The organism is Streptomyces sp. NPDC103540, from assembly GCF_055584445.1.
This window is the reverse complement of sequence record NZ_JBVJMA010000020.1, coordinates 55,627-111,581: the sequence shown is the minus strand read 5'-3', so window position 1 is coordinate 111,581 and position 55,955 is coordinate 55,627. Positions and strand designations below refer to the sequence as shown.

General features: G+C 73.4%; 50 protein-coding genes and 2 pseudogenes (2 of these 52 only partly in view). 24 read left to right on the top strand and 28 right to left on the bottom strand.

Annotation, left to right across the window (positions count from 1 at the left end; genetic code table 11):
* Together ACZ6ZI_RS35215 and ACZ6ZI_RS35210 are read left to right on the top strand one after the other, a co-directional pair.
* On the top strand, positions 1–550 hold the 3' portion of the coding sequence (locus ACZ6ZI_RS35215) for an HAD-IA family hydrolase (RefSeq protein ID WP_469528014.1). Its footprint begins 83 nt before the window's first position; 550 of the gene's 633 nt are visible here — the last part of the coding sequence; its start codon lies off the left edge, out of view; the stop codon is at positions 548–550.
* Positions 551–687: 137 nt separating this feature from the next.
* On the top strand, positions 688–1,440 hold the full coding sequence (locus ACZ6ZI_RS35210; protein WP_469528013.1) for a hypothetical protein: 753 nt from the start codon (positions 688–690) through the stop codon (positions 1,438–1,440).
* A 105-nt stretch (positions 1,441–1,545) separates the two neighbouring features.
* On the opposite strand, the gene ACZ6ZI_RS35205 is transcribed toward ACZ6ZI_RS35210, so the two are convergent.
* Positions 1,546–3,015 carry a hypothetical protein gene (locus ACZ6ZI_RS35205; RefSeq protein WP_469528011.1) on the bottom strand — a complete coding sequence of 490 codons (1,470 nt, stop codon included), beginning with the start codon at positions 3,013–3,015 and terminating at the stop codon, positions 1,546–1,548.
* 705 nt (positions 3,016–3,720) lie between these two features.
* Here ACZ6ZI_RS35205 and ACZ6ZI_RS35200 point away from each other — a divergent pair.
* Both ACZ6ZI_RS35200 and ACZ6ZI_RS35195 read left to right on the top strand, forming a co-directional pair.
* Positions 3,721–5,151: a hypothetical protein gene (locus ACZ6ZI_RS35200; RefSeq protein ID WP_469528009.1), complete on the top strand. Its 1,431-nt coding sequence runs from the start codon at positions 3,721–3,723 to the stop codon at positions 5,149–5,151.
* A gap of 284 nt (positions 5,152–5,435) precedes the next feature.
* Entirely contained in the window at positions 5,436–5,966 is a 531-nt protein-coding gene (locus ACZ6ZI_RS35195; protein ID WP_469528008.1) for a hypothetical protein, read from the top strand.
* Between the two features lie 166 nt (positions 5,967–6,132).
* Here ACZ6ZI_RS35195 and ACZ6ZI_RS35190 read toward each other — a convergent pair whose 3' ends face one another.
* Positions 6,133–7,377: an MAB_1171c family putative transporter gene (locus ACZ6ZI_RS35190; RefSeq protein ID WP_469528005.1), complete on the bottom strand. Its 1,245-nt coding sequence runs from the start codon at positions 7,375–7,377 to the stop codon at positions 6,133–6,135.
* 753 nt (positions 7,378–8,130) lie between these two features.
* Between ACZ6ZI_RS35190 and ACZ6ZI_RS35185 the strand changes: the two genes are divergently transcribed.
* Entirely contained in the window at positions 8,131–9,576 is a 1,446-nt protein-coding gene (locus ACZ6ZI_RS35185; protein WP_469528003.1) for an FAD-dependent oxidoreductase, read from the top strand.
* On the opposite strand, the gene ACZ6ZI_RS35180 is transcribed toward ACZ6ZI_RS35185, so the two are convergent.
* Both ACZ6ZI_RS35180 and ACZ6ZI_RS35175 read right to left on the bottom strand, forming a co-directional pair.
* The gene (locus ACZ6ZI_RS35180) at positions 9,571–9,810 is read right to left on the bottom strand and encodes a hypothetical protein (protein WP_363058769.1); all 240 of its coding nucleotides are present in this window, start codon (positions 9,808–9,810) and stop codon (positions 9,571–9,573) included. The two genes, ACZ6ZI_RS35185 and ACZ6ZI_RS35180, sit on opposite strands and share 6 nt — an antisense overlap.
* Positions 9,811–9,940: 130 nt before the next feature.
* Entirely contained in the window at positions 9,941–11,218 is a 1,278-nt protein-coding gene (locus tag ACZ6ZI_RS35175; protein ID WP_469528001.1) for a UDP-glucose dehydrogenase family protein, read from the bottom strand.
* A 346-nt stretch (positions 11,219–11,564) separates the two neighbouring features.
* Here ACZ6ZI_RS35175 and ACZ6ZI_RS35170 point away from each other — a divergent pair, with 346 nt between their 5' ends.
* Entirely contained in the window at positions 11,565–11,906 is a 342-nt protein-coding gene (locus tag ACZ6ZI_RS35170; RefSeq protein ID WP_363058774.1) for a hypothetical protein, read from the top strand.
* 39 nt (positions 11,907–11,945) lie between these two features.
* Positions 11,946–12,851: a hypothetical protein gene (locus ACZ6ZI_RS35165; protein WP_469528000.1), complete on the top strand. Its 906-nt coding sequence runs from the start codon at positions 11,946–11,948 to the stop codon at positions 12,849–12,851.
* 12 nt (positions 12,852–12,863) lie between these two features.
* Here the strand turns inward: ACZ6ZI_RS35165 and ACZ6ZI_RS35160 are convergent, their stop codons facing one another.
* On the bottom strand, positions 12,864–13,838 hold the full coding sequence (locus ACZ6ZI_RS35160; RefSeq protein ID WP_469527999.1) for an L-threonylcarbamoyladenylate synthase: 975 nt from the start codon (positions 13,836–13,838) through the stop codon (positions 12,864–12,866).
* A gap of 145 nt (positions 13,839–13,983) precedes the next feature.
* Here ACZ6ZI_RS35160 and ACZ6ZI_RS35155 point away from each other — a divergent pair, with 145 nt between their 5' ends.
* A complete protein-coding gene (locus ACZ6ZI_RS35155; RefSeq protein ID WP_469527997.1) occupies positions 13,984–15,063 on the top strand; it encodes a MerR family transcriptional regulator in 1,080 nt (359 codons plus the stop codon).
* 7 nt (positions 15,064–15,070) lie between these two features.
* Here ACZ6ZI_RS35155 and ACZ6ZI_RS35150 read toward each other — a convergent pair whose 3' ends face one another.
* On the bottom strand, positions 15,071–16,204 hold the full coding sequence (locus tag ACZ6ZI_RS35150) for an IS630 family transposase (protein ID WP_469527994.1): 1,134 nt from the start codon (positions 16,202–16,204) through the stop codon (positions 15,071–15,073).
* Here ACZ6ZI_RS35150 and ACZ6ZI_RS35145 point away from each other — a divergent pair, their 5' ends adjacent.
* Together ACZ6ZI_RS35145 and ACZ6ZI_RS35140 are read left to right on the top strand one after the other, a co-directional pair.
* Positions 16,205–16,774, top strand: coding sequence for an SMI1/KNR4 family protein (locus ACZ6ZI_RS35145; protein ID WP_469527992.1), 570 nt, complete (start codon positions 16,205–16,207; stop codon positions 16,772–16,774).
* Between the two features lie 324 nt (positions 16,775–17,098).
* Positions 17,099–18,160 (top strand): YVTN family beta-propeller repeat protein, encoded by a 1,062-nt coding sequence (locus tag ACZ6ZI_RS35140; RefSeq protein WP_469527991.1) that lies wholly within the window; start codon positions 17,099–17,101, stop codon positions 18,158–18,160.
* 39 nt (positions 18,161–18,199) lie between these two features.
* Here ACZ6ZI_RS35140 and ACZ6ZI_RS35135 read toward each other — a convergent pair whose 3' ends face one another.
* The 5 genes from ACZ6ZI_RS35135 to ACZ6ZI_RS35115 form a co-directional block, all read right to left on the bottom strand.
* Positions 18,200–19,009 (bottom strand): DUF1295 domain-containing protein, encoded by an 810-nt coding sequence (locus ACZ6ZI_RS35135; protein ID WP_469527989.1) that lies wholly within the window; start codon positions 19,007–19,009, stop codon positions 18,200–18,202.
* A complete protein-coding gene (locus ACZ6ZI_RS35130; RefSeq protein WP_469528075.1) occupies positions 19,006–20,310 on the bottom strand; it encodes a class I SAM-dependent methyltransferase in 1,305 nt (434 codons plus the stop codon). The genes ACZ6ZI_RS35135 and ACZ6ZI_RS35130 overlap by 4 nt, the downstream gene beginning before the upstream one ends.
* An 83-nt stretch (positions 20,311–20,393) precedes the next feature.
* On the bottom strand, positions 20,394–21,110 hold the full coding sequence (locus ACZ6ZI_RS35125; protein WP_469527987.1) for a DUF1365 domain-containing protein: 717 nt from the start codon (positions 21,108–21,110) through the stop codon (positions 20,394–20,396).
* A gap of 161 nt (positions 21,111–21,271) precedes the next feature.
* The gene (locus ACZ6ZI_RS35120; protein ID WP_469527986.1) at positions 21,272–22,612 is read right to left on the bottom strand and encodes an NAD(P)/FAD-dependent oxidoreductase; all 1,341 of its coding nucleotides are present in this window, start codon (positions 22,610–22,612) and stop codon (positions 21,272–21,274) included.
* A 189-nt stretch (positions 22,613–22,801) separates the two neighbouring features.
* Positions 22,802–24,934, bottom strand: a complete 2,133-nt coding sequence (locus ACZ6ZI_RS35115; RefSeq protein WP_469527984.1) for an MMPL family transporter — start codon at positions 24,932–24,934, stop codon at positions 22,802–22,804.
* A gap of 73 nt (positions 24,935–25,007) precedes the next feature.
* On the opposite strand from ACZ6ZI_RS35115, the gene ACZ6ZI_RS35110 reads away from it, so the two are divergent.
* Complete coding sequence (locus tag ACZ6ZI_RS35110; protein ID WP_469527981.1) at positions 25,008–25,535, top strand: MarR family transcriptional regulator; 528 nt, start codon at positions 25,008–25,010, stop codon at positions 25,533–25,535.
* Between the two features lie 26 nt (positions 25,536–25,561).
* Here ACZ6ZI_RS35110 and ACZ6ZI_RS35105 read toward each other — a convergent pair whose 3' ends face one another.
* The 4 genes from ACZ6ZI_RS35105 to ACZ6ZI_RS35090 form a co-directional block, all read right to left on the bottom strand.
* A complete protein-coding gene (locus ACZ6ZI_RS35105) occupies positions 25,562–26,098 on the bottom strand; it encodes a hypothetical protein (protein ID WP_469527979.1) in 537 nt (178 codons plus the stop codon).
* Positions 26,091–27,161, bottom strand: coding sequence for a DUF6286 domain-containing protein (locus ACZ6ZI_RS35100; RefSeq protein WP_469527977.1), 1,071 nt, complete (start codon positions 27,159–27,161; stop codon positions 26,091–26,093). Before ACZ6ZI_RS35100 ends, ACZ6ZI_RS35105 begins: the two co-directional genes overlap by 8 nt.
* A 17-nt stretch (positions 27,162–27,178) precedes the next feature.
* On the bottom strand, positions 27,179–27,364 hold the full coding sequence (locus ACZ6ZI_RS35095; RefSeq protein WP_363058794.1) for a hypothetical protein: 186 nt from the start codon (positions 27,362–27,364) through the stop codon (positions 27,179–27,181).
* Positions 27,365–27,433: 69 nt separating this feature from the next.
* Entirely contained in the window at positions 27,434–27,928 is a 495-nt protein-coding gene (locus ACZ6ZI_RS35090) for an Asp23/Gls24 family envelope stress response protein (RefSeq protein ID WP_469527975.1), read from the bottom strand.
* A 186-nt stretch (positions 27,929–28,114) separates the two neighbouring features.
* Here ACZ6ZI_RS35090 and ACZ6ZI_RS35085 point away from each other — a divergent pair, with 186 nt between their 5' ends.
* The 3 genes from ACZ6ZI_RS35085 to ACZ6ZI_RS35075 are packed head-to-tail and all read left to right on the top strand — an operon-like array spanning position 28,115 to position 29,645.
* On the top strand, positions 28,115–28,696 hold the full coding sequence (locus ACZ6ZI_RS35085; RefSeq protein ID WP_469527971.1) for an RNA polymerase sigma factor: 582 nt from the start codon (positions 28,115–28,117) through the stop codon (positions 28,694–28,696).
* Positions 28,687–29,331 (top strand): Asp23/Gls24 family envelope stress response protein, encoded by a 645-nt coding sequence (locus ACZ6ZI_RS35080; protein WP_469527967.1) that lies wholly within the window; start codon positions 28,687–28,689, stop codon positions 29,329–29,331. The genes ACZ6ZI_RS35085 and ACZ6ZI_RS35080 overlap by 10 nt, the downstream gene beginning before the upstream one ends.
* Complete coding sequence (locus ACZ6ZI_RS35075) at positions 29,328–29,645, top strand: Asp23/Gls24 family envelope stress response protein (protein WP_363058802.1); 318 nt, start codon at positions 29,328–29,330, stop codon at positions 29,643–29,645. Before ACZ6ZI_RS35080 ends, ACZ6ZI_RS35075 begins: the two co-directional genes overlap by 4 nt.
* Before the next feature lie 67 nt (positions 29,646–29,712).
* Here the strand turns inward: ACZ6ZI_RS35075 and ACZ6ZI_RS35070 are convergent, their stop codons facing one another.
* From ACZ6ZI_RS35070 to ACZ6ZI_RS35060, 3 genes are all read right to left on the bottom strand, one after another.
* On the bottom strand, positions 29,713–30,273 hold the full coding sequence (locus ACZ6ZI_RS35070) for a helix-turn-helix domain-containing protein (protein ID WP_469527964.1): 561 nt from the start codon (positions 30,271–30,273) through the stop codon (positions 29,713–29,715).
* Positions 30,274–30,356: 83 nt separating this feature from the next.
* Complete coding sequence (locus ACZ6ZI_RS35065; RefSeq protein WP_469527961.1) at positions 30,357–30,923, bottom strand: hypothetical protein; 567 nt, start codon at positions 30,921–30,923, stop codon at positions 30,357–30,359.
* A 20-nt stretch (positions 30,924–30,943) separates the two neighbouring features.
* The gene (locus tag ACZ6ZI_RS35060) at positions 30,944–32,467 is read right to left on the bottom strand and encodes an esterase/lipase family protein (protein WP_469527959.1); all 1,524 of its coding nucleotides are present in this window, start codon (positions 32,465–32,467) and stop codon (positions 30,944–30,946) included.
* Positions 32,468–32,487: 20 nt separating this feature from the next.
* Between ACZ6ZI_RS35060 and ACZ6ZI_RS35055 the strand changes: the two genes are divergently transcribed.
* The 3 genes from ACZ6ZI_RS35055 to ACZ6ZI_RS35045 all read left to right on the top strand — a co-directional run bounded on the left by ACZ6ZI_RS35055 (position 32,488) and on the right by ACZ6ZI_RS35045 (position 39,614).
* Positions 32,488–37,404, top strand: coding sequence for an AAA family ATPase (locus ACZ6ZI_RS35055; protein WP_469527957.1), 4,917 nt, complete (start codon positions 32,488–32,490; stop codon positions 37,402–37,404).
* 360 nt (positions 37,405–37,764) lie between these two features.
* Entirely contained in the window at positions 37,765–38,463 is a 699-nt protein-coding gene (locus ACZ6ZI_RS35050; protein WP_469527955.1) for an RES domain-containing protein, read from the top strand.
* A 743-nt stretch (positions 38,464–39,206) separates the two neighbouring features.
* On the top strand, positions 39,207–39,614 hold the full coding sequence (locus tag ACZ6ZI_RS35045; RefSeq protein ID WP_469527954.1) for an XRE family transcriptional regulator: 408 nt from the start codon (positions 39,207–39,209) through the stop codon (positions 39,612–39,614).
* A 93-nt stretch (positions 39,615–39,707) separates the two neighbouring features.
* On the opposite strand, the pseudogene ACZ6ZI_RS35040 reads toward ACZ6ZI_RS35045, so the two are convergent.
* Both ACZ6ZI_RS35040 and ACZ6ZI_RS35035 read right to left on the bottom strand, forming a co-directional pair.
* Positions 39,708–40,217: pseudogene (locus tag ACZ6ZI_RS35040) on the bottom strand (hypothetical protein); the annotation flags it as partial.
* A gap of 143 nt (positions 40,218–40,360) precedes the next feature.
* Positions 40,361–40,846, bottom strand: coding sequence for a carbonic anhydrase (locus ACZ6ZI_RS35035; RefSeq protein ID WP_469527952.1), 486 nt, complete (start codon positions 40,844–40,846; stop codon positions 40,361–40,363).
* A gap of 413 nt (positions 40,847–41,259) precedes the next feature.
* Between ACZ6ZI_RS35035 and ACZ6ZI_RS35030 the strand changes: the two genes are divergently transcribed.
* Positions 41,260–42,252, top strand: coding sequence for an Lrp/AsnC family transcriptional regulator (locus ACZ6ZI_RS35030; protein WP_469527950.1), 993 nt, complete (start codon positions 41,260–41,262; stop codon positions 42,250–42,252).
* Positions 42,253–42,389: 137 nt separating this feature from the next.
* Here ACZ6ZI_RS35030 and ACZ6ZI_RS35025 read toward each other — a convergent pair whose 3' ends face one another.
* On the bottom strand, positions 42,390–44,066 hold the full coding sequence (locus ACZ6ZI_RS35025) for a nucleobase:cation symporter-2 family protein (RefSeq protein ID WP_469527948.1): 1,677 nt from the start codon (positions 44,064–44,066) through the stop codon (positions 42,390–42,392).
* 615 nt (positions 44,067–44,681) lie between these two features.
* On the opposite strand from ACZ6ZI_RS35025, the gene ACZ6ZI_RS35020 reads away from it, so the two are divergent.
* Positions 44,682–45,422 (top strand): helix-turn-helix domain-containing protein, encoded by a 741-nt coding sequence (locus ACZ6ZI_RS35020; RefSeq protein ID WP_469527945.1) that lies wholly within the window; start codon positions 44,682–44,684, stop codon positions 45,420–45,422.
* 288 nt (positions 45,423–45,710) lie between these two features.
* On the top strand, positions 45,711–47,174 hold the full coding sequence (locus tag ACZ6ZI_RS35015) for a nucleobase:cation symporter-2 family protein (protein WP_469527943.1): 1,464 nt from the start codon (positions 45,711–45,713) through the stop codon (positions 47,172–47,174).
* A 55-nt stretch (positions 47,175–47,229) separates the two neighbouring features.
* Here ACZ6ZI_RS35015 and ACZ6ZI_RS35010 read toward each other — a convergent pair whose 3' ends face one another.
* A complete protein-coding gene (locus ACZ6ZI_RS35010; protein ID WP_469527941.1) occupies positions 47,230–48,108 on the bottom strand; it encodes a LysR family transcriptional regulator in 879 nt (292 codons plus the stop codon).
* A gap of 70 nt (positions 48,109–48,178) precedes the next feature.
* Between ACZ6ZI_RS35010 and ACZ6ZI_RS35005 the strand changes: the two genes are divergently transcribed.
* The gene (locus tag ACZ6ZI_RS35005) at positions 48,179–48,550 is read left to right on the top strand and encodes a nuclear transport factor 2 family protein (RefSeq protein WP_469527940.1); all 372 of its coding nucleotides are present in this window, start codon (positions 48,179–48,181) and stop codon (positions 48,548–48,550) included.
* A gap of 37 nt (positions 48,551–48,587) precedes the next feature.
* Here the strand turns inward: ACZ6ZI_RS35005 and ACZ6ZI_RS35000 are convergent, their stop codons facing one another.
* The 3 genes from ACZ6ZI_RS35000 to ACZ6ZI_RS34990 all read right to left on the bottom strand — a co-directional run bounded on the left by ACZ6ZI_RS35000 (position 48,588) and on the right by ACZ6ZI_RS34990 (position 51,483).
* Complete coding sequence (locus ACZ6ZI_RS35000; RefSeq protein WP_469527939.1) at positions 48,588–49,151, bottom strand: hypothetical protein; 564 nt, start codon at positions 49,149–49,151, stop codon at positions 48,588–48,590.
* A 122-nt stretch (positions 49,152–49,273) separates the two neighbouring features.
* Positions 49,274–50,587 carry an amidohydrolase gene (locus ACZ6ZI_RS34995; RefSeq protein WP_469527937.1) on the bottom strand — a complete coding sequence of 438 codons (1,314 nt, stop codon included), beginning with the start codon at positions 50,585–50,587 and terminating at the stop codon, positions 49,274–49,276.
* Positions 50,588–50,751: 164 nt separating this feature from the next.
* Complete coding sequence (locus ACZ6ZI_RS34990; protein ID WP_469527935.1) at positions 50,752–51,483, bottom strand: GntR family transcriptional regulator; 732 nt, start codon at positions 51,481–51,483, stop codon at positions 50,752–50,754.
* On the opposite strand from ACZ6ZI_RS34990, the pseudogene ACZ6ZI_RS34985 reads away from it, so the two are divergent.
* Both ACZ6ZI_RS34985 and ACZ6ZI_RS34980 read left to right on the top strand, forming a co-directional pair.
* A pseudogene (locus tag ACZ6ZI_RS34985) lies at positions 51,368–52,246 on the top strand (MFS transporter); the annotation flags it as partial. The gene ACZ6ZI_RS34990 and the pseudogene ACZ6ZI_RS34985 overlap by 116 nt on opposite strands.
* Positions 52,247–52,277: 31 nt before the next feature.
* Complete coding sequence (locus ACZ6ZI_RS34980) at positions 52,278–53,012, top strand: MFS transporter (RefSeq protein WP_469527934.1); 735 nt, start codon at positions 52,278–52,280, stop codon at positions 53,010–53,012.
* A 526-nt stretch (positions 53,013–53,538) separates the two neighbouring features.
* Here ACZ6ZI_RS34980 and ACZ6ZI_RS34975 read toward each other — a convergent pair.
* Both ACZ6ZI_RS34975 and ACZ6ZI_RS34970 read right to left on the bottom strand, forming a co-directional pair.
* Positions 53,539–53,832 (bottom strand): hypothetical protein, encoded by a 294-nt coding sequence (locus tag ACZ6ZI_RS34975; RefSeq protein ID WP_469527932.1) that lies wholly within the window; start codon positions 53,830–53,832, stop codon positions 53,539–53,541.
* A gap of 553 nt (positions 53,833–54,385) precedes the next feature.
* Positions 54,386–55,006, bottom strand: coding sequence for a GNAT family N-acetyltransferase (locus ACZ6ZI_RS34970; protein ID WP_469527929.1), 621 nt, complete (start codon positions 55,004–55,006; stop codon positions 54,386–54,388).
* 110 nt (positions 55,007–55,116) lie between these two features.
* On the opposite strand from ACZ6ZI_RS34970, the gene ACZ6ZI_RS34965 reads away from it, so the two are divergent.
* Entirely contained in the window at positions 55,117–55,593 is a 477-nt protein-coding gene (locus tag ACZ6ZI_RS34965; protein ID WP_469527928.1) for a DUF6924 domain-containing protein, read from the top strand.
* Positions 55,594–55,659: 66 nt separating this feature from the next.
* On the opposite strand, the gene ACZ6ZI_RS34960 is transcribed toward ACZ6ZI_RS34965, so the two are convergent.
* Positions 55,660–55,955: the 3' portion of a hypothetical protein gene (locus ACZ6ZI_RS34960; RefSeq protein WP_469527925.1), read on the bottom strand. Its footprint extends 19 nt past the window's final position; only the last 296 of its 315 coding nucleotides appear in the window; the start codon falls outside the window, past its right edge; the stop codon is at positions 55,660–55,662.

Genomic DNA, 55,955 nt, shown 5'->3' with positions numbered 1-55,955 from the left:
GGAGCGGGAGGGGCTGCCGCAGGGCGCCTGCGTCAACGCCCTGTACCTGGACGCGGAGAGCGTCCGGCTCACCCACGAGCTGGAGCGCGGCGGGATCACCCAGACGGAATGGAACGCGGCCGCCGCGCCCAAGCTGGGTGTCGCTCCGGAGAACCTGATGGGGCGGATCTTCGCGGACCTCCGGCCCGAGCGGGCCGTGATCGACGCGGCCGCCGCCGCGCGGCGGGCCGGGATCACGGTCGGGATCCTCTCGAACAGCGTGGGGCTCTCCCCCTGGAACCTGTACGACGGCTACGACCTGGACCTCCTCTACTCCCACGTGGTCATCTCCGAGCTTCACGGGATGCGCAAGCCGGACCCGGACATCTTCCGGCTGGTGCTCAAGTCGATGGGGTTGTCCGCCGAGCAGTGCGTCTTCGTCGATGACACGGAGGAGTACGTGACGACCGCGGAGGCACTCGGTTTCACCGGAGTCCACGCCCGGCAGCCGCAGAAGACCGTCGCCCGGCTCGAAGCGCTCCTGGGCGTGCCCCTGTCCGATGGTCACTGAGCCGGTAGCCGGTAGCCGGTAGCCGGTGCGGGCGGCGCGGGCGACGGGTGGCGGGGGTTGCTCGGGCCGGGGGGTCGTTCGTAGATTCGATTCGGGTTGCGGCGGGGGACGGCTCCCCCGCCGTCGAGGAGGTTCCCGTGTTTTTCAGCATGAAGATCAGTCAGCCGATGACGCCCGAGGAGGAGGCCGCGCACGAGGCGGCCACCATGGCGTTCAACGAGGCGTGCGAGGAGCGTGAAGCGCTTCCGCCGGGACCGCCCTACGATCGCCACAGCACGGCCGCCAACATACGTCAGCACCGGGCGGAGACGATTCCCGGCTACCTCGCCGCGGACCGCAAGGTCCACCGGGCGTACTGGGCGTCGACGGCGACGGACCTGACGAACCTCCACATCCGCATCACGGCGATGTCGTACCACGTGACGGTGATGCACCGGCTGGGCATGATCATGACCGGCTACGAGCGACCGCCCTACCCGAAGCAGCCGTCCTACCTGTGGTTCGGTCCGGAACAGGACGCGATGAAGGCGGAGAACCCGGAAGCCCTGGCCGCGGCCCGGGCCGCGTACGACGAGAGCGTCGAGGCGCACCGCCTCTGGAGTCCGGAGGACGTCCGCGGCATACCGGAGCACAAACTCCAGTACGGCGTCGGCGAGTACTTCGTCACCCCGGAGGAGATCGCCGCCGCGCTGGCCGCGTACCGCCTGCGCTCGGACGACGAGGTGATGGCCGCCATCGCCACGGTGGGGAAGATCGAGGACGCGGAGGAGGGGGAGGACCTCCAGATCTACCCGGTGGGCCTCGGGACCGGTGACTGGATCACGTGGATCACCTACCTGGAACGTGCGCGGCGGCGCGGCGGCTTCAGCGTGGAGGGCGCCGACCTCTGAGCCGGCGCGTACGCCGCGACGTGCGCGGAGCCGTGCCAGGAGCCGTGCCGCCGAAGCCGCCGGCGGGGTCGCGCCGGCGGCTTCGGGGGTTCGGGGCAGGGCTGCTCAGGCGGTGGTGCGGCGGCGGCGCTTGCCGGTGCCCGCCACGAGCGCGGCGCCCATGGCGAGGGCCACGCCGGCGCCGCCGAGGGCCCAGGTGGTGGCCGGGTCGGAACCGGTGGTGGCGAGCTGACCGCCGCCGGTGGTGGTGCCGGTTCCGGTGGTCCCGGTGGTACCGGTTCCGGTGCCCGGGTTGACGATCGGCGTGGTGGTCGTACCGCCGTCGGGCTTGGGCTGGTTGCCGGTGTTACCCGTGTTGCCGGTGTTACCGCCGGTCTGGCCTCCACCGGTCTGGCCGCCGCCGGTGTGGGTGCCCGGGGCCTCGATCGAGGTGTAGCTGAAGATCAGCGGCGACATGATGTCGGAGTCGTAGCCCGCGTCGACGACGAAGAAGGCCTTGCCCTGCGGGGCGTCCGGCGCGACCTTGACGCGCAGCTGGATGTCGAGCTTCGCGTTCCTGGCGATGGCACGCTCGAACTCGATCCCCGCGGTGTCCAGGTCGAGCGGCTCCCCGGCGACCCAGTTCTTGCCGTCCCACACCTCGACTTGGAGGTGCTTCGCCTTCAGCTTGTTCGCGGGGTTGGCGAAGAAGATCTCGAATTCGTACCGGTCGTACGCGCCCTTGCCGGTGTTGTCGACGCTCAGGGTGAGCGGCTGCCACGTACCGTCGGCGGTGAACCCGGTCTTCGGCACGCCCTTCAGCTCCACCTTGGGGCCGAGCTGCGAGGTCTCCTGCGCGGGCGTCACCTTGGACTCGTACCGGACGCGGTCTGCGGAGCCGCCCTGGGCGGTCGTGCTCAGCGAGAAGCGGCTGGTGGGCGTGTCCTGGGCGAACTTCATGCGGAGCTTGAGGTCGAAGACCTCGTTGGCCTCGATGTCGACGTCGGCGACGGAGAAGCTGTAGACCTCTTCCGAGCCGTACGCCTCCACCTTGTGCCAGCCCCAGGTGCCGGCGGCGTTGGGGGCGTAGACCTCCGCCTGGATGTCGCCCGCCTCCCAGCCGAAGGTGTCGAGGGTCCACAGGACCAGTTCGAGCGAGTAGTCGTTGGCCGCGGGGCGGCCGGAGTTGTCCACGTGGAGCGAGAACTCGCGCCAGTCGGCGCCCGCCTTGAACGCACCGGGAAGCCCGGTCAGCGTCGTCGTCGGGGCCTTCGCGGCCTTCTGGTCCTTGCCACCCGCGCCGGCCCCGGGCCTGGCCTGGTCCTTGGCCGCCTCGGTGGTCTTGGGGGCGTCGGGCTTCGCCTGCCCGGTCTGGCCCTTGCCGGCCTCGGGCTTCGTCTGCTCCTTCGGAGCCTGCGCGTCCTGGCCGGCCTGCGCTCCGCCCACCGGGGCGGCGTCCTCCTTGGGCGCGGTGTCCGGCGTGGTCACGGCCGGGTTCTGCACCTCGTCCGCCATCGCGGGAGTGGTCATCAGCACGGTCGGTCCGACCACGGCCGCGGCAGCCACGACGGCCATGCGCTGGATCTTGAGCTTCATCTCTTCGGTTCCCCCTAGTCAGCCCCTGCACGCACGGCGCGCATCCCCTGGGGCCTGTCAACATCATCTTTGAATATCGTTCAGCGTAGCCACCCACGTCCAGGGAATATTCCGCAGGGACCACCTTCCGGCCGGCCGCCGAGGACGGATCGGAATCCGGGCCGCGCTCCTGCCTTCACTCACGGGCGTACCGCCGTCCGAACCAGGTAGCGCAAACGGTCGGGCCCCGAGGCACTCACCTCGGGGCCCGTGTTGTCACGTGTCCGTGTCGGCGACGCACAAGGATCAAAGCGCTTGCATCCGCAACACCGCACTCTTGCCGTCGAGTTGTGCGTGCGGCTTCGGCCTGCCGACCAGACGCCACTCCCCGACCCTCGGAATGACGAACGACGCATCGGTACCCATAAGTAACCTACGAGTGCCGATGTACCGTCTGACGGTGGGAAACCTCCCCGCACCGACAACCCAAAGCGCTGGACGAGGCTTATAGAGCCTTCTGCCCCAAATCTCCTTCCAGCCTCACTGAACTCGAAGGTCGGCGAGGGACTGACGACGTCCACCCCATGGACCGAATCGATGCCGCTTCGTGATCTCCGCCCCCACCAAGGCGGAGCCCCGCCACCTAATCTGATCGGGTTCAAAAAGATGTCGGGGTGGGCCGGATGCACCATCGCATCCGGGAATCATCGAGGGGAAACCGAAGACGTGAAGCTCAAGCACATGGCCATCGCGGCCGCCGCCGCAGTGGTCGGACCGACGGCGTTGGCCGCACCCGCCATGGCCCAGGAGAAGGCGGCCGTATCCGTTCCCGACACGGCTCCACAGACCGATCCGCAGGGCACCCAGCAGAGCGCACCGGCCGCGCGCACCGGGCAGGTGAGCGAGAGTGTGGCGAGCCCCAAGTACCGCAACGACGGGCCGAAGGTGTCCCTGACGGGAGTACCGAAGAGCTTCGCCCCGGGTGGGGACTGGACGAACCTGACGGTGAACGTCGACAACCGCGGCGGACTCCCGGTCGACGACTTCGTGGCCGCCGTCTCCGTTTCCCAGTACGACGGCATCGTCAAGGCCAAGCACCTCCAGGCCGAGATCCGTCAGGCGGACGGCACGTGGAAGTCCGTCGCGCTGCGGCTCGACCGCGGTGACACCGTGTACGAGATCGAGTCCGGCAAGCGCGCCGTCGCCCCGGGTCAGGTCTACTCCGTGGACGTCCGCATCCGCTTCACCGCCGACACCCCCGACGCTCCGGTGGAGATCTCCGTCGGTGGCGAGGGGAAGGACCGGGGCGGACAGGTCGTCTCGCCCTACACGTTCTTCGACAGCCGCGTCGGTGAGGCCAAGCCCGACGAGGGCGGCGGCGAGGAGCTGCCCGTCTTCACCGGCCCGAAGCTCGGGCTGACGGGACTGCCCCAGGCCGGCTTCAAGGCCGGCGCGGACTGGAGCGAGTTCGCGCTGCACGTCGACAACTCCGGCCGCGCCGCGATCGACGACTACCAGCTCGACCTGGTCCTGTGGGTGAAGAACGGCGCCTTCAAGGAAGGCGACATCAAGCTCGAGGTCTACGCCCCGGACGGCAAGGGCGTCTGGGGCTGGCACCCGGTCCTGTCTGACGGGTCCGAGGAGGTCTGGGTCCACGAGCTGGCCACCGTCGACATCGAGAAGAACGAGGCCTTCGACCTCAAGCTCAGGTTGAAGTTCGACGCGAAGACCGCGCCGCACGACATCTCCCTCCGCACGACCGGGCAGAACGGCTGGGGTGACGACTCCGTGCACTCCGAGGACGTCAGCCACGCGTCGAAGGTCACCGCTGCGGGCTCCGGCCAGACGCCCGGACCCGACGGCAACACTCCCAAGCCGGACACCGGCAACAAGCCCGAGCCCGGCAACGGCAACGGCAACGGCAACGGCAACGGCAACGGCAACAACCCCAAGCCCGACGGTGACGCCAAGCCGGTGGACGACACGACGAACAACAGTGGCACCGGAACCGGAACCGGAACCGGAACCGGCGGCCAACTCGCCGAGACCGGTACCGGCTCCGCGACCACCTGGGCGCTGACCGGCGCCGGCGTCGCACTCTCCATGGGCGCGGCCTTCGTCGCCGGAACCGGCCGCCGCCGTCGCACCACCGCCTGAGCCTGAGCCACTGGCGCCAAGGGCCGGTCTCCCCCGTACCAGGCCAGGGGAAGGCCGGCGCTCCGGCCCACGAGCGCCCGCTACGGGGTGTCCTCCAGAGACAGGCACCTTGACGTTGGGGGATCTCGCGCACGCTGTCGTTGATCTTCACCAGCACGTCACCGGCGAGCTGGGAGCCCTCTTCGCGCCGACCGGGCCGCTGCATGACGCATGGAGAAGCGGCCAGTCCTTCCCTCCCGATGATCACACCCGTGCCGCGCTCCGGTGGCTCTAGGCTGACCGGTGTGAGCACACGGGGGCGGAGTTACCGGTACGTGGGGCCGGGTGAGTTGCTGGATCTGGTGCGGCCGGAACGGGTGGGACGGAGTATCCGTTCGGCGGCGGACCTGCGGGAGTGGGCTTCGGCGCTGGGGGCCGCTGAGGCGGTGGAGCCGTTCACCTACGTCGTCGACGCCGCCGGGGTGTTGCGGTGCGCGCCTCGTCGGAGCGAGCACGTGGTGTGCGCCGGCGGCGAGGCGGTCCTGGCCGCCGGGGAGATGAGCCTGCGCGAGGAGGCGGCCGGGCGGTGGGTGGTGGAGGAGGTCAGCAACCAGTCCACCGGGTACTGCCCGGACCTCGACTCGTGGCCGGCCGTCGCCGATGCCTTGGACGCTGCGGCGATCGAGCACCCGCCCGGCTTCACGCACGCGGTGGTGTTCCGTCGCTGCCCCTCCTGTGGGGAGCTCAACATCGTGCGGGAGGAGTACTTCGTCTGCGTCTTCTGCGACGGGGCGCTGCCCGAGGTATGGAACGTGGCTCCGGCGCCGCGTGAGTGAGGCGGACCCGGGGTTCGCAAGGGGGGCGATCTCGCGCGGCGCCTGATTCGGCGTGCCGTGCCCGCGACGGGCGGACACGGGGCGCCGTCGTCATCACGCCCCGGGCGCGAGGGTGCGGGCGGCCGGGGCGGGACGCGCGGTCGTGCGCTCGTGTGGTGGCGGAGGCCTACGTGCCTTCCGGCGCGACCGGGACGACCGGCGCGACCGGGGCGACCGGAGCGACCGGGGCGGCGGCGAGGTCCGCGGGGCGGATGCGGGCGAAGCGGAGGCTGAGTTCGGTGAGTCCGTCGATGCCCGAGACCCGGATGGGCGACGCCGCCTCGCCGTTCCACGCCGGAGCCGCCGGCGCCGCCGGGTCGGCCGTGCCGCGCAGGCGCGCGGGGCTCACGCCGGCCAGCGCCGCGTGGATGGTGGCCGCCTCCACCGCGATCAGGGAGTCCTCGTCCGCCAACCCCTGCCGTGCGGCGTACCGCTCGCCCGTCGCGCGGTGCTCCGCGGTCAGGGAGGGGGTGAGGTTGACCAGGCGGTCGGAGATCTCGGTGGCCCGGAGGACGGCCCGCAGTTCGAACGTCGACCACATCGAGATCCGCAGGGGCTTGCCGATGCCGCTCCACGGTTCGAGGGCCCGCCACAGCGGTTCCATCGCCCGGTAGGACCGCCACGCCTGCCGGGTGGAGTCCAGCCCGGGTCCGATGACGGGGAGCAGGAACCCGAGGGTGATCAGGCCCGCCCCCGACGCCGTGAACGGCGGGGCGATGTCGGTGCTCAACGCGTCCCAGGAGTCCGTCCCGGTCCAGCGGGCGGCGACCGCGAGGGCCTTGAGGAGCGCGAAGACCAGGGTGAAGGCGTAGCCCGTCACCAGGAACAGCAGGCCGCGCCGGGTCCATCCCGCCGCCAGTTCGCGCGTCCAGCGCAGGCACTTGGTGATGACCACGATGCTGATGGTGGTGTGGGAGGCCAGGTAGAGGACGATCATCTCCCGGATGAACGGGGTGTTCGCGTAGTACGTGTCGAGGTCCCTCGGGCGTTCGTCGGGGACGTCGCTGAGGGAGAAGAGGACGGCGAAGGCGGTGATGGCGGCGGCGGTGGCCGCCATCCACAGGCGGGTGTGGCGTCGGATGACGGCCTCGGGTCCGCCGCGCCAGTTGATGAGCAGGACCAGCGACGCGCACGCGAAGACGCTGAGGATGGAGTAGACGAGGGGTGCCGAGACGTTGGTGATTCCCGTGAGGCTGTTGACGCGTTGGACCGTGGGGGGTGCCCCGAAGCCGAAGCCGGCGGCCGTCGTCACGAGGATCACGAAGATGGCGCGTGACATGGGGTCGTGCCGGCTGCGCCACAGGGACGGCGACTTCACGAGCAGGGCCAGGAGGAGGACGGCCGAGGGGATGTAGTAGTCCGACCCGCTCACGCGCCGAGGCTCCCCCGGCTCGGGCCGAAGGCGATCGGTTCGGACGCCCCGCCGGCGGGCGTGCTCATTCGTCTCTTCCTCATGAATTCCCCAATTCCCCCATGCCGATTCTCGATTCCCGGACGCCCGCGCCGGGCTTCGCGTTCCCCGACGGCGCCCTCGACGAAGGCAGACCTCGGGTGGGGATGACTTCCGTCCTCAGCACCCGGGCGAGGGCCTCGACCGCCGTGCCGGCGTGGACGCCGACGGGAACGCCGAGGCAGCGAGCCAGATCCGTGGCTGCCGGGGGCGCGCGCGTGTTCCCGCCCGACGCCCATCGGGGACAGTATCCCGTCCACCTCGGGGCCGACTTCGGCGAGGTGCCCGTACGAGTCCCGCACGAGCCCCGCACGGGGTCCCGAGCGCGTCCCGAGCGCGTCCCGTGCGCGGGCCCGTACGCGTCCTGCTACTCGTCCGTAGGCATCGCGCATGGCCGCCCTCCGACCGAACGTGCGGGAAAGACAGGGGTCGATCGGTCCTCTTGTCAGGGGACGACCGGCGCCGCCACTAGATCACGAAACGATCGTTGATGCAATGAAACGATCGTTGCATGGTGTGCGCACAGAGTTCACAGGCCGCCAATCATCATTGACCGAATGACAACTATGGTTGGCTAGCTCTGGGGTTGCGCCCGGGGTCGGCACGTAGGGCCGTGCCGCGCATCGGCGCCTTCGAGGCGGCAGTACCGCATCGCAACGAACGGAAACCACCACCATGCCCACCCTTGAGGGAACCACCCCGCCGCGCCCCCGGGCGATCGTCATAGGCGGCAGCACGACGGGGATGCTCGCGGCCTCGGTCCTGGCCGACTTCGCCGACGTCACCGTCGTCGAGCGCGACGTCCTGCCCGAGGGCCCCGACGCCCGCAGGGGACTGCCCCAGGCGCGCCACGGCCATCTGCTGTGGTCCGGAGGGGTGAGGGCCTACGAGGAACTGCTGCCCGGCATCGTCGACGAGCTCGTCGCCCTCGGCGCCCGCCGCACGCCGGTGATGACCGACCTGGTCTCCAAGGCTCCCTCCGGTCAGTGGTTCCGCAGGTGGGAGGGGGCCCGGCACGTCAACCTCGTCTGCAGCCGCGACCTGCTCGACTCGGTCGTCCGCCGCGAGGTCCTACGGCGCCCCGGCGTCGGCCTGCGCCGGCAGACCGAGCTCCTCGCCCTGGAGGGCGGCGCCACCCGCGTCACCGGGGTCCGCGTCCGCACCGCGGACGGGGAGGAATCGCTGTCCGCCGACCTCGTCATCGACGCGAGCGGTCGTGGCAGCCACGCCCCCACCTGGCTGCGCGACCTCGGGCTGCCCCCGGTCCCCGAACGGGTCGTGGACGCCGGCGTCGGATACGCGAGCCGCGTCTACCGCGCGCCGGGCACCACCGCCGAAGGCTTCCCGCTCGTCAACGTACAGGCCGATCCGCGTTCGGCGCCCGGGCGCGGCGGGATCATCCTCCCGATCGAAGGGGGCCGCTGGCTCGTCACCCTCTCCGGGACCCGCGGCGGCCGGCCCACCCGGCGCAACGAGGACTTCCTCGACTTCGCGCGGTCCCTGAGCGACCCCGTCATAGCCGAGCTCCTGAGCGGGGCGACCCCCCTCACGGACGTGGTCACCACCCGCACCACGGCCAACCGGCGCCGCTTCTACGAGAAGGCCCGGCGCTGGCCGTCCGGCTTCGCGGTCCTGGGCGACGCCGTGGCGGGGTTCAACCCCGTCTACGGGCACGGGCTGACCGTCACCGCCCAGAGCGCGCTCGCGTTGCGCGCGGTACTGGCCGCGCACGACCTGCGGGCCCCCGGAACGGCGCGACGGATCCAGCGCGCCGCCGCGGGACCCGTCGGCATCGCCTGGGCCCTGGCGGTCGGGCAGGACGTCTTCTACCCGGGCGCCGGCGAGAAGGGGCCGACCGCGGTGGAGCGGTTCCTCGCCTCGTTCATCGACCGCGCCGTGGACGCCGGCGCGCGCAACCCGCACGCCATGGCCGCCCTCCTGGACGTGATGAGCATGGAGAAGCCCCCGACCCGGCTGTTCCGTCCGGACATGCTGCGCCACATGTTCACCGGCCCCAAGAAGCCCCTGCCGAGCGGCCCGCCGCTCTCCGAAGCGGAACGCGCGGCCGCCCGCGCGCAGGCGCCGGAGCCGCTCCCCACCGGAGCCGAAGCGGGGTCATGAGGGCGGTTCGGTGGGCGGGACGGCGCCTTCGAGGTCGGTCAGCAGGGCTTGCGCGGCATCGCACGCGGCCGGTGTCTGGGAACCGTCCGCCCGCCAGTAGGTCATGGCCTTCCGCACGATCTCCATCGTGGGGCCGGCGAGCGAGGGATCACGTTCGCAGAGGCCCCGGAGCACCACAAGCGTGCCGAGCCGCACCTGCTCGCTCTCCTGGGTCAGCTGCAGTATCGCTTCCACGCGGGGTCATCTCCTGTCGATCAGGGCCGCTGACACTGCATCACATTACGCAGGGGTAGGGCTACCGAACGTGGCGAGGACTCAAGCGATGCTCAACTGTCCCTGGAGCCGCCGGGCTGACGAGCTCGGGTCAGGGACGGCCGACGGAGGTGTAGCGGAGGCCGATCTCGCGCATGCGGGTCGGGTCGAGGAGGTTGCGGCCGTCGAAGAGGACCGGGGTGCGCATCGCGGCGCGGGCCTCGGTCCAGTCGACGTCGGCGAGTTCGGGCCATTCGGTCACGATCACCGCGGCGTCGGCGCCGGCGAGGGCCTCCTGGGGGCTCGGGAAGCGGGTCACGCTGTCCCACGGTTCGCCGGCGGCGGGGCGGGCGAGGGGGTCCCAGGAGCGTACGTGCGCGCCTTCGGCCAGCAGCCGGCCGGCGAGCACGGTGGAGGGCGCCTCGCGCATGTCGTCGGTGCCGGGCTTGAAGGCCATGCCCAGGAGGGCGACGTGCTTGCCGGCGAGGTCGCCGAGCTCCTCCTTGAGGCGTTGGACCGCCCGCCGCTTCTGGATGTTGTTGACGGCGGTCAGGAGCTGGGGGTGGAAGCCCGTGTTGGAGGCCATCTGGCGCAGGGCTTCGCTGTCCTTGGGGAAGCACGATCCGCCCCATCCGATACCGGGGCGCAGGAAGTGGGCGCCGAGGCGGTGGTCCATGCCGACGGCGGCGAGGACCTCGCCGACGTCGGCTCCGGTGTTCTCGCAGAGGGTGGCGATCTCGTTGGCGAAGCTGATCTTCGTGGCGAGGAGGGCGTTGGCCGCGAGTTTGACCATCTCGGCGGACTTCACGTCCATGGTGGCCACCGGGGCGTCGATGCCGGTGTGCAGGGCCGCGACCAGGGCGGCGGCGTCCTCGTCGTCGGAGCCGATCACGATGCGGTCCGGGGCCATGAAGTCGGCGACGGCCCGGCCTTCGGCGGTGAACTCGGGGTTGGAGACGTAGCCGACGTGGCCCAGGCCGGTCTCCTCCAGCAGGAGGCGGGCGCGGGCGCCGGTGCCGACGGGGACGGTGGACTTCATGACGACGGCGCGCAGGTCCGAGGCCGTGGCCAGCGATCGTACGACGGTCCAGACGCGGGAGAGGTCGGCGTCGCCGGAGGCGGAGGGCGGGGTGTCCACGCACACGTAGGCGACCTCGGCGCCGGCGAGGGCCTGGTCGAGGTCCTCGGTGAAGCGCAGGCGCTCCTCGTTGCGGGCGATCAGGTCGCCGAGCCCGGGTTCGTGAATGGGGACGCCGCCGGCGCGCAGGACGCGGACGCGTTCGGGGTCGATGTCCCGGACGGTCACCCGGTGGCCCAGTTCGGCGAGGCACGCCCCGGTCACCAGCCCGATGTATCCGGCGCCGAACACCGCGATGCGTCGCTCCGCCACGGTCCGCCCGCCCCTCTCTTCGTACCGTTACGGGCGGGTCGATCCGGCTGTGCCCGATGCCGCCCCGTTCGTGGGCGACACCCTACTCGGCCGTACGGGAGCGGCTCGCACCGTGGCCCGGTCGGCCCCCCGCCCTCCGGGCGTTCGACGACAGGCCCTACGCCGACCGGGCAGCGGCCGAACCGGCGACGGTCGGATCCGGCCGACCCGTCCTGACCAGCCGGTCGTCCCCGGGCGGCAGGTGGCGGGCGGGAACTCGCGGCACGCGCTGCGTGAATATGCGCGCGGCAACATCAACAATGTGCCGTGCGACACCGAAGCAGCACGTGAGCACGGGAGGAACACCATGGCAGCCGCGGCCTTCGCCAAACTCTTGTTCCTGGAAGCCAAAAGGGTCCAGGACCCGGACGGAGCGGACGAGATCCTCGTCAGCCGAGGTGACGGGGGCACCTTCGACATGGCCCGACTGCGGGAGGGGGACGTGTTCGAGTTCGACGAGCGGTTCGTGCCGTTCGTCAATCAGGCACCGGTCGACATCCTCCTGCACGAGGTCAACGAGGCCACGGACCAGTCCAAGTTCATCGGCGGGGCGAAGATCCTCCCCTCCGAGCTGGGCCTCGGGGAACGGAAGCAGGCCATCGGCGCGCTGTCCCTGTCCCTGTACGAGCTGACGTACAAGGTCCTCTGACGCAACGGCCTCCCCGGGCCGGCGCGTAACCTGCGGTGCATGGACGCGGATCTGAACGTCGAACTGAGCGCCCTCGCCGCGCAGGAGGCGCTGCCCCTCGACCTCGTGCGGCGTCTGCTGCCGCATCCGTCGGCGCGGCGCGCGGTGGCCCTCCTGCGCCGGGACCTGACCCCGGAGTTGACGGAGGAGATCATCGGGCTGGGATCCGCGCGCAGTCTCGCCGCCAACTCCTCGGTACCGGCCGCGATCAGGGCCCGTCTGGCGGAGCACCCGGAGCCTTCGGTCCGGGCCGCGGTGGCGGCGGGCGTCGCGGACGAACCTCCCGGGCTCCTGTCCCGCCTCGCGGGCGACCGGGACTCCACCGTGCGCGCGTTCCTCGCCATGAACGAGCACCTGCCGGCCGGGCTCCTGGCCGCGTTGGCCGGGGATCCGGACGCCCGGGTGCGGTCGGCGGTGGTCGCGCACCGGCCGGACGCGCCCGAGCCGGTGCGCCGCGCCCTGCTGACGGATCCCGATCCGCACGTCCGCCGGGCCGCCGCCTCGGCGTACGCGCCGCCGGCGGCGGACCTGCTGCCCGGGCTCCTCGCCGATCCGGTGACCCGTGCCGTCGTCGTACGCCACGTCGAACCGTCCCCGGCGCTGGTGGCGGACCCGGATTCCGAGGTGCGCGAGGCCGTGGCCGCCCACCCCGCACTGCCCGCCGCGCTGCGGGAGGTGCTCGCGGAGGATCCGGACGCCTTCGTCCGCGCCGCGATCGCGGCGCGCCCGGACACCCCCTCGCCGCTGCGCGAGAGCCTCGTGGCCGGTCTGCCGGACGACGACCCCCTGATCGAGTGGGTCCTGTCCGACCACGGCAACACCCACACGTGCCCCGCTCCCGCGGCGGCCCCGCCCGCGCTCACGCGGGAGGAGGCGGAGGCGCTCCTCGCCCGGGCGGGCCTGTAGCGAAGGCGGGCGTCAGGCGGGGCGGGGGCCCGCCGCGCGGCGCAGACGGTTGGCGATGGCGAGGCCCAGCCCCTCCTCCGCCGGCAGGGAGGCGACGACGAGGTCGCACCCCCGCTGGTCGAACGCGCGCAGGAACCCGTACAGCCCTCGGGCGTAGGCCGCCGGCGAGCCGGGGACGGGCACCACGGCGTGCACCTCGGGCGCGGTGTCGGCGAGGGAGGGCGGGAGCAGGACGCCCACGCGCTGCCCCGCCTCCTGCGCGCGCAGCGCCTCGGCCAGGATCTCCTCGGGTTCGACGAGGACGACCCGGGCGCGCGGCGCGTAGTGCGAGGGGTGCTGGCCGGGGACGCGTACGGGGCTGGTGGCGGGGACGTCGAGCGGGTGGCCGAGGACCGCTTCGAGTTCCTCGCGGGTCACGCCGCCGGGCCGCAGGACGGTGAGGGTGTCGCCCGTGGCGTCGACGATGGTCGACTCGACGCCGACCTCGCAGGGGCCGCCTTCCAGTACGAGGTCGACGGCGTCGCCGAGTTCCGCGCGGACGTCGTCGGCCGTCGTGGGGCTGACGGAGCCGAAGCGGTTGGCGGACGGGGCCGCGACTCCGCCGCCGAAGGCCGCGAGCAGGGCGAGGGCGAGGGGGTGGTTCGGTACGCGTACGGCCACCGTGTCCAGGCCGCCGGTCGCCTCCCGGGGGACGCGGCTACCGCGCCGCAGGACCAGGGTGAGGGGCCCCGGCCAGAAGTGCTCCGCGAGCAGGCGGGCCGCGGCGGGCACGTCCTCGGCCCAGTCGTCCAGGTGCTCGGCGCCGCCGATGTGGACGATCAGCGGGTGGGACGTCGGTCGCCCCTTGGCCTCGTAGACGCGGGCGACGGCGGTGGGGTCCTCGGCGTTGGCCCCCAGGCCGTAGACGGTTTCGGTCGGGAGGGCCACCAGGCCTCCGGCGCGCAGGACGCCGGCCGCCTTCTCGATGTCACTGGTCGTTGCTGTCACCCGCGCAATGTTCTCACCGTTCCGGGGTCCCTCGTGCGCCGTCCGCGACGAGGGGGTGATTCGACGCAGAAACAGTGCGAGTTTCGGTGCGGGTGCGTGCGGGTCATGCTCGGTGCCGGGGGACGAGCGAGGGCTGGAGCGCCGAATGACCACTACGCGGACGGCCCCCGGTGTCTCGACGGGCGCGGTGGCCCGGCACCTGGGGGTGTCACCGACGACGGTGCGTTCCTGGGAGCAGCGGTACGGCATCGGCCCGGCGGCCCGCGAGGGCGGCAGGCACCGGCGGTGGATGCCCGGCGACGTCGCGATGCTGGAGGAGATGTGCCGGCTCACCTCGTCCGGAATCCCGCCGGCGGAGGCGGCCCGGGCGGCGGTGGCCCTGCGCGGCCGGCCGGATGCGGTGGTGCGGGGCGCGCCGGAGGCGGGCACCGCCGCTTCGGGCACCTTGAGGCCCGAGGCACCGGATACGTCGGCGCCGGATTCGGCGGCGCCGGATACGTCGGCGCCGGAGGCCGGTGGCCCGGCACGGGGGCGGCAGGGCGGTCCGGGCGGGGGGCTGCCCCTCGGGGAGGTCCGGCAGGAGTGTCGGGGGCTGGCGCGTGCCGCCGTACGGCTCGACGGGCCGGCCATGGACGCCCTGCTGTGCCGGGCGCTGGAGACCCACGGCCTGGTGACCGCGTGGGAGGAGGTGATGGCCCCGACCCTCCACGCGGTGGGACGCAAGTGGGAGTCGACGGAGGACCGGTACGTCGAGGTGGAGCACCTGCTGTCGTGGCACGTCTCGACGGCCCTGCGGCGGGCGGTGGTGACCGCGCCCGCGACGTCGGGGCACACGGCTCCGGTGGTGCTGGCCTGCCTTCCGGGCGAGCAGCACACGCTGCCCCTGGAGGCGCTGGCGGCGGGGCTGGTCGAGCGGGGGTTGCCGACCCGGATGTTCGGGGCGGCCGTGCCCGCGGAGGCGTTGCTCGCGGCGGTGGGGCGGTCGGGGCCGACGGCCGTCGTGCTGTGGTCGCAGTCCCGCTCGACGGCGGACGGCGTACTGGCCCGGCGGGTCGCGGCGACGGCGTTCGGCCTCAAGGGCGCGCGGACCGCCCCGCTGGTGCTCCTCGCGGGCCCCGGCTGGTCCGTGCGGGCGGCGGGGCCGGGGATGAGGCGCACCCACGGGCTGCGCGGGGCGCTGGACGTGATCTCGGACCTGTACGCCGACGGCGGCGGCGCGGGCTAGTGCCGCATCAGGCAACGTTTGCCCTGGTGACGACTTCGCCTAGGCGTTCGTCGGCGGCGTGCTTGTTCCGCCAGATGATGTAGCGGCGGATCATACTGCCCTGGGCCCTGCGGCTGGGATGGTCGGTGCCGTCGAGGGCGAAGTAGCGCAAGGCCGTGAATTGGGCCTCGATCCGGTTGAGCCAGGAGCTGTTGGTCGGGGTGTAGGCGACCTCGACGTTGTTCGCCGCGGCCCACGCCCCGACCCGCTGGCACCGCTTCGTCGTCAGGTGCGGCGAGTAGTTGTCGCAGACGATCGCAAGACGCACGTCCGCCGGGTGCAGCGAGCGCAGGTAGCGGCAGAACTCCAGGAACTTCGACCTGTTCTTAATCTTCTTGACGTGGCCGTAGAGCTGGTCCTTGGCGAGGTCGTAGGCGGCGAACAGGTGCCGGACGCCGTGTGGGCGGGTGTAGGTCGCGCGGCGGCGGTGCCGGGGATCACGGTCAGGGTCCTTGTGCTTGCCGCCGCGTTCGGCCCACTGTCGGCCGGGGTGGGGTTGGAGGTTGAGTGGGCCGAACTCGTCCATGCAGAAAATGACTTCGGGCTCGCTCTCTTCGGGTATGACCTCGCCGTCGGCGATCGCGTAGAGATGTTCGACGCGGGCCTTCTTGGCGGCGTAGTCGGGGTCGCGGGAGGTCTTCCAGGTCTTCACGCGTTGAAAGGAGACGCCCTCCTCGCGGAGCAGGACCCGAAGACCCTCGTGGCTGATGTCGTCGACCACCCCCTCAGCGACCAGGAAGTCGGCCAGTTTGGTCAGGCTCCAGGTCGAAAACGGCAAGGCGTGCTCTGCTGGCTTGGACTTGGCAATCTTCTTGATCTCCCGGCGCTCGGGCAGCGTGAACGTCCTCGGCCGTCCACCCTTGTATTTCGGGTAGAGCGCGTCGAAGCCGTCGGCGTTAGAGTTGTGGATCACATCGCGGACCCGGTCCGCGCTGGTGAATGTGACCTCGGCAATCTTCGCCACTGGCATGCGCTGGGCGGACAGCAGCACCATCTGGGCCCGGCGCCAGGTCACCACCGACCCGGTTCCCCGGCGGACGATCCGCAACAACCGTCTGCCCTCGTCGTCATCGATCTTCCGGACCTGCACGCGTTCAGCCACGTGATCATTCTGGTCGTCCGCGACCGCGCGGGAGGCAAACTGTGGGACACCGCTCCTACGATGCTGGCCATGGCACGCCTTGAGGATCTCCAGCACTCCCTGTGGGACACGAGTAGCGATTACACGGTGCAGTCGGCGCTAACCGACCGGGCGATCATGGAGGCCCAGCGACTGCTCGACGTCACGCTTCCCAATTCCCTGCTCGATCTCCTGCGCCATCGAAATGGCGGCGAGGTCGCCGACGAATGGAATGCCTTCCCCACCAGCCAGCCGACTTCCTGGAGCACCGATCACGTCCCCTTCGACACGATGCTGGGCATCGGCCGTCGCGAGGGAACGACCTCCCTGCTCGACAGTCCTGATCTGGTCGGGGAGTGGGGACTTCCAACCGGGCTCGTGCTGTTCTCGGGGGACGGGCATTGCTGGATCGGACTCGACTACCGCGCCTGTGGCCGACGCCGGGAACCCTCCGTTGCCTGGTTTGATGCGGACTTCGACACCGAGCTCGCCCTCGCCCCGGACTTCCGGTCCTTCATCGAAGGCCTCACAGCTGCCCGAAACTTCGAGTGAGAGCCCACGGCGGAAACTCCGGCAGAGCTCACTGCCGCACGCAATGGGCATCTCGTTCCGTCATGTCGTCTCTGCCACGGACTGGGTTCAGCGGGGCGAACGTTGCCTGATGCGGCACTAGGTTCTGTCTCTGGCGTCCGAGGTGGTGCCCTGGGTGGGGTTGCCAGGGTGCGGCCGGTGTAGACGGAGTCGGCGCAGGCGGCGCAGGCGGCGCAGGCGGCGTAGGCGGCGTAGGCGGCGTAGGCGGCGGCTACGATGCGCCGTTCGGCTGGCCCGAGCGTGAACCTCATGTGGCTTTCCGGTCCGGACACTTACCGTTGCCCCATGACGAGGAGTCAGGCCCTGGCGCAGCGGGCAGCCGTGGTGCTCTGTGTGACAGCGGCGCTGATGGGACCGGGGAACCCGGCCGGCGCATCCGTGGGGACGACGGCAGTCGGGCTGTCTCCACGGCCCGGTGCCCTCGTCTACGTCGCCAACGTCCACTCCGACACGGTGTCCGTCGTCGACACCGGCACCGGCACGGTCGTGGACAGCGTTCCCGTCGGGAACGGACCGGACAGCGTGGCCGTCAGCCCGGACGGCTCCCGCGTCTACGTCACCGATTCCGCGGCGGACACGGTATCGGTGATCGACGCCCGTGCCAGGAAGGTCATCGCCACCGTCGCGGTCGGGAACGAACCGAGCAGGGTGACGGTCTCGCCCGACAACCGGAACGTCTACGTCGCGAACGTCGGGTCGGACAACGTGTCCGTGATCAGCACCCGCAACCACGCCGTCACGGACACCATCGCGGTGGGCGACGCCCCGCTGGGCGTGGCGGTCTCGCCCGACGGATGCACCCTGTACGTGGCCAACGCCGCGTCCGGCACCGTCTCAGTGGTCCGCACCGCCACCGGAACGGTCACCGGCACCGTCCCCGTCGGCGGCGGACCGACCGCTCTGGTACTCGCCCCCGACGGCCGCCGCCTGTACGTCTCCAACCTGACCTCGGACGACGTGTCGGTGGTCGACGTCCACACCGGCGCGGAAACGGACCGCATTCCGGTCGGGGACCAGCCTGCGGGAATCGGGGTGCGACCAGACGGGCGACAGGTGTACGTCGCCAACGTCGGGTCCGACAACGTGTCCGTGATCAGCACCCGCGACCACGCCGTCACGGAATCCGTTGCCGTGGGAGACGGCCCCAACGGCCTCGCCGTCAGCCCGGACGGCTCCCTCGTCTCCGTCAGCAACTTCGACTCGGACACGCTGTCGGTCATCGACACCTCGACAGCCCGCGTAACGGACACGGTGACCGTGGGCGACGGGCCGACCGGCGTGGCAGCGGTACAGGGGAAAGCGGGCACGGCCCGAGGTCCGGACACCGCGCCTGTCCGGCTCGCCTGAGCAAGGCGCCGCCAGGTGTCCGATCATCCGACCGATCCGTCAAAGAGACGCACGCTGACGGCTCCGGCGCGGGGGCCGGGGCAGGAAGCCGCTGGTGCGGGCCCGGTAGTCGGCGTAGCCGGGGCGGTCGGCCATGTGGGCCTCCAGCAGGCGTTTGCCGCTGCCCTTGATGAGCAGGGCGCTCATCACCAGTGGGGAGATGAGGGTGGCGGCGGCGGTCTGCCAGGTGGCGCAGGCCGTCAGGTACAGGCCCCACCAGACGAGGAAGTCACCGAAGTAGTTGGGGTGGCGGGTCCAGGCCCACAGCCCGCGGTCCATGATGCGCCCCTTGTTCGCGGGGTCCGCCTTGAACCGGGCGAGTTGGTGGTCGCCGACGGCTTCGAAGCACAGGCCGGTCGCCCACAGGACGAGTCCCAGTACGGCGGTGGCCTCCAGGGGCTCGGGCAGCAGCACGGCCGCCTGGACGGGGAGCGACACCAACCAGACCAGGCCGCCCTGGAGGAGGTAGACGGTGCGCAGCGCGTACAGCGTCTCGTTGCCCCGTGCCCGGGCGAGCATGCGGGCGTAGCGCGGGTCCTCGCCGTGGCCGCGGCCGCGTCGCGCGATGTGCACGGCGAGGCGCAGCCCCCACAGGACGGTGGCGGCGGCCACCACGGTGCGCCGTACGGGGTCGCCGTGGCCGTCCGAGAGGAACCAGGCGACGACGGCGACGGCCGCGAAGGCCGCGCCCCAGGCGACGTCGACGATCCGGTGGACGCCCTTGACCAGGGCGATGGCGAAGGTCAGCAGCATGACGGCGAGGGCCGTGCCGGCCGACGCGGCGAGCAGGACGAGGGTCTGCGCGGTCATCGGGTCCCCCCGCGGGGGTGTCCGCCGGTGGCCTCGGAGGTGAGGACGAGGTGGCGCACGTCGAGGTAGCGGGCGCGGAATCCGGCTTCGGAGTAGGCGAGGTAGAGCTCCCACATCCGGCGGAAGGTGGGGTCGAAGCCGAGGGCGGTCACGTCGGCGGAGGCGTGGAGGAACCGTTCGCGCCACAGCCGGAGGGTTTCCGCGTAGTGCTCGCCGTAGCCGGTGTCCTGGACCAGGCGCAGTCCGGCGGCGGCGCTCTCGCGGGCGAGGGCGGGCCGGGAGGGGATGAGGCCGCCGGGGAAGACGTACTTGCTGATCCAGGTGTGGGTGCGGGCGGTGTGCAGCATCCGCTCGTGCGGCATGGTGATGGCCTGGAGGACGGCGCGGCCCTCGGGGGCCGTCAGGCGCCGCAGGGCGTCGAAGTAGGCGGGCCAGTACGCGGCGCCCACGGCCTCGATCATCTCGACGCTCACGACGGCGTCGTACGTGCCCTCGACGCGGCGGTAGTCGCACAGTTCGACGGTGACGCGGTCGGCGACCCCGGCGTCGGCGACGCGCCTGAGGGCGAGGGCGCGTTGTTCCCGGGAGAGGGTGACGGTGTGGACGCGGGCCCCGCGGCGGGCGGCTCCGATGGCGAGTTCGCCCCAGCCGGTGCCGATCTCCAGGAGGTGGGTGTCCGGGCCGGTCCGGGCCAGGTCGAGGAGCCGGTCGATCTTGCGGTGCTGGGCGGCCTCCAGGTCGCGGGCGTCGGCGGGGAGGCGTTCGAAGAGGGCCGAGGAGTAGGTGAGGGTGGGGTCGAGGAAGGTGGCGAAGAGGTCGTTGGACAGGTCGTAGTGGCGGTGGATGTTGCGGCGGGCGCCGTCGACGGTGTTGAGGTCGGTCGCGGGCCTGCGTCGTACCCAGGCGCCGCGCAGCCGGCGCAGGGCGGGGGGTACGAGGTCGTCCACGTGGCGGGCGAGCACGGTGAGGACCCCGACCAGGTCGTCGCTGTCCCATTCGCCCGCCATGTAGGACTCGCCGAAGCCGATGAGTCCGTCGGCGCCGATCCGCCGGTGGAAGGCCTCGGGGTCGTGCAGGTGCAGGGTCGGGGGCGGGGTCGGGTGCGCGGTCGGGGTGGGCGTGGTGCCGCCGAGGGGCTGCGGGGGCAGGAGGGGCGGGGCGCCGTCGGTCCGGACCCACAGCGGCAGTCGGTCGAGGGCGCGTTCGACGATCCGGCGGGCGAGGGCGCGGCGCAGGGTCGAGGCCTTCGGCAGCCGGGCCACGTCGGGCCAGAGCGCGGCGTCGACCGACGGGCGGCCGATACCGGAGCCTCGGGTTCCGCCGGTGTCCTTGTTTCCACCGGTCTCGCCGGTCTCGCCGTGGGGGACGGGAGGGAGGGTGCGGGTCACAGGGTCTTCTCCTGGGCGGGGTGGGCCGAAGCCGTGGACGTGGGCCGGGCCGTGACGGGAAGTCCTTTGAGCAGGAGGCGGATCCCGTGTCGGCGGATGCCGAGCGACACCCCGACCGTCGACCACGGGTTGCGCAGGACGGCGGCGAGCAGCGCGCGGACGCCGGCCGGGCGGTGGGTGCCCCGGACGGTGGCGGTCAGGGGGCGGGAGCCGTCGGGGTGGCGGAGCTGGACGGTCAGGTCCAGGCGGTCTCCGGGCAGCGGCAGCCTCATCCGGTAGCTGCCCTCGACGCCGAGGAACGGGGAGACGTAGAAGTCCTTGGGCACCTCGTCGCGGCCCTGGTCGTCGGGGTGCAGGAGGTAGCAGTGGCGCCCGCCGTAGGTGTTGTGGACCTCGGCGACGACGCGGACCACGCGGCCGGCACGGTCGTGGCACCAGTACAGCGTCAGGGGGTTGAAGACGTGGCCCAGCACGCGGGCGTGGGCCAGCATGAGGACCCGCCCGCCCGCGTCGTGCACCCCGCGGCTCGCCAGGTAGGCGTCGAGCGCGGCGCGCAGGGTGGGCGCGTCGCCGCCGAAGTGGTCGCGTGGGTCGAAGCGGGCGAGCGGGCGCAGCGGGCGGGGCAGGACCGGGAGCCGGTCGAGGTCGACGAGCCACATGTAGGTGCGGTGCCCGAGGGCGTACGTGAAGGGCGTGACGCGGGTGTGCCGCACCTCGGTCGCGTAGAGGGCGGGGACACGCGGCGCCGCCCGCGGCGGTGTCGGCGCCGTCCGCGACGGTGTCGGCGCCGTCCGCGACGGTGTCGGCGCCGTCCGCGACGGTGTCGGCGCCGTCCGCGACGGTGTCGGGTGGGGCGGGTCGCCCGGGGCGGGGGTCACCAGGTCACCCCGAGGGATGCGGCGGCGCGGGCTCCGGAGCGGCAACCGTCCTCGTGGAACCCCCACCCGTGGTAGGCGCCCGCGTAGGCGACGACGCGGTCGTCGAGGGTGGGCAGCAGGCGCTGCGCCGCCACCGACTCGACCGTGTAGACCGGGTGTTCGTAGGTCATCCGGGCCAGGACCGTGCTCTCGTCGATCAGGCCGTCGCCGGGGTTGAGGGTGACGATGTGCGGCTCCTGTCCGGACAGGCGTTGCAGGCGGTTCATGTCGTAGCTGACCTGTACGGAGCCGGGTCGGGCCGAGCAGGACGGCAGCCGGTAGTTCCACGACGCCCGGGCGTGGCCGCCGCGGGGCAGCAGCGAGGTGTCGCGGTGGAGGACGGTCGGATTGCGGGAGTAGGTGAAGGCGCCGAGGACGCGGCGTTCGCTCGGCGTGGGGTCGGCGAGCAGGCGCAGGGCCTGGTCGGGGTGGACGGCGATGACGACGGCCCGGTGGTCGGCCGACTCCCCGTCCTCGGTGATCAGCCGTACGCCGTCGGCCGTGCGGGCGACGGTGCGCACGGGGGTGGCGGTCCGGACGGAGGAGAGGGCTTTGGCGGCCCGTTCGACGTAGGCCCCGGAACCCCCGGTGACGGTCTTCCAGCGCGGGGATCCGGTGACCGACAGCAGTCCGTGGTGGTCGAGGAAGCGGAAGAGGTAGGCGGCCGGGTACTCCAGGGCGGTGGCGGGTGCGCAGGACCAGACGGAGGCGACCAGCGGGATGGCGAAGTGGCCGACGAAGTACGGGGAGAAGCGGTGCCGGCGCAGGAACGCGCCCAGGGTCGCGTCCGGGGCCTGGGCCTGGGCCTGGGCGGAGGACGCGGCCGGGGCCGGGGCCTGGGCGGGGGACGCGGCCGGGGCCGCCGTCGCCGCGTCGTCGTCCGCGAGGAGGCGGCGGGCGGCGCGGTGGAAGCGGGGTACCTCGGCGAGCATCCGCAGGTGGCGCCCGCGCAGCAGGTTGCCGCCGCCCAGCAGTCCGCGCGGGCCCCGGGCGCCGGCGTACTCCAGGCCGCAGCCGTCGCAGCGGACGGACATGCTCATCTCGGAGTCCTGCGTGGCGACGCCGAGTTCGCGGAAGAGGCGCAGGAGGTGGGGGTAGGTGCGTTCGTTGTGGACGATGAATCCGGTGTCCACGCCGATGGTGCCGCCGCCGGGGGTCGGCAGCTCGTGGGTGTGGGCGTGTCCGCCGAGGCGGTCGTCCGCCTCGTAGAGGACGACGTCGTGGGCTCGGGACAGGATGTGCGCCGCCGTGAGCCCCGATATGCCGGCTCCGACGACCGCGATGCTCGGTCGGTCCAACGTCTCCACCCCCTGGTGTGGTGGGCCCGGGGGCGCTCTCCCCCGGGCCCCGCCTCCGTGGGACGGTCTGCGCGTCGGAGGAGGCCGCTGCGATGCGATCAGCTTCCCGGGGTCAGGGACCGGGCCTCAACTCGCATTGTTTCCGCATTGAATTCCTCGCGTACGCCGTCACGTGGGCCGCCCGCGCCGTCACCTCGGCCGGGGGCCCGCCGAGGGATCCGCGTCGGTACGGGACAGGGCGCTGGGCCACCAGGCGCGCGGGCCGATGTCGATGACCAGGGCCGGTACCAGCAGGGAGCGCACGACGAGGGTGTCGAGCAGGACGCCGAAGGCGACGATGAAGGCGATCTGGACCAGGAAGGCCAGGGGGATCACCATCAGCGCGGCGAAGGTCGCGGCGAGCACCACGCCGGCGGAGGTGATGACCCCTCCCGTGGTGATCAGGCCGCGCAGGACGCCCCGGCGGGTGCCGAGGACGAGGGCTTCCTCGCGCACGCGGGACATCAGGAAGATGTTGTAGTCGACGCCGAGGGCGACCAGGAAGACGAACCCGTAGAGCGGGACGGAGGCGTCCGTGCCGCTGAACCCGAGCAGGTGCTCGAAGACGAGGGCGGACACGCCCAGTGTCGCGAGGAAGTTGAGGGCGACGGTCGCCACCAGCAGGACCGGCACCACGACGGCGCGCAGGAGCGCGACGAGGATCAGCAGGATGATGCCGAGGACGACGGGGACGATCACGGTGCGGTCGCGGGCGGAGGTCTGCTGGGTGTCGTACTGCTGGGCCGTGTAGCCGCCGACCAGGGCGTCGGCGCCCTCGACCGCGTGGACGCGCTCGCGCAGTGCCCGGACCGTCTCCTTCGCGGCGTCGCTGTCGGCCGCCGCCTCCAGGGTGGCGTCCAGGCGGACCCGGCCGTCCACGACGAGTGGGGTTCCCGTCCCGGGTCGGCCGCCGGTGGTGATCGGGGAGACGGCGACGACGCCGTCCGTGGCCTCGGCCGCCGCCCGTACCTCGGCCGCCCGGCCCGCGTCCGTGATGATCACGGCGGGGTTGCCCGAGCCGCCGGGGAAGTGCCGGGCCAGGGTCTGCTGGGCGGCGACCGAGGGGGCGTCGTTGACGAAGATCTCGTCGAGCGGCACACCCTTGGACGACAGGGCCGGGGAGAACCCGGCGGCCACCGCGAGCAGCAGCGCGGTGGACACCCACACCCGACGCGGCGCCCGGTCGATCACGGCGGCGACGCGGTGCCAGACGCGATGGCCCTCGCCGGCGGGGTCGGCGGAGTCGGCGGACGGGCCCGTGGCGCTCTTGGGCGTGGCGGGCCAGTAGGCGGCCCGGCCCAGCAGGACCAATACGGCCGGCAGGAAGGTGAGGGTGGTGAGGACGGAGCAGACGATGCCGATGGCTCCGACGGGGCCGAGGGCCCGGTTGTTCGTCAGGTCGCTCGCCAGCAGGGCCAGCAGGCCGAGGGCCACGGTCGCGGCGCTGGCGGTGATGGCTCCGGCGGAGCGGCGGACGGCGGCGGTCGCCGCCTTGACGCGGTCCCCCTGGCGGACGAGTTCCTCGCGGAAGCGCGCCGCCAGGAGCAGCGCGTAGTCGGTCGCCGCCCCGATGACCAGGATGGACAGGATCCCCTGGACCTGGCCGTCCACGCGGACCGCGCCCCGGTCGGCCAGGGCGTAGACCACGGCGCAGGCCACACCGAGCGCGAAGACCGCGCTGACGATGATCACCAGGGGCAGCAGCACGCTGCGGTAGACCAGGAGCAGGATCAGCAGCACCGCCCCCAGGGCGACGCCGAGCAGCAGCCCGTCGATGCCGGCGAACGCGCCGGACAGGTCGGCCTGGCTCGCGGCGGGCCCGGCGATCATGACCGTGGTCCCCGGCACCTGTCGCGCGGCCTGCCGTACGTCGTCCAGGACGTCGGGCAGCTGCTTGCCGAGGTCGGTGGCGAGCGGGACGACGGCCTGGAGGGCCCGGCCGTCGTCGGAGACGAGGGCCGGGGAGGGCGGTGCGACGACGCCGGGCCGGCCGGCGAGGCCCGCGACCGCCCGGGTGGCGGCCTCCTGCCGTTCGGCGGCGACCGGGCCGCCGTCCGTGGTCCAGACGACGATGGCGGGCACGGACGGCGAGGTCTCGAAGGCCTTGCGGGCTTCGAGGACCCGCGTCGATTCGGCGTTGCGCGGCAGGAAGGCCGCCTGGTCGTTGGTGGCGACCTCGCCGAGCCGGCCCGCGTAGGGTCCGAGCGCTCCGCCGATGCCGAGCCACGCGATCACCAACACGAGTGGCACGAGCCGGCGCACCCAGCGCTGTGCGTTCTTCAAAGCGGGCCCCTTACCCATGAGATTAAGTCACTGATGAAGAATGTCAATCATCGAGAGACTCTATGCTCATGTCATGCGCGCCACTGACGACCCCACCCCTCCGGCACCCCCAGCACGCCCGACACCCCCACTTCCGGCCGACGACCCGATCGGGTTGCAGTCCTTCGCCGTTCTTTTGCGCGGGATGAACGCCGAGTTCAACCGCATCGCACAGGAATTCGCCCAGTCCCAGGGCCTCCACCTCACCGACGTCCAGGCGCTCATCGCCGTGCTGGACGCCGACAGCGGCGACGACGCCGACGAGGGTCCGATGACCCCGGGCCGCCTGCGCAAGCACATGAACCTCACCTCCGGGGCCATGACGGCGTGCCTGGACCGGCTGGAGCGGACCGGCCACATCCGCCGGGTCCGGGCGGCCGACGACCGTCGGGTGGTCCACCTCCACTACGCCCGCGCCGCCAAGGAGGTGGCCCGCGACTACTTCCGCCCCCTGGCGCACGGGACGGACGCGGTGCGCGCCCGCTTCACCGAGGACGAACTGCACGTCGTCGTACGCTTCCTCGCCGAGATGAACCACCAGCTCGCCCTCGTGCGGCGCTGACCCCGAACCCCGCCCGGAGGGGCCCGTCAGACGGTCCGGCCCGCGCGGGGTCGTCGCACGCGCAGGCGGACCTCCGTGTCGAGGCGCGGGGGCAGGAGGGCGGCGACGGGGGGCAGGACCGTCGTGGTGAGGGCGGCCAGGACCTCGTCCGGGCGCGCTCCGGGATCCAGGTGCAGGGTGACGGCCAGGCGCGGTCGCGCGCCGGTACCCGTCAGACGGCAGCGCGCCCGCACGACCCCGGGGATCTCGGCGCAGCCGCCGCGTACGGCGCGGCGCAGGGCGCCGACGTCCAGGGTGCAGCCCGGCGCCGTGAGGGACAGCCGCCGGCGCGGTGCCCGGCCGCGCATCCGGGCCACCAGCAGGCTCACCCCGAGGAGCAACCCCAGGCATCCGACGAGGACCGGGGCGGCGGTGGGGTGCTCGCCCAGGCGGGCGCGTACGGAGGCCACACCCGCGCCGATGCCCATGTCCCCGGCCGTGCCCGTGGCCGTGGCGGCGCCCGCGATCAGGGCGGAGCCGGCCAGGGCCAGCGTGACCCGGTTGACCACCCCGCGGCTACGCATCGGAGCCCCTGTCGAGACGCGGTGCGGCGGGTGCCCCGCCGGAGGAGCCGGCGGCCCTGAGGGCGAGGGTGACGCGCGGGGTCCGTACGGGGGCCATCGCGGCGACCGCCCCGACGACGGCCCGGTACGCCGTCTCCCGCACCGCTTCGGCGTCGGCATCGGCATCGGCATCGGGCGTGGACGCGGCTCCGCCCCCGCCGCCGAAGGCGAGTTCCGCCCGCACCCGGACCGTACGGGCGGTGCAGCGCACCGAGCGCACGCGCAACGCCGGCTGTCCGGCCAGGGCCGCGCGAACCAGGCGCGCGGCGTCGGCACGGCCGAGGACCGCCCGTACGGTCGGCACGGTGTCCAGGGTCCACACGCGGCGGCGCCCCGGCGTGAGGGCCAGGGCCACCAGCCACAGGCCCAGGAGCGCGCACCCCGCCGCCTCGGCGCCGCGCAGGCCGGGGTCGCGGAGGGGCCCGAGGAGCGCCTCGTACGGGGGCCAGGCGGCGGGATCGACCGGCAGGCGCGGCGCGAGCACCCGCCCGAGCAGCAGGCCCGAGGCGGCGGTGACGGCCACCGCGAGGCAGCCGGACGACACCCCGCGCCGCGACCACGCCCTCGGGGCGCGCCGCCCGGCCGGGGCGCGCGGGGTGCGTGGGGTGGGCGGGACAGGCAGGGCGGCCGGGACGGCCAGGGCGCGCCCACCGGGCGGGGTGCCCCGGCCGGGCGGGACAGCCGGGCCGGGCGGGGTGCCCCGGCCCGGCGGGGCCACCGGGGCGGCCTGCGCCGGCGCGAGCCGCTTCACCCGGACCAGGGGGACGCCGACCTGCCGCCCCGTCAGGTGCTCCGTACGGGCGCGCACGTGCTCCTGCACCCGCCCGGCCCGGGCATCGACGGCCTCGGTCAACGGCAGCGCCAGGTCAACGGCCACCTCGAATCCCCGGCTCCAGGCGGACCCCGACCCCGTCGCGGCGCCGTGCGCGGTGCCGCGCAGGACGCGCCCGTCGCCGCCCGTGAGCGATTCGGCCGCCGCCTGCCGGGCGATCTTGGCCGCCACCCGGTCGGCGACGGTGGTCACACCCCGTCCGGCCGCCTTCACGGGCGCCTGCGGTCATAGGAGAACAGCAGGTCCCTGAGGTCGGCTCCGCCCTCCAGGTGCCGGCCGGCCGCGTAGCCGAGCGCGCCGAGGACCGCGACGAGGAGGAACGCCCCGAAGCCTCCGAACCAGCCCGCGAACGCCAACGCCATCCCGGTGATCAACCCGAGCCCGTCCTTGCCCATGCCTCTTCCACCTCGTCCTCGTCATCGATCGACCGAACCGACGGTCCGTCCTCCCCTCCCTCCCGCCTCCTACTCCACGCGCGCCTCGCCCGCCGCGAGGAGCTCGTCGCCGGGCAGGTGGACGTCCACGACGGCGATGTTCACCTCGACGACCTCCAGTCCGGTGATGCGCTCGACGGCGCCGATGACGTTCTCGCGTACGTCGCGCGCGACCTCCGGCACCGGAACTCCGTACTCCACGACGAGCTCGACGTCGATGGCGGCCTGCCGTGCGCCGACCTCGACCTTCACACCGCGCCCGAGTTGGGGCCGGCCGCCGGGCACCCGGTCGCGTACCGCGCCCAGCGTCCGCGACAGCCCGCCGCCCATGTCGTGGACGCCCGGGATCTCCCGCGCCGCCATCCCGGCGATCTTGACGACGACCGCGTCCGCGATCGACGTCCGGCCGCGCGTGCCCGTCGGCTCGCCGACCTCCGTCCGGCCGACACCGAGGTCCTTCTCGGCGCCGAGGCCGTTCACACGTCCCGGCCGGGCGGGTGCGGTTTCCTGCGTCGTCGCGGTCATGACTGCCCTTTCGTCCACTTCGGTCACTTCGGTCACTTCGAATCCCTGCCTCCCTTTGACACCGCCGGTGGGAGATCCGTTACGCACCTCTTCCGTGGGCGAACCGGACAAAAGTACGGATCCTGTCGCCGTAACGGACGGGGCGGCATCGGTGTCAAAGCAGACGAGGCCGGAAGGAGCCCGCGTGTGAGTGCTCGATGGGACGCCGACGGGGACGGCGGCGCGTCCGGGGCCGGTGACCAGCTGCTGGCCGTGAGGGCGGCGGAAGGGGACGAGGAGGCGTTCGAGGTGCTCGTACACCGTCATGGACCGGTCATGCTCCAGCTCGCCGAACGCCTCCTGGGCAACGGCGCCGAGGCCGAGGACGCCGTGCAGGACGCGTTCGTCAGCGCCTGGCGCAAACTGCCGGAGTTCCGCGGCGAGGCCGGCTTCGCCACCTGGCTGCACCGCATCGTCACCAACCGGTGCCTGAACCTCCTGCGCGCCCGCAGAACCACCGCCGACCTCGACACCGTGCCGGAGCCGGCAGCTCCGGAACACCAGTCCTCCCCCGTCCGCGCCGCCGAATCGCACGCCGCGGCCGACGACCTCGGCCGGGCCATGCGCGGTCTGTCCGCCGAGCAACGGGTGTGCTGGGTCCTGCGGGAGATCGAAGGCCTGCCGTACGAATCGATCGCCTCGACGGTCCGCATCAGCCCGGAGGCGGTCCGCGCGCGCGTCTTCCGGGCCCGGCGCGTGCTGACGGAGGCGATGGCCGCATGGCGATGAACGACCCGGCCCACGACACCGGCCACCACCCCCACCCCGCCCCCTTCGACGACGCGGACGCCGAACTCCTGGCCTGCGGCCGCGACCTGGCCGACGTATGGGAGCAGGCCGAGGAGGAGGCGGCGGACCCGCACACCCCGGGCTGCGCCTACTGCCAGGAGGCCCTGGCCGACCTGCGGCGGCTGCGCGCCGCCGCACTGGCCCCCGCGGCCTCCCCCACCGGCGAACCCCCGGACGCCACGGCCCTCGCGCGCCGGGTCATGGACGTGGTGCGGCTGGAACTGCGCCCCGGCAGGACCCTGCCCCTGGGCGAGCGGGACGAGGACACCTGGATCTACGAGTCCGTCGCCGCCCGGACGCTGCGCGCGGCCGCCGAGGAGGTCCCCGGCGTCCGCGCGGGCGGCTGCCGCGTCGCCCCGCCGGACGGCCACGGCCCGCCGCGACGCGGTCCGGTGACGGTCCGTCTGGAGGTGACCGTCGAGTTCGGCCGCGACCTGCGGGCCGCGGCCGAAGCCGTGCGCACGGCCGTCACCGGGGCCGCCCACAGGCGGCTGGGCCTGGAGCTCGCCTCGGTCGACGTCACCGTCACCGACCTGCACGACCCGCCGGACCGACACCGGGAGAGCACGGCATGAACACACCACGGACCGCCACCGTCTCCGCGGCGGTGACCGACGCCGTGCTGGACGTGCCCGGCGTCGCCTGCCTGCGCCCCGGCCTGCGGAGCCTGCTGCACGCCGCCGTACGCCGCCCCGGCCCGGTCGAGGACCGGGGCGCCGTACGCGTCACCGTCGGCCCCTGCGGGTCCGTCACCGCCCTGCACATCGAGTTCGTCGCCCGCGCCCCCCACCGGGCGGCCGACGTGGCCCGGGCGGTACGGGCCGCGGCCGCCGAGACGGCCTCGCTCCCCCGGGCGGCGGTGAGGGTCACCGTGACCGGGATCGTCTGAGCCGGGCGGCGCCGCGGCGGGTTCCGCGGCGGCACCTACGGCCGCGGCCGGGCAGCGGCGGCCGGGCCTACAGCGGCGGCGGGCAGGTGAGGATCACCCACAGCGCCAGCGACCACAGGCAGGCCGCCGCCCCGAGCAGCCGCAGCCGGCGCACCCGCTCGGGCGAGACCGGATCCACCGCCCGCCGCACGACGGCGCCCACCCGCCCCGCCCGCACCGGGGGCGGCGCAGCGCCGGCCACCGGCTTGCCGGGGGTCCCGGTGTTCCCGACCGGCCGGACCGCGGGGCGCCGCGCCTCGGCCGCGCGGACCGGTCCCCTCCCCCGGGGGCCGACGTCCGCGAGGGCGCCGTGCTGGGCGAGCCCCGCCAGGAACCGCCGGTACGCGTCGCGCCGGCCCCCTCGTGGCGTGCTGCGACCGGATTCCCAGGACCGTACGGTCGCCGGCTTCACCCCGAACGCGACCGCGACCTGCCGGGTCGAAAGACCCCACTGCTCCCGGAGCCGACGCCGCTCCTCGGGCGCGGGCAACCCCGTCGGACGGAAGGGCCGGCCGCCCGCCCGGTCGAGCGACCGGGAGCGCGGGCGGACGAACTGACTCTGGCGCGGCAGGAGCTGATCTACTGTCATACAGATCGGACAATCCTCACCGCCCCGCTGTGACGCCCGCCCGCCGCCCTTCACCCGATCGGCCGTCCCCACCTCCCCGGGGCTCAGGTCAGGTGGGCGAGCAGGCCGATCCCCGGGGCCAGCACGCCGGGTTGGGCGAGGGTGCGGAAGTCCGGCTCGACCGCCGCGAGGTCGAGGACCCCGGCGCGGACGGCGTGGTAGCGGAGCATCGTCCAGACGAAGACGTCGAGGTTGTCGAACCCGGTGTGCCCCTCGATGACCTCCTCCTCGTGGAACCACAGCGCCACCCGGCCGTCGCCGAGGACGACGAAGTAGTTGCCGCCGCCGTCGGCGCCGATGGACCACACGTCGTCGTCCGTGAGCTCCGTCTCGTGGTCGGAATCGAGGATCCGGCAGTCGTTGGCGGCGAAGTCGAACGCGTACGACCAGTCGGCGATGTCGAGGACGGCGGGCAGGCTCCCGTCCCGGACCCTGCGGTCGAAGGCGGCCAGAGCGGCCCCGGCATCGCGCGGGAGCCCCGCCAGGAACGGAGCCACGGGCCGCGTCCCGGCGGGGATCGCCACGCGCGGCCCGTCGGGGAACCAACGCGCGACGTCGGCGTCCAGACCCCGCTCCACATACCCGGCCAACTGTTCGACTGTGAGTGACATGCGGCGAGGCTAGCCGAGGTTCAGCCTTCCGATTCCGCCAGGGTCTGGCCCGGTTCGGCGGCCAGGAGCAGTTGGGTGATGGCGGAGCCGTCGGGCGTGTGGACCTCGATGCGGTACAGGCTCGGGGCCGGTACGGACGGGCGGGCGGTGGCGATGCCGTCCTCCCAGGCCAGGGTGGGTTCCAGGGCCGGGCGGTCCGGGTGCGCGAGGTCGGTGATGCGGCAGGTGACGCCCGCGAGGGAGTCGACGTCGCCGAGCTGGAGCTTCCACGTACGGTCGGCCTCGACGAAGTCGGGCGCGCTCAGACCGCATCCGGCCTCGCCCAGGGGCGGTCCGGGGTGGATGTCGTCGCGGAGGATCTCGGTGACGGCTTCGAGGGCGGTCTGCGCCTTGGCCACGTCGCCGTGTTGCAGGGGCAGGTGCGTGACGGCCTCGGTGAGGATCGCCGACTCCTTGTAGACGGTGCCGTCGCCCTGGACCCGGAAGAAGCGGACGCGTTCGTTCGCGTCGCGCAGGAGCGTGCCGTCGGAGTTCGCCCGGGCCCCGTCGAGGTGCGCCACGACCGTGCCGCCGTTGATGGTCAGGTTCTGGAAGGTGGGTTGGTTGACGCCGACGACGGAGCGGTGCCCGGGCAGGGTGATCGTCTTCTGGCCGTGGTGGAAGCGGGCCGCGTCGCGCGCCAGCTCTGCGTTGCCGCCGATGGCGGTGACGTCGCGCGGGGTGAGGTGGCGTACGTCGCCACCGGAGCGCAGGCTGCGGTACTGCGGCAGGAGGTCGTGCAGGCCGGGCATGGTGGCGCACAGGGTCCGGAGTTTGCGGTGCGGCAGCGGTACGGGGGCGCCGCGTCCGGTGGCGAGGATAACGGCCGCCTTGACCGCGCCCTGGAAGGGGGTGCCGAGCGTGATGACGCCTCGGGTGTCGCCCTGGAGGTCGCCGTCGTGACGGGGGTCGAGGGCGGCGCGGGTGACGAGGCCGCCCATGGAGTGGGCGACGAAGACGAGTCGGCCTTCGCGCTGGTCGACGCGGTGGCGGCGGGCCTGCGTGTGGGCGGGGTGGTCGCGCCAGGCGGTCAGGTGGCGGCGGGCGGCCTCGGCCAGGAGACGGCCGTTGACGGCGACGGGCAGGCGCCAGTCGTAGGCGAACTCCAGTACCGCGGCGGGGTCGGCGACACTGGTCAGCACCGTTTCGACGAGGTCGGTGTACGGCTCGCTGCCGGCGAGGTACGGGGTCCACGCGGAGGTGCGCAGCAGGCCCGTGGCCTCGATGCGGCCGGTCTTGCCCGCCAGTTCGTCCTCGGTCATGGCCAGGGCTTCCAGGCCCTTGGGGAGGGTCCACGCCTTCAGCAGCCAGGAGATCCCTCCGATGCCCCAGACGTGCTTGCCGGTGGTCGTGTCGCGCAGGGCGCTGCCCATGATCCCGGGGACGACGACGACCGCGTCCTGGGTGACGTGGTCGGGTAACCCGTCGATGTCGGGCGGGGCGGGCGTGGCGGAGGTGGCGGGAGCGGTGGTGGTGGTGGTGGTGTGGCGATGGTGCTGGTTCATGGCAGTGAACAATAGGGAGCATGGACGGGGAGCGGGGCGAGAACGGCTTAGCCGGACCGGTGGGGTTGGGGGTGACCGTGCCCGCGCCGACAGCGGCACCCACCGCGGCGTCGGTACCGGCACCGACGCCGGCACCGGTGCGGGTGCACGTGCGGGAGGCGACGATGCCGCCGGCGGCCGGCACGCTGTACGTCCTGCCCATGGAGGACGGTACCGAGGCGCTGCGCCACGCGTTCGAGACGCAGTGGGAGGCGGTGGCCCTCTGGTGGGAGCGGCCGCCGCCGGACGGGCCCGGTTTCGTGAGGGTGGCCCCCACCGAACCGGTGACCGACCGTCATGGAGTGGAGTGCTTCCTGGCCTCCTCCGGGATCAGGGAGGCGGAAGCGGACGTACCGCTGGTGCTGTACGTGACGGGCCACGGTGTCACGTCGGCCGCGGCCAAACACTTCGCGGTCCTGCGGGACACCGACACCCACCGCCTGCTGGCGACGGGGCTGCGCACGACGGAGATCGTGGTCGCCGCGCTCGACTCGTACGCCCGTGACGTCCTGGTGATCGTGAACATGTGCGAGTCCGCCGACCTGGCGGGGGAACTGCTGGAGCTCTCACGGGACCTGTCCACCGCGCGCACCACGTACGGCACGCTGAACGTACTGGTCACCGCGGCGCCCAAGATGCGGGTGCTGAGCGGGGAGTTCGCGATGGTGCTGGCCAGGGCGCACGAGTGGCTGCGGACCGCCGGCGGGATCACCCGGCGGTACCTGACCGTGTCGGAGTTCAGCCGGGCGCTCTACCAGGCGACGCGGACGCTCGGGGAGGAGCTCGGGCGCGTCCTGTCGGTCGACTGTTCCGTGGTGTGGGGCAAGCTCCACGTCCCGACGGCCGCGCTGCCCAACCCCGGGCACCGGCCGGAGGTCGCCGCGGTGGAGGACAGCCGTCGGGAGGTGGCGGCGAGCCCGGACGATCTGGAGTACTGGCTGGAGAAGGCCAGCGGGCGGCCCGGGGCGCAGGACGCGGGCTGGTACTTCTCGGGGCGCGAGCCGCTCAACGCGGCGGTGGTGGCCTTCCTGTCGGGCAGCCCGGGGGTGTTGCTGGTCACGGGGGTCACGGCGAGCGGGAAGTCGGCCATCCTGGGCCGCGCCGTGACCTTGAGCGACGCGCGGTTCAGGGGGTCGGAGCTGTTCGCGGAAGCCGTCCGGCACTGTCCGGAGGGAACCGTTCCGCAGGAGGGGGCGGTGACCATCGCGATCACCGCGCGGCACCGGGAGGCGCTGACGCTGCTCCAGGTCGTCTGCCAGAGGCTCGGCGTCACCCCGGACCCCTCGGGGCGGGACCGGTCGAGCCGCTGGCAGGCCGGGCTGCGGAAGTTCCTCGACGCGCCCGGGCCGCCGGTGACGATCGTCGTGGACTCCCTGGACGAGGCGAGCGAACCGTCGGCCGCCCTCTACCAGGCCCTGGTCCCGCTGGCCGACCACCTGTCCGCACGGCCGGCGCCGGACGCGGCCGGGGGGTCGGACGCGACCGGGGGGTCGGACGCGCCGCGCCGCGGGGTCCGGCTGGTGGTCGCCGTCCGCAGCACCGATCCGGGCGCCGACGGCGCCGGCGCCCGCTCCGACCCGGACGACGGCCAGGACCTGTTGGGCCGCCTCCAGGAGGCCTTCCCCGGCGCGGTCGTCCTGCGCACCGACGACGCGGACATGGGCGACGACGTCCGGGGGTACGTACGGGCCCTGCTGCACGGGGAACCCGCGTGGGCGGGACACGACCTGGACGAACCCGCGCGCACGGTCGCCGGGGCGGTGGGCCGCTCCTTCCTCGACGCCCGGGTCGCGGCCGGCCAACTGCGTACGGCGGGACCGCGGCTGTTGACGGACCGGGCCTGGCTCGCGGGACTGGGCGAGGGGACGACAGGACTGCTGCGCGCGGATCTGGCGCGCGCCCCGGAGGACGGGTTGGCGGCGGACGAGGCGCTGGCGCTGCTGCGCGCCACGGCGTTCGCGCGGGGGCGGGGCATCGCCTGGGGCGAGGTGTGGCCGGCGGTGGCCTCCGCGTTGCTCGGCCGGACCCTGGAGGACGCGGACGACAAGATCAGGACCCTGCTGGGAGGCCGTCTGGCGGGATATCTCACCCGTGACGTACAAGAGGACCAGCGGGTGTACCGGCCGGCGCACGAACGGCTGGCCGCGGTGCTGCGCGCCTGGCGCGGCGCCGGCGACGCGCCCGGGGGGAGGCTGGGCATGACGGGGGATCAGCTCGACGCCGGTGACGTGGAAGGGGCGCCCGGGGACGGGGACGGGAGGGGCGACGGGCAGGCGTACGCGTCCGACGGCGGCACGCGGGACGCCGTGTACGAAGCCCCGCAGGGCGAAGCCGACGCGTCCGACGACGCCGACGCTTCCGGCGGTGGCGACGCGTCCGGTGGTGGCGACGCGTCCGGCGGTGGCGACGCGTCCGGCGGTGACGACGCGTACGAGGCCGACGCCGCCGCGCACGCCCGCATCGCGCGGGCGCTCGCCGAGCTGGCCGCCCCGCACACGGCCGGCGCCGACGGAACCGCCCCGCACCCGTACGTACGGCAGCACCTGGCGCGCCACGCCCGCCTGGGCGGCGTCCTGGACGACGCGCACGTGCCGGCCGACTTCCTGCCGTGGCTGACGGGCAGCCCCCTGCGCGGGCTGCTGGGCCTGGACCGGGGTCGGGAGGACCGGCGCCGGCTGGAGGCCTGGGCGGCGGTGGAGCCGTACCTGCACCGCGCCGGCCACGTCTCGCGCCTGGCGAGCCTGCACCTGGCGTACACGGCGCTGCGCTCCCCCGGGCCGGCGCGCCCGCGCACCCCCGAGGAGGCGGAGGCCGCGCGACGGGCGCCGTTGGACGTGCTGTGGTCCCGGTGGGCGCCCCCCGTCAACGTCCTGGCCACCCTGGACACCGCGGTGCGGTCCCTGACGGCGCTGACGGCACCGGACGGGCGCGGCGTCCTCGCCGTGGGCGACACCGAGGGCGGCATCGAACTGCTCGACGCGGTCGACGGGACGACGCTGCGCGAACGGGTGCCGGGGCACGAGGGGGAGGTCCGCCATCTGCTGGGGGCGCGGCGCCCCGGACAGTCCGCGCTGCTGGTGTCCGGGAGCACCGACGGCACGGTCCGCCTGTGGGACTTCGCGAGCGGCGACCTCGTCGACCAGGTGCACCGCCCCGGTGACATCTGGATCGCCGACGTGTGCGCGTACGTCGACGGCGGGGGCGAGCTCGCGGTGCTCTGCGTCAACGGCAACGGGCGGGTGGTGTGGTGGAACGACCGCATGGGGCCGCAGGAGCTGCCGGGCCTGCCGGGGGAGGTGCCGCGTACGACGACCCCCCGCCTGACGGTGGTGCGGGGGCCGGACGGTCGGCCGCTGCTGGCGGTCGCGGACGGCGACGCCCTGGTGTTCCGGGACGCCGAGACCTCCGCGGAGGTGGCCCGGTTCGTCCTCCCCGGCACCGTGCGGGTGCTGGTCGCCGCCTCGCCGGGGACCGTCGCGGCAGGCCACGCGGACGGGAGCGTCACCCTCTGGGACACCTCCGGTCCGGGTGCGAGCCTCACCGGGGCCGTCGGGCCGGTGAGCGCGCTGGTGCCCCTCGAACTCGACGGGCGCCGGCTCCTGGCGGCCTCGTCGGGCCGTGACATCGCCGTGTGGGACACCGCCGCCCCGGGCCCGCCGGGGCTGCTGCGGGGGCACGACTCCTCGGTGACGGCGCTCGCCCCCCTGGTCTCCGCGGAGGCCACGACCCTCGCGTCGGCCTCGACGGACGGGACGCTGCGGCTGTGGCACCGGGAGGCCCTGGGGCGCGTGCTGGACGTACCGGGGGCGGCGGCGGGCGGGTCCGTCGAGCCGGTTCCGAGCCGGGGCGCCCTGTCGGTGCCGGGGATCGGGGACGCGGCCGGTCCCGCCTGGTTCGCGCTCGGCAACGACCAGGACGCGCGGATCGAGGTGCGTGACATCGGCTCGGGCGAGGCGGTCGCCCTGCTCGACGTCGGCCGGCCGGCGACCGCCCTGACCTGGGCCCACCGGGCGGGGGGCCGCGTACTGGTGACGGCCGCGGACGAGGACCACTCCATCCGGCTGTGGGACGCCGACGGACACCGGTTCCTCCCGGGAGCCACGGAAGCCGCAGGAGCCACGCAAGGCACCGGAGCCACGGGAGCCGCGGAAGCGCTGGAGGCACCGGAGGCGGCGGAGGCGGCGGGGATCCTCGGAGGGCACATCCTGCCGGTCCGCTGCCTGGCCGCCTGGACCGGCGGTGACGGCCGGAACCTGCTCCTGAGCGGGGGCGACGACGAGCGGGTGCGGCTGTGGGACCTGGACCGGGCCGCTCCCCTGCGGGCGTGGGCCGGGCACGGCATGCGCGTGCGGGCCGTCGCCGCGGCGGCGGCCCCGAACGGCGCCGGCCCCGAACTCGGCCCCGACCTGCTCGTCTCCGCCGGCGCCGACGGCACCGTCCGGCTGTGGGACCCGGAGCACGGCCCCGTCGGTGCGCCGCTGCGGTGCGACCAGGGTGTCCTGAACGCCGTCACCGTCAACGCCGACCCGCTCGGCGGCCTGCCCCCGTACGTGGCCAGCGCCGGCGACACCGGCACGGTGCGGCTGTGGGACCTGCGCGAACGGCGGCCCCTGGGCGATCCGTTGACCGGCCACGGCGCGGCCGTGCACGCGCTGACCTCGTGGAACACGGAGGGCCAGGGCAGCTTCGTCGCGAGCGGGTCCGCCGACGGGACGGTCCGCGTCTGGGACGCCGCCGGCGGGCTGTGCCGTCTGCTGCTCGCGGTGGGGAGCCCGGTGCGGGCCCTCGACGCGCACCCGGGGGCGTCCGGCGGGCGGGTGGTGCTCTCCTTCACCGGGGACGCGGGGGCCGCCGTCGTGGAGGTGGACCTGGCCCGCTGCCGGGCCGGTGAGGCCTGAACGCGTCCGTATGCGCCCCCCTTGTTCCCTCGTGCGCCCCCGATGAGCACCTCATCCCGGTCGCTTCCGGCCTGTCCGCGCATGAAAATGATCGTTCGGCACGTGGCGGGGGACCGGTGCGCCTCCGGTACGCGCCCCCTGGCCCGCCCGTCCCACGCGCCACAGGCGCCCCACGCACCACCACCACCCGCAAGCGCCGCTCCTCCTGGACGAACACCGCACCGACACCGTCACGACACCGGCCCCGTGCCGCGGACCGCCCGGCCGACCCTCGTCCGCCGTCCGTCGTCCGCCGTACGAGCCCACGAGCATCACCGGCCCGCGCCCGCGCAGGGTGGCCGGAGCAAGGAGCACCGCCCTATGAGCAGGGACACCGCACAGCCCGACGTCGTCCTCGTCCCGGCACCCGAGCGCGGCATCTGGCGCCTGGGGAAGGCGAAGAATCCGCTCACGTTCGAAACGATCAGTCGGGAAGACGCGTCGGGGAAGGGGGGAAACCGCTGGAGCCTGATCACCCACGGCACCCTCTACTGCGCGTCCGAGCACGACGGTTGCTTCGCCGAGGCCTTAGCCCACTTCCGGGTGGCCCCCGGGATGCGGGAGGTCATCGGGGACGAGTGGCAGGGCGGCCCCCACCACTTCCCCCCGGGCAGGCTTCCCCGGGACTGGACGACCAGGCACACGCTGGTCCGACTCCAGCCGCCCAAGGACGCCCGGTTCCTGGACGTGGACGAGGAACGGACCCTGGAGACGCTCTCCCACGAGCTCAAGGGAGAACTGGCGGAGCGGGGCGTGCGGCGGCTCACCCCCGAACACATCCAGGGCTTCGACCGCCGGATCACCCGGCTGATCTCCGCCTGGGCCATCACGCGGCGGACCGGGCCGATGGAGCGGGAGCGCCTCATCCACGGAATCGCGTACCGCTCCCGCTTCGGGATGCGCCAGTGCTGGGCCGTCTTCAACGACGTGGAGCTGAAGCAGGAGGAGTCCAGTCTGGTCTTCCCCGAGGCGGAGGCCCTCAGGCGGGTGGCGGACGAGTACGGGCTCACCATGCTCTGACCCGGACGTGACACCCCGCAACCCCCTGGGGTAGCCCACCGGGAAACCCACCCGAAAACCCACCACAAAAGCACTACGCGGGGGTCGTCCGAAAGAAGGAAATCGACCCCTCATCGGCCACCCACACGCCGCCGGCAGCCGCCCTGCCGGCGGCATCCGTGCAGGCCGGAGCCGTAAACACCATTCCAAACGGGGCAGTTGAGGCACCGTCCGCGCATGCGCGATTTCGCCCAAGAGGTGGAGTTGGGGCGGGATAATGGGTAACCTAACAACTACTCAGACTACGTGGAGCATGTGGGGGATCTCATGAACGTGATCGGCAGGACTGTCACCAGTCCCTTATCCGGGGCTTCCGGGTGGTGCGCCCAACCGCCGCCGTGCGTCGCGGTCACCGCACTCCCGATCGGGGTCGCGGAGTGCCGCAGCACCCCCGACGGACTCCCCCACCTCCTCGGCCGACCGGGTGCCGGATCCCCACGGACCGGAATACCTCGACGCTGAACGCCGGCCGCGAACCGGCCGACACCCTCCGCCCGCACGGTCACGCTTCCCTGCGGTCGGGCGCACGACACGACGACACGAAGCGTCCACAGCTCGCGGAGACCCGAGCGTCCCCTCCGGCCGTCCCCCGTGACGGCCCGCGACAGCCAGGTCCCCCGGGCACCACTCGACACCCGTCGCCTGAACACGTGACCCGCCGCCAGTGGGGGGCGCGCAGTCAGGGCAACGAGGGAGACCCGACCATGCCTTCAGAGACCAGCACGGCCTCCGCCACCGTCCCCCGGAGCGCGCCCAGCGCCGAACGGGCCCACGCGATCACCGTGCGCATGCACATCAGCGAGATCGCCCGGTTCCTCCAGCACAACCTGGGCCAGCGCCTGACCGCGCGGATCGCCAACATCAACGACCCCAAGCAGGTCGGCAAGTGGGCGGCGGGCGACAGCACGCCCCGCCCCGAATCCGAACAGCGCCTGCGGGCCGCGCTCCAGGTCCTCCAGCTCATCCAGGACGCCGAAAGCCTCTACACGGCGCGCGCCTGGATGATCGGCATGAACCCGCAACTGGAGGACGAGGCGCCGGCCCAGTGCATCGCCGACGGCCGCATGCGCGACGTCATGGTGGCGGCCCGCGCCTACGTCGACGGCGGCTGACCGAACACCGCACGCGTCCGCCTACGCCCGGACACACGGAGCCGCCATCACGGCCGCCATCGCACTCGGCGGCAGGGACGGGTTGGCGGCGGGGGCCAGATCGGCGAGCACGTCGAGCGGCACACGGGGGTTGTGCGCCAGTCGGCGCCGCACGTCGTGTCCCCGGTCCGCGGCGAGCACGCGGATCAGGGCGTCGTCGAGCACCGGGTTCTCCGCGAGTTCGGCTCGCACGCCGGGAACGGGGTCGCCGGTGAGCCTCGCCGCTGCCTCCGGCGGCAGGTCCGGGCGGGCGGCGAGCGCGTGGCGCAGCAGCCACGAAGGATGATCGAGGAATCCGAGGAGGGCCGCGACCGGCGTGGCGGGGTTCCGCAGGGCCTGCTGCGCCGACTCCTGGAGCGTGGATTCGTGCGAACCGGTGCACGAGGCGCCCGGGCGCAGGTCGTGGTCGGGCCGCGGACCGTACGGATCGTGTGGGTGGGGCGTCTCCTCGGCGTCGCAGACCAGGCACCGTTCTGCCGGTGGCAGCCCCTCGCCCGTGAGCAGCGCGGCCAGGACGTGCGGTGGTGTCGCCTCGTTGGCCGCGACCGCGCGGCGGACCTCGGCGGTCGTGTCACGCGGCCATCCAACTCGACGGAACGCGAAACGGCACGCGCATTGCGCGGCGGCGACCATGGCCCGGCCCCCGGCCGGGCGGACCGCCTCGGAGCCGGTGCATCAGGAATGTGAGCGTTCTGTTCGCTCCGGGGTCAGAGCGGGGTGAACGTGCCCGTTCCCGGTTGGTAGCGGGACGTGGTGCCGGTGGTGAGGTCGTGGTACCAGCCGTGGAGGCGCAGGCGGCCGGCTGTGACGCGGGATTCGACGGTGGGGTGGCTGCCGAGGGCCGCGAGGTGGAGGGCGACCCCGTTGTGGCCGGCTTCGTCCGGTGGGCAGGGTTCGGGCCGGCTGTCGTCGCAGTCGGAGTGGCCCAGGACGACGATGTCCCTGAGGGAGGGGAAGGCGAGGGCCTGGGTGAGGACGGGGGTGTCCGGGTGGGGGACGGCGGCGCCCGGGGTGCGGAGTTCGAGGGTCTGTCCGGGGAGCGATCCGGTGATGAGGGCGGGGTGCAGGCGGGGGTCGGAGCAGCAGATGATCAGCACGTCGGGGCGGGGGCGCCGGGCCAGGCCCGGCAGGTACGCGCCCGCGGCCGTGGCGCGGGCGCGGTAGCCGCGCGCGCCGGCGGTGATGCGCTGCATGGCGTAGGAATGCCGCCGGCCCCGTCTCCGCTCGGTCACCGGAGCCGCCGTCGGGGGTGTGGTGGTACGGGGGTGCGGTGCATCGGGGTGGTCTCCGGGCGGTGGGAGGGAGCGGGGAGGCGGGGAGGCGGGCGGCGCCGGGCGGGGTGCGGGCCCACCCCCGCTGTCAATGTCGCCTGCCGGCCACCGGGGGTGGGTTCCGCGCCACCAATGTCGCCAATCGGCCACGATCATGGCAAGAACCCTTCGGTATCTCGGGGGATCCTGGCACCGGGGGTTCGGCGGCGGCGGATCGCGCCTGCGGGGCCGTCCGCGGCGGCGGAAGCCGGCGCCTTCCGCGTCCGCGGTCCGGCGGGGCCGTACCGTCTTCGCGTCCGACCCGGCGCGACGACACTGGCCTCTAGGAGCCGTTCATGCCCCGTTCCGTCCCCGAAGCCCCTGATGCGGAAGTACCGCTGGACGCCCTCGACCACGGCATCCTGCGGGTCCTGCACCGCGCGCCGAGGTCGTCGTACGCCGATGTGGCGCAGGACCTGGGGGTGCACGAGCGGACGGTGGCGCGCCGCCTGGAGCGGATGATCGACACCGGGCGCGTGGCGTTCCTCGCGGCGCTGGTGCCCGACTACCTGGGGGAGGGGATCACCGCCGAGGTCGCGGTGCGCTGCCGGCCGGGCCGCGTGCACGAGGTGGCCGTGGCCCTGGCGGCCCTGCCGGAGGCGTGGTCGGTGGAGGTCTGCACGGGTTCCCTGGACGTGTTCGCCGAGCTCCTCGTGCCCGCCCCCGAGGCGCTGCTGCGGCTGGTGGACCGGGTGGTGGGGCGGATCGAGGGCGTCGTCGACCTGCACACCTCGCTGATGCAGCGGCTCGTGCTGACGGCAAGCGACTGGGCGCCGTACGACGACGAGCCGACGCGGGTGCGGCGGTACGCGATGGAGGGGCGTCCGCTGCCGGCGCCGGTCGAGGTCGACGAACTGGACCGGCGTCTGGCGGAGTTGTTGTACCGCGACGCGCGGATGTCGACGGCGCATCTGGCGCGGGAGTTGAACGTCGGGGAGACCACCGCGCGGCGGCGGCTGGCGCGGTTGATGGAGTCGCACGTCCTGCACCTGCGGCTGCGTGTGGAGCCCGGGTTCCTCGGCTTTCCGGTGGAGGGGCGGTTCCGGTTGGAGGTGCCGCCCAGTCGGCGGGAGGAGGTGGTGCGCCTGGTCGCGGCGGAGCCGGCCGTGCGCTACCTGATGGTGACGACGGGGCGGATGAGCGTGCTGGGGTACACGAGCCATCGCACGGTGCGGGAGTTCCACGCGTTCGCGGAGCGGGTGTTCACCGGGCTGGACGCGGTGATCGCGGCGGATACCGGGCTGATCATGAAGTCCTACAAGCGTGCGGGGTTCCCGGACGGGGAGTAGGGGTGCGGTCGGTTGCGGTGCGGCGCCGTTGGGCGAGCGCAGAGCGCCTCCCGCTCGGTGTGTGCGGGAGGCGCTCTGTTCGACCGGCTTGTCGGAGCCGGTGTTCTCGGGGGCCCGGGCCCGCTGGGGTCGGGCCGCTAGAGTCCGGGCTGCTGGTGGGGCGGCGGCGGTCCGTCCGTTGCTGTCGTCGGGGGCAGGTGACGGCCGCGGGTGTGGTGGGGGTGGAGGGGGCCCGGGAAGGTGATGGCGGTGGGCTGCGCGGGGGCGGCCCCCGGCGCGGCTTCCGGTTCCGGCGCCGGCGCCGGTTCTGCGGGGTGGTCGGGGGGCTGGACCCCGGCAGCGGCGTACGGGGGCCAGTCGGTGCCGTGCGTCGGGGGCGCGGCGTGGCGGGGCGATCGGCCGGCGGGGGCGGCGTACGGGGAGGTGGCGTACGGAGACGCGGCCGGGCCGGCGGAACCGTCGGGGGCGGTGATCCGTCCGGTGGGGACGGCGTCGGGGTCGGCTTCGGTGCCGCGCCCGAGGTGGTTGAGGAGGTGGTTCAGGACGACGGCGACCAGGCAGCCGGCGGTGACCCCCGATCCGAGGATGGTGGCGGCCGGGTCGGGCAGGCGGTCGTAGAGGTCGGGGGCGGCCAGGGGGAAGAGGCCGAAGGCGAGGGTCACGGAGACGATCACGCCGTTGTGGCCGGTGCCGAGGGAGGCCTTGGCGAGGGTGCGGATGCCCGCGACGGCGACGGAGCCGAAGAAGACCACGCCGGCGCCGCCGAGGACGGGCATCGGGACGAGCGCGACGAGGGAACCGAGGACCGGTACGAGCCCCATGAGGAGCAGGATGGCGCCGCAGAGGGTGACGACGTAGCGGCTTCGGATGCGGCTGAGGGCCACGAGGCCGACGTTCTGCGCGTACGAGGTGGTGGTGAAGGCGCCCAGTACGCCGCCGAGGAGGGCGGCCAGGCCCTGTGCGCGCAGGCTTCCCGCGATGGTGCGGTCCTGGGTGGGGCGTCCGGTGACCGCGCCGAGGGCGAGGAGGGAGCCGGTGGACTCCACCATCGACACCAGCATCACGACGACGGCGGTGGCGATCACCGTGGGGACGAGGCGGGGCGCGCCGAACGCGAACGGTTCGGGCAGCGCGAACAGGGGTGCCTGGGCGAGGGGGGCGAGGTCGACCTTGCCCAGGGGTACGGCGATCAGGGTGCCGCCGAGCATGCCCAGCAGGACGGCGACCCGGCCGAGGAACCGGCCGGAGAGCAGGCGGTGGATGGCGAGGGTGAGGACGAGGGTGGCCGCGGCCAGGGCCAGGTTGGAGGGTGAGCCGTGGTCGGCGGAGCGGACGTCCCCGCCGGCGGCCCAGCCGGCGGCGACCGGGAGCAGGGAGACGCCGACGAGGGTGATGACGCAGCCGCTGACAACGGGCGGGAAGAACCTGACGAGTCGACAGAAAACGGGTGCCAGCAGGAGGCAGAGGGCTCCGGCGACGAGGGTGGCTCCGAAGATCGCCGGGAGGGCGGTCCCGAGTCCGTCGGCGGACCCGTCGGCGGACCCGTCGGCGGCGATCGTGGCGAGGGCGGGGGACACGACGGCGAAGGAGACGCCGTTGGTGAGGGGCAGTCGGGCGCCGATGCCGAACACGCCGAGGGTCTGGGCGATGGTGGCGAGGCCGGCGACGAGGAAGGAGGCGGCGAGGAGGGCGGAGAGTTCGGAGGGGGTCAGGCCCAGGGCGCCGCCGATGATCAGGGGCGGGGCGGTGAGGCCGGCGTACATGCCGGCGACGTGCTGGAGGGCGGCCGGCACCAGGCGGCGGGCGGGGAGCATCTCGTCGACCGGGTGCGGGGGTGCGTCGGCGGGCGAGGCGGGGCCGGGGGTCGGGGTGGGAGTCCGAGTGGAAGTCCGGGTGGGAGCCGGGGTGCTGCCGGCTGAGGCGCGGGGCGACAAGGCAGGTCCTTGGGACACCGCCCGTCGGCAGGGGGCTGCCGGGGGCGTGCGGATGGAGGGTCGTGCGGATGGAGGGTCGACGTGTGGACCGGCACCGGGGGACGGCCCGGGCCGGAACTCGGCAGGCGGTGGTTCGGGTGGTGCGGGGTGAGCAACATCCGGCCACCGCCACTTTCGCATCACGGAAATGTTTTTCCGCTGTGGACGGGACGGGACTCTAGGGAGCCGCCCCGCCCTTCGTCAACTCCCCCAAGAGGCGTGGCCAGTTCGGCCGACACTTTGGAGGAACTGCCAGTACCGGCGAGTTCGGCGAGCCGCTTCGACACCGCACCCGTCCTGCAAAAGACCTGGTCAGCGGGTTCTGCTCGGCGTGATTTCCGACAAAGTCACCGCCGCGTCACCTCCTGCGACCGGGCTTCGCATACGGGCCGCGGAAGCGGCTGGGAACGATTCGGGCCTTGGCGAAATCCCGATGGGTCTCTACGGTCTGCCGCTATGCCTTCCGCAGAAGATCCATCCGCCCTGCCCCCGTTCGCCCCGGCCCGGGCCGCGGCGGTGCGCACCCGGCTCGGGCTGACGCTCGGCCAGGTCGCCTGGGCCGTCGCCGCCTACCGCGGTGAACCCGTACATCCCTCGTCCGTGCGGGACTGGGAGACGGGGGTCGCCGTACCCGACGACGACTTGGTCAAGGCGCTGGCCGCGGCCCTGTGGTGTTCCCCGGTCGACCTCGTCGGGGAAGCCCGCACCCTCACCCAGTGCCGTACCGTCGCCGGGCTCTCCCTGAGCGAGACCGCGACGGCGCTGGGCCTGACCCGGGCCCGCTGGGAGGCGGCGGAGCGCCGCAACCGCTGGCAGGGCAACGCCGCCCAGACCGCCGCCCTGCTGCGCACGCTGCGCCCACCGCCGGCCTGCTTCGTCGCCGCCTGCGGCACGACCGGCCGGCTGCGGGTGCTGCTCCGCGAGGCCGTCACCGGCTGGTGGCCCAACTACACCGACCCCGTCGGCCGTATCGTCCCGCTCCAACCCGCCGTGATCCGGCACTCCCTGGAGCGGCTCCACTTCGCCTACCAGCTGCTCGAAGGCTCCGTGGGGGCGTCGACGCACGCCGCCGCGGCGGCCGACGCCGAGGCCGCGGACTTCCTGGAGCGGATCGACCTGCGCCTGTGGGACGAGGTCCGCGCCGCGGTCGCCACGGCCCCGGCCCCCCACCCGCACCCGGACCCCGGAGCCTCTTGACACCACGGGCCCGGCGTGAGCAACTGTTCCGACTTCGCCGGACGGAGCGGCTCCGTACACATCGTGGACTGATGTGACGCGGCCCCGGCCACCCCTTCGCCGCCGCGCTCAAGCCGCTCCCCGGCCACCGGTCCCCCGCTCACCGGCCCTGGCCCCGGCCCCGGCCCATGACTCATGGCCCCCGGCCCCGGGCCCCCGGCCGAGTCGGTCATCACGGCCGCACAACCCCGCATCCCCACCCCGGTACACCCGTGCACCCGCACATCCCCATCTGCCCACCGCAGAGCGATGGCCGCGCGCCACCGCTCCATCCCACGCTGCGCGCGCACCCCGTCGCGCCCGGCCAGGAGGCTCCTCGTGTCGCACCTTCCGCCCACCCAGGAACCGGACACCGTAGAAGGGTCGTCCGCCCCGCACCCGGTCGACCAGACCCTGCCCCCGCTGAAGCTCCTCAGCGCCGGCCTGCAACACGTCGCCGCCATGTACGCCGGCGTCGTCGCCCCGCCGCTCGTCGTGGGCATCGGCGTCGGACTGTCGACCGCCGACATCGCGTTCCTCATGAGCGCGTCCCTGTTCACCTCCGGCATCGCCACCCTGTTGCAGACCCTCGGCTTCTGGAAGGTCGGGGCACGGCTGCCCTTCGTCAACGGCGTCTCCTTCGCGGGCGTCGCCCCGATGCTCGCGATCGCGAAGGCCGAAGGGCCCGAGGACGCCCTGCCCGTCATCTACGGCGCCGTGATGGTGGCCGGTGTCTTCGGGTTCCTGCTCGCGCCGTGGTTCTGCAAGCTCATCCGGTTCTTCCCGCCGGTCGTCACCGGTACGGTCATCACCCTGATCGGCGTCTCCCTGCTGCCCGTCGCCTTCAACTGGGCCCAGGGCGGCAACCGTCAGGCACCGGACTACGGCAGCCTCACGTACATCGGCCTGGCCACGGCCACCCTGCTCATCACCGTGGCCCTGCGGCGACTGCTGCACGGATTCCTCAAGCAGATAGCCATCCTGCTCGGGCTCGTCGCCGGCACCCTCATCTCGCTGCCCCTGGGAGTGGCCGACTTCAGCGCCGTCGCCGACGCCGACATCGTGGGCGTTCCCACCCCCTTCCACTTCGGCGCCCCGCAGTTCGCTGCCGCCGCGATCATTTCCATGTGCATCGTGATGCTCGTGTCGATGACCGAGTCGACCGCCGACGTCCTCGCCCTCGGTGAGATCGTCGACAAGCCGGCCGACGAGAAGACCCTCGCCGCCGCCCTGCGCGCCGACGGCCTCGGCACCGCGATCAGCCCCCTGTTCAACGGGTTCGCCGCCAGCGCCTTCGCCCAGAACGTCGGCCTGGTCGCCATCACCAAGGTCCGCAGCCGCTTCGTCGTCGCCGCGGCCGGCGGCATCCTCCTGCTCCTGGGCCTGTGTCCGGTCCTCGCGTCCGTCGTCGCCCTGATACCCCAGCCCGTCCTCGGGGGCGTCGGCATCGCCCTCTTCGGCACGGTCGCGGCCGGCGGCATCCAGACCCTCACCGGAGCAGCCCTCGAACGCGGCGACAACATCCTGATCGTCGCGATCTCCCTCGGCGCCGGCATCATCCCCATCGCCGCCCCGGAGTTCTACCACTCCTTCCCCGAGAGCGCCCGCATCGTCCTCGACTCCGGGATCAGCACCGGATGCGTCGTCGCCGTCCTGCTCAACCTCGCCTTCAACCACCTCGGAAAGCAGCCCGCCCCCGAACCGACCCCCCTCACCCCGGCCGCCCACCACTGACCCCCGGCCCGACCGGGCGGGACACCCCGCCCGGTCGGGCCGGCGCGGCCATCCCCTATCCGGCTCGCAGCGCGGCGAGGAGCCCGGTGCGCAGGAGTTGCGCGGCCGGGGAGTTCTGGCCCCGGCGGGTGATGAGTCCGAGCCGGGCGTGCGTGGCGGCGTCGGTGAGCGGGATCGTCCGCAGGGCGGCGCCCTGTGTGGAGGACGCGCTGAGGACGGCGACGCCCGCGCCGCGCTCGGCGAGGCGGAGCAGGGTGGCCGGAGAACTGGCGTCGATGTCCACGCGTGGGTCGAGGCCGATCCCGTGGCAGGAGTCCTCGTAGGCGGCGCGGATGCCGGTGCCCGTGGAGAGGCAGAGGATCCTCTGGTCCCGCAGGTCGCCGAGGCGGAGGTCCGGCCGGTCCAGGGGGTGCCCGGCGGGGACGGCCGCGGTGATCGGCTCGTCGACGACGACGTTCGCCTCCAGGCCGGGGGCGATGCCGTCGCCCGCGTATCCGATGAGGGCGAGGTCGAGCGAGCCGGCGAGGACCTGGGCCTGGAGGTCGTCGGAGTGACCCTCGTGGAGGCTGACCTCGATGCCCGGGTGGGTGTGGCCGAGTGCGGCGACGGTGTCCAGGAAGGCGGGGATCGCGCAGCCCATGATCATGCCGAGGCGGACCCGGCCTCGGACCGCGTCGGCGAACCCGGCGGCGGTGTGCTTGATGGCCTCGAACGTGGCGAGGGCGTCCTTGGCGAGGGGGAGAACGGCCTCACCGGCCGGGGTGAGTCGGATCCGACGGCCGGAGCGGTCCAGGAGCCGCTGTCCCAGTTCCGTTTCCAGTTTGGCCAGTTGGGTGCTGATGCCGGACTGGCTGACGTGCAGGCGATGGGCGGCAGCGGTGAAGGAGCCCTCCTCCACGATCGAGGCGAAGTAGCGCAGCTGGTGCATCTCCATATCCAACGATGATAGATCTCATCCGATCCATCTGTTGGACGGATGGATCGGATGGTTGAAGGATGGAGGCATGACAACGAGGACGAGGACTGCGCGAGAGCTTGCCGAGACCTACTTCACCGCCTGGGAGGCGGGCGACCTGGGCGCCTTGAGGGGGGTGCTGGCCGAGGACGTCGACTTCGTCGGGGCGCTGGGAACGGCCTCGGGGGTGGACGAGGCGCTCGCCGGGTTGCGGGGGCTCGGCCGCGTTCTGGAGAAGATCGACGTGAAGGTGCGGGTGGCGGAAGGCGATGACGTGATCACCTGGTTCGACCTGCACACGAGCGTCGCGCCACCGACTCCGACGGTGAACTGGATGCACGTGGAGGGCGGAAGGGTGACCCGCATCCGGGTCACCTTCGACCCCCGGGCCCTCCTCGCGGGGTTCGAGACGCGGAACTGACCCGCCCGCAGCTCCGCCCCGCGACCCGGTCGGCGCTTCATCGGCCCGGCCCGGGGGGCGCGGGGGCCGCCTCGGGAAGGGCGAAGGAGGTACGTCGCGCCGGAGGGCGCCACAGGAACGCGTCCTCGATCTCGGAGTGGAAGGGAACCTCCCGCCAGGAGGGCGTCAGATCGCGCCAGCGCGTGATCACGGCGTTCCGGTCGTCTCCGTCCTTCAGCCGATCGTAGGCGAGGTCGAACTCGTGGACATGACCTCCGTCGGTGTGGACCACGCCCGTCTCCGAGCAGGCGCCGTCGGGGAAGAGGTAGACGAGGACGGTGGTCGGGATGGCCAGTCCGCGTTCGACGAGCAGCTCGCGCAGGCGCACCCAGAGACCGAAGGGGCTCGTGCGCAGCAGACGGGTGCAGCTGACATAGCTCGTCGTCGTGCGCCGGCCGGGCAGGTGCCCGTGGAGCAGAACGGCCAGTGAGGCCCAACTCTCGTGCGCTTCCGCCGGGAGGAGCGCGTCGGGGGGTGTGCGGGGCGGAACGTACGGCTCGGTCTCCTTCGCGGCCCCGGAGCGGGGCTCGCGTCGGATCCGGCCCGGGGGCCTACGCGGCATGCGCCTTTCGGATGGTCATGCCGTACATCCTGTCATGCCCGCGTCCGGCTCCGATGTCCGGTGCCCGGTGTCCGGTGGCGCACCGGGGTGCATGGGCTCCGCGTCCGGCTCAGCCGATCGCGTCAGACCAGTTCTCCGTTGCGGGCCACGATGCGGCCGGCGTGGACGACCATGTCGCGCTGCGGCATGTCGACCACGACCTGGGGCAGGCATTCCGCCGTGACCAGGACGAAGTCCGCCGGGGCGCCCGGGGTGAAGTCGGCGTGCGCCAGGCCCATGACGTCGGCCCCTCCGTGGGCGCCCACCGTGTAGCAGGACTCCAGCTCCTCGTCGAGGCGGGCGTCCGTGACCCAGCCCAGCAGGTGCGCGCGGTGCAGCATGTCGGCGTTCCCGAAGGGGCTCCACGAGTCGCGCACCCCGTCGGAGCCCAGGCCGACCCGTACGCCGTGCGCGCGCAGGCGGGCGACGGGCAGCACCAGGGACTCGCTCGGGGCCACCGTGGTCAGGGCGATGTCCAGGTCGGCGAGGTCGGCGGCCATCGCGTCGAGCGCCGGCTCGGCCAGGAACGGCAGGCAGAAGACGTGGCTGACCGTCACCTTGCCGCGCAGTGACAGCGCGCGGGTGCGTTCGACGATGGCGCGCAGGACGCGTACGCCCTTCTCGTCGCGGTCGTGGAGGTGGATGTCCACTCCGACGCCGTAACGGTCCGCCAGCCGGAAGACCAGGTCGAGTTGTTCGTCGAGGGCCTGGTCGAAGCTGATCGGGTCGATGCCCCCGATCATGTCGACGGCGCCGCTGCGCGCGGCGTCCTCCAGCAGCGCGGCCGTGCCCGGGGTGCGGACCACCCCGTGCTGGGGGAACGCGACGATCTGCACGTCGAGCGCGTCGGCGAGGCGTTCCCGGGCCTGCGCCACCCCCTCGACGCCGGCGAGGCCGTACGCGGGTGCCACGTCGGCGTGCGCGCGCATGGCCCGGGTGCCGCGCGTGACCGCGTGTGCCATCAGCGCGTACGCGCGTTCCCCGACGGGTCGGCGCTGGGCGTGGAACAACTCCACGTCCTGGGCGCAGTACTCGGCGATCCCGGAGGCCGGCTTGCGCGACACCCAACCGCCGCCCCAGCTGGTCTTGTCGGGGTGGATGTGGGCGTCCACGAGCGAGGGCAGCGCCAGGCGGCCACCGCCGTCGACGACCTTGGCGCCCTTGGGGGCGGGCGCGGCGGAGATCCGGCCGTCGACGACGACCAGGTCGACGGGGCGGCGGGCGCCGAGGGGGCGTACGTCGCGGAAGACGACGGCCTTCTCGGGTCGGCGGGCCCGGTCCTGGGCCCGGGCGGTGGTCGGGGGCAACGCCGTCGCACCGAGGGCGGCCGCTCCGGCGAGGACGCCTCGTCGGGACACGGACGAGGGTGTGGAGGAGGGCGGCGTGGAGGAGGTCATGGCGGGTCTCTCCTTGGGTGGGCGACGGAGCGCGGGTCACCTGCGGGAGGGCGACCCGTCTTATTTTGTATACCAAATGGGTGATGGCGACAAGGAGGATCCGCAAGGGGCGCCGTTTTGCGGGCTTTGACATGCCTGATGCGGTCACCCTGCCGCAGGGTTGGCTATTCGGTATACAAAGAGGGGTCACCGAAGAGCGAGCTGAAGGCCACCGCGCGACTGTCGCGCACGTGGAGCAGGGTGCTCGCCGCGGCGGCCTCCTCGTCGCCCGAGGCGATGTGCCGGAAGATGTCCGCGTGCTGCGCCCGCATGTGCGCGGATTCCGCGCGCATGCCGAAGAGGAGCCGGAGCTGCCAACCCAGCTGTTCCATGGTGCGCGCCAGAAGCGGGTTGCCTCCCAGTACGACGATCCGCTCGTGGAAGGCGGTGTGTTCGGCCACCTCACGCGCCCCCTCGCCGGCCGTGGCCGCCTCCTCGGCGCGCTCCAGGGACTCGCGCAGCGCGGCCAGCCCCGGCGGATCGTGCGGCCGGGCCGCGGCCACGGTGCGCGCGGCGAGCCGGGACGCCTGCACGGCGAGCGGCTCCCACACCTCGTACAGGCACCTGACGTCGGCGCGCTCCAGGCGGCGCACCCGCACCCCGCTGTGCGGGAGCAGTTCCAGCAGGCCCTCGGCGACGAGGGCCCGCAGGGCCTCGCGCACCGGAACGCGCGACATCGCCAGTTCCTCGGCGACCTCCCGCTCCACGAGGCGCGAGCCCATCGGATAGCGGCCGTCGACGATGCGCTCGCGCACCTCCTCGCGCGCCCGCGCGCTCAGCGGCGTACGCCCCTGTCCCGGTGCCGTTCCCTGTCCCGGTGCCGGTGCCGTTCCCGTGTCCGTTCTCTTGCCCGCCACGCCCGTCCGTCCTTCGCTCGTCCGCTCCGGGCGAGGATACGGCCTGCCTCCGCCCGGCCCACGGGGCCGACCCGGCGCGATAGGAAGATGGACCGACCCCTCGGGACGTGACGTGCCCGCCGAACGGCGGCGCGGCACAAGGCCGTTGAACCACTCCTCACACCGTCGTCCCACCGACCGAACCTTCCGGGAGCACCTGATCACCACCTCCGAAGAGCGCCCCGCACGCCCGACGTCCACCACCTCCGGCCGCCCGCCCGCCCCCCGGGCGCACAGGACGGACGACGGGAGGCCCGGGAAGGCGAACGCGCCCCTGCCCCGCTCCTACCTGCTGTGGCTCGGCGGGATCCTGGCCTCCCTCGCCGGCAACGCCGTCTTCTACTTCGCCCTCGGCTGGGCGGCGAGCGAACGCGGCGGCGCCGTCGCGGGACTGGTGCTGAGCGCCGTCACCCTGCCGCGCGTCCTCCTGCTGCTCATCGGCGGCGCCGTGAGCGACCGCGTCAGCGCGCGGTACGTGCTGATCGCGGGCGACGCGGTGATGCTGGTGTTCTCGCTGGTCCTGGCGGCCGTCGCCCACCGCCTCGGCGCCCCGCCGGTCCTGCTGATCGCCGCCGGCGTCGTGGTCGGGATCGCCGACGCGTTCTACCTGCCGGCCTCCGGATCGATGCCGCGCCGCCTGGTGCCGAAGGAGCAGTTGCCGCGCGCCCTGTCCCTGCGGCAGATCGGCGGGCAGGTGATCAACCTGGGCGGCGGGCCGCTCGGGGGAATCCTGGTCGGGTTCGCCGGCCTGGCCGGTGCCTCCCTGGTCAACGCCGTCACCTTCGCTGGTCCTGGTCGTGCTGGTCGTCGTCCGGCCCCGGCGGGCCGTGCCGCCCCCGCCGAAGGGCGCGAGCCTGCTCAAGGACGCCGCCGACGGGGTGCGCGTCGGCCTCTCCCACCCGGTGCTGCGCCCCGGGCTCCTCCTCACCGGGGTCGCGGCGGGCTTCCTGCTCCCGATCCTGCCGCTGATGCTGCCGTTGCTGGCCCGCGAGGAGCACTGGGGCGCGGGCGCGGCGGGTCTGGTCGTCGGGGCGCAGGGCATCGGCATGGTCGCCGTCACCCTGGCCGTCCTGCGGCGCGGGCCCCTGGGCCGTCCCGGTCTCCTGTCCGCGCTCGGGCTCGTCCTGGCGGGCCTGGGCGTGCTCGGACTGGGACTCGCGCCCGGCACGGCGACCGCCGTCGCGGCGGCGACCGTCATCGGCCTCGGCAACGGACTCTTCTCGGCGCACGTCGCGCCCCTGGTCCTGGCGGCGACGCCCGAGAGCCACCTGTCCCGCGTCCAGGCGGTGCTCGTCCTCGTGCAGAGCCTCGCCCTGCTCCTCATGAACAACGCCCTCGGCAACCTGGCGGGCGTCGGCGGGGCCGCGGCCACCGTCGTCGGCTGCGCCGTGGTGATCATCGGCATCGGTGTGCTGGGGGCGCTCTCGAAGCCCCTGCGCGACGCCCACACGGACACGGACACGGACGCCGCACCGGCGCGCTCGGGGTGACCGCTGCCCCCTCGCCGCGCGCCCGCCCGACCCACGCCCTGGTCTGCGACCATGCGCCGCTCCCCCGAACCCCCGCGCCCCGAAGCGGTCCCGCACGGCACGGACTGGGCCTCGGCGAAGACCCCGTGCGGGACGGGCGCGTCCCTGCCGGCGGCCCTCGCCCGTCTCGTCGCCCCGGACCCCCTCGTCAGGAAGGCGGCGCTGGACGACTCGTCGGGCCGGGTGATCCACCAGAACAGCGTCTACGGGGCCACCCCGCCCGTGGCGCTCTACGTGGCGGCGATCCTCGACCATCCGGCCCTGGCCGTGCACGACTCCCCCGTCGGGTCGATGCGGTCGGCAGTGAAACGAGGGTCACCAGCCAAGTTCAGCCTCACCGAGCACAGCGCCCCCGATGGCGGCGGCCGGCCGCTGCGCACGACCAAGGTCACCGAACTTCGTGACGTGGACGTACACAGTGTGGAAGTCGGCGGTACGGTCCCAGTCGGCACGGTCACTGTTGAACACAACCTGCACCCCGTCGTACTTACGGACGCCGAACGAGCCCGCTTCCGGCTCGTCCGGCCAGCGCCCCTCCCAGCAGATCGACGCCGGTCCGCGGCCGAGCGCCTGTACGAAGTCCCCCCTCAAAACCCGTTGACACGCGTTGGCATACGTACAGGGGCAGCTCCTCGGCGATGTCGGTATCGGCGGCCGCCCGCACGTCCAGGTCAAACCACACGTACTCCCCTGTCGCGGGGTCCTCGCGCATGGAGACGTGGTCGTACCGGCCATCGGGCAGCATCGCCACCATCCTGCGGAAGTCATCGACCGTGGTCATCTCCGCACCCAGCTCGACCTCATCGTCATGCCAGGCCAAGAGCGCCCACAGCTGCCGCGCCCGTCTGTACCCTCGAAGCGGTCGGGGGTGCGGTGGACGGGGTACGCCTTCGAATTTCCCATGCTTGCGAATCTCACACGCCGACGGCTGCAGCCGCCAACGCATTGGTGCGTGCCCACACCTGACAACGCACATCGCTGACATGACCTTGCGCTGGAGTGACGTCTTCTCTGCGCTCGACAGGGTTCGTACGGGGAGGCGTTGGCGCGCTGGGGCTCGGCCCCCGGAGACGCAACGTCAGGTTGACCAACTCGGGTGTTGGTCGCACAACCCAACTCTTCACCCCTGCTGGTCACGGCCGCCGAGCGAGGCAGCCCTGGACTGGAACGAACACGGACGTACGCGACCTCGCCTTCCTCGCCGCCGTCCCGCTCGCCGAGCACCTCGACCTCGCCGCGCACCGCGTTCGCCGCTCACGCCCGTCGACTGCTGACCACCGGCACCGACCGCCTGCCGGATCCGCCCTCCGCCCTCCGCCCTCCGCCCCGTCGGCTCAGGCGTCCCAGGCGCGGGGGCGCTTCAGCCCGTCCCATTCGGGGCGGAGCAGCGAGAACACGGCGATGTCGTGGCGGCGGCCGCGGTGGAGGCAGGCGGCGCGGCTGGTGCCTTCGCGGGTGAAGCCGGACTTGGTCAGGACGGCCAGGGCGGGGGCGTTGTCCGCGTGGGTCTCGGCCGTGAGCCGGTACATCGGGAGTTCACCGAAGGCCAGGTCCACCACCGCGTCGAGCACGGCGGTGCCCAGACCCCGCCCGCGCTCCCCCGGGGCGAGCATCAGCTCGACCTCGGCCGTGCCGTCGACCATGTTCTGGCCGGTCAGCGCCACGTGGCCGACGGGGGTCCCGTCGGGGAGGAGGACGAGGAAGTCGTCGCGCTCGTCGTCGTCGACGTACCGCTCGACGCGTTCGCGCACGGCGCTGAGCGGGCGCGGCCAGACACCCATGTGGTGGGCGATCAGCGGATCGGACCGCCAGCCGAGCAGGAGTTCGGCGTCGTCCGTGTCGAGCGCCGCGAGGCCGACGGACCCGGCCCGCCAGGAAACCACGCGTCCGGCTCCCTCCTCGTCGCCGTGCTCGTCGCCGTGCTCGTCGCCCGTCGTCATGTCGTCTGCGCTCATGAGCGGATGCTACGACTCCCCTCCGCGCCGTGACCAGCGGTTTTCCCCGCCCGGCAGCGCACCGCCACCCTGCTCCGCGACGCGCTCCGCGGGTGTGGGACAGTCGCCGCATGAGACGCCTGCCCACCGCCGCCGAACTCGACGAGTTCCACGTCCTCGTCGTCAGGACCGACCACGGCGACGAACCGTCCTGGCGGGCCGTCGTCGCGGAGCTCATGCGCCCCTGGGGCGACCGGGCTTACGAAGCCCTCCTCCACGTGGTCGACGACCCCGTCTGGGCGGGAGCCGACGTGGACGACGTCCTGCGGGCCGCCTCCGCGAACGAGGAGCTGAGCGTCGTCTTCGTCGCCGACGCGGCGACCATGGCCTCGCCCCACCACGCCCTCCTGGCGGTGACCACCATCCCGGCGGAGGAGTACGAGAACTTCGAGGAGTACGAGGGGATCCGCGAGTTCGGCCGCGAGTTCCGCACGACACCGGCCGGCGTGCACGACATCCACGCGAACCTGTCGATCGGCAACATGGACTTCGAGGAGTTCGCGGCGGCCGCCCACGAGGACCCCGAAAAGGTCTACCGGGCCGTCTGAACGCCCCGATCCCGCCTCGTCGGCCGTCGAGGCGGCTTCCGAATGCCGTGACCTTTCGACGCCCCGTCAGGGGCGACAGGTCTCGCAGGCATGGCGGTCGATCGCCGCCGCCAGGCCGCGCGCAGCTGCCCGCACCGCGGGATCCTCGTCGTCGGTCAGGGCGTCCACCACGTGCCTGCCGCCGAGTACGGCCCGGTGGGCCGCGTGCTGCACGTCCGGCCTCGGAGGGTTGCCGTGGTCGAGGATCGCCTCCAGCAGCTCGATCACACCGGGCCGGGCGGCGACATCGTTCGTCGCCGCGAGGTCCCACAGGAAGGGAACCGCCGCGACCGTCGCGTCGAAGACGGCGAGCTCACCGAGCC

Bases quoted from the DNA above. Each gene is read 5' to 3' on its own strand.
- ACZ6ZI_RS35205 (WP_469528011.1), bottom strand. From the start codon at position 3,015: ATGAAGCTCAAGATCCAGCGCATGGCCGTCGTGGCTGCCGCGGCCGTG.
- ACZ6ZI_RS35185 (WP_469528003.1), top strand. From the start codon at position 8,131: ATGCCCACCCTTGAGGGAACCACCCCGCCGCGCCCCCGGGCGATCGTC.
- ACZ6ZI_RS35170 (WP_363058774.1), top strand. From the start codon at position 11,565: ATGGCAGCCGCGGCCTTCGCCAAACTCTTGTTCCTGGAAGCCAAAAGG.
- ACZ6ZI_RS35165 (WP_469528000.1), top strand. From the start codon at position 11,946: ATGGACGCGGATCTGAACGTCGAACTGAGCGCCCTCGCCGCGCAGGAG.
- ACZ6ZI_RS35155 (WP_469527997.1), top strand. From the start codon at position 13,984: ATGACCACTACGCGGACGGCCCCCGGTGTCTCGACGGGCGCGGTGGCC.
- ACZ6ZI_RS35140 (WP_469527991.1), top strand. From the start codon at position 17,099: ATGACGAGGAGTCAGGCCCTGGCGCAGCGGGCAGCCGTGGTGCTCTGT.
- ACZ6ZI_RS35135 (WP_469527989.1), bottom strand. From the start codon at position 19,009: ATGACCGCGCAGACCCTCGTCCTGCTCGCCGCGTCGGCCGGCACGGCC.
- ACZ6ZI_RS35110 (WP_469527981.1), top strand. From the start codon at position 25,008: ATGCGCGCCACTGACGACCCCACCCCTCCGGCACCCCCAGCACGCCCG.
- ACZ6ZI_RS35105 (WP_469527979.1), bottom strand. From the start codon at position 26,098: ATGCGTAGCCGCGGGGTGGTCAACCGGGTCACGCTGGCCCTGGCCGGC.
- ACZ6ZI_RS35095 (WP_363058794.1), bottom strand. From the start codon at position 27,364: ATGGGCAAGGACGGGCTCGGGTTGATCACCGGGATGGCGTTGGCGTTC.
- ACZ6ZI_RS35090 (WP_469527975.1), bottom strand. From the start codon at position 27,928: ATGACCGCGACGACGCAGGAAACCGCACCCGCCCGGCCGGGACGTGTG.
- ACZ6ZI_RS35080 (WP_469527967.1), top strand. From the start codon at position 28,687: ATGGCGATGAACGACCCGGCCCACGACACCGGCCACCACCCCCACCCC.
- ACZ6ZI_RS35075 (WP_363058802.1), top strand. From the start codon at position 29,328: ATGAACACACCACGGACCGCCACCGTCTCCGCGGCGGTGACCGACGCC.
- ACZ6ZI_RS35070 (WP_469527964.1), bottom strand. From the start codon at position 30,273: ATGACAGTAGATCAGCTCCTGCCGCGCCAGAGTCAGTTCGTCCGCCCG.
- ACZ6ZI_RS35065 (WP_469527961.1), bottom strand. From the start codon at position 30,923: ATGTCACTCACAGTCGAACAGTTGGCCGGGTATGTGGAGCGGGGTCTG.
- ACZ6ZI_RS35060 (WP_469527959.1), bottom strand. From the start codon at position 32,467: ATGAACCAGCACCATCGCCACACCACCACCACCACCACCGCTCCCGCC.
- ACZ6ZI_RS35055 (WP_469527957.1), top strand. From the start codon at position 32,488: ATGGACGGGGAGCGGGGCGAGAACGGCTTAGCCGGACCGGTGGGGTTG.
- ACZ6ZI_RS35050 (WP_469527955.1), top strand. From the start codon at position 37,765: ATGAGCAGGGACACCGCACAGCCCGACGTCGTCCTCGTCCCGGCACCC.
- ACZ6ZI_RS35045 (WP_469527954.1), top strand. From the start codon at position 39,207: ATGCCTTCAGAGACCAGCACGGCCTCCGCCACCGTCCCCCGGAGCGCG.
- ACZ6ZI_RS35035 (WP_469527952.1), bottom strand. From the start codon at position 40,846: ATGCAGCGCATCACCGCCGGCGCGCGCGGCTACCGCGCCCGCGCCACG.
- ACZ6ZI_RS35030 (WP_469527950.1), top strand. From the start codon at position 41,260: ATGCCCCGTTCCGTCCCCGAAGCCCCTGATGCGGAAGTACCGCTGGAC.
- ACZ6ZI_RS35025 (WP_469527948.1), bottom strand. From the start codon at position 44,066: ATGCTCCCCGCCCGCCGCCTGGTGCCGGCCGCCCTCCAGCACGTCGCC.
- ACZ6ZI_RS35020 (WP_469527945.1), top strand. From the start codon at position 44,682: ATGCCTTCCGCAGAAGATCCATCCGCCCTGCCCCCGTTCGCCCCGGCC.
- ACZ6ZI_RS35015 (WP_469527943.1), top strand. From the start codon at position 45,711: ATGGCCGCGCGCCACCGCTCCATCCCACGCTGCGCGCGCACCCCGTCG.
- ACZ6ZI_RS35010 (WP_469527941.1), bottom strand. From the start codon at position 48,108: ATGGAGATGCACCAGCTGCGCTACTTCGCCTCGATCGTGGAGGAGGGC.
- ACZ6ZI_RS35005 (WP_469527940.1), top strand. From the start codon at position 48,179: ATGACAACGAGGACGAGGACTGCGCGAGAGCTTGCCGAGACCTACTTC.
- ACZ6ZI_RS35000 (WP_469527939.1), bottom strand. From the start codon at position 49,151: ATGCCGCGTAGGCCCCCGGGCCGGATCCGACGCGAGCCCCGCTCCGGG.
- ACZ6ZI_RS34995 (WP_469527937.1), bottom strand. From the start codon at position 50,587: ATGACCTCCTCCACGCCGCCCTCCTCCACACCCTCGTCCGTGTCCCGA.
- ACZ6ZI_RS34975 (WP_469527932.1), bottom strand. From the start codon at position 53,832: ATGACCACGGTCGATGACTTCCGCAGGATGGTGGCGATGCTGCCCGAT.
- ACZ6ZI_RS34970 (WP_469527929.1), bottom strand. From the start codon at position 55,006: ATGAGCGCAGACGACATGACGACGGGCGACGAGCACGGCGACGAGCAC.
- ACZ6ZI_RS34965 (WP_469527928.1), top strand. From the start codon at position 55,117: ATGAGACGCCTGCCCACCGCCGCCGAACTCGACGAGTTCCACGTCCTC.